Consider the following 57,671-nt stretch of genomic DNA (forward strand, 5'->3'; position numbering starts at 1 on the left):
AATAGACCCTTACACATTTTGGTGTTTGTCTTTGTTCAGTTTTCAATGAGCTTCGCTGTCATAAGTGACAACTTCTATATACTAGCATGGTTTGCTTTTTTTGTCAAACCTTTTTTGAAGTTTTTTTGAATTTTCTTCTAAATATCTGTTTTTTTAGACATTTGCTAGCAGGAACTACATTTTACTACCATACTTCTTATGTGTCAATAGGTTTATAGATTATTTAGGCACTTTTTAATTAATTTTTCTGTATATAGAGATATGATGTTCTCAGGAGGATTTAAATGGTTTATTTCTTTTACTTTTACCTTGGTTCTTGTATGAGTAGTTTTACTCACTGCCTATCATATTCCCTTATTCGAAAGCGATTCGATTATTTGACGCGTTCAAAATGTGAACACTGTAAACAAAATCTCTTTTTTTGGCAATTATTTCCCCTTTTATCTTACTTATTTTTAAAAGGGCGGTGTTACTTTTGTAATATTCCTATTTCATCTGACCATTTTTATATCGAGTTATATGGCGGTTTATGTTCTTTGCTTCTTTTTTCTTACTCATCGCTTTCTTCTTTTTCTCTTGCCATGTATATGATTTTTATGATTATGGTATCGATGGATTTTTTGGGACGATGGGTTCCTGATTTGTTACAAATTGCTTTTTTACTGTTAGGTTTACTTTATAATAGTCAGTTGGAAATTATTTCTTTGCAAACTTTTCTTATTTTTTGTCTGTTTACCTTTTTAGTGCTTCTTACTGAACAAGCTTGGTTGGGGGGAGCCGATTTGAAATTCATTTGTATTTCTTTACTCTATATTCCTTTTTCATTTTTTCCACTTTATTTATTTTTAGCTAGTTTATTTGCACTTTTTTATGCCTTTATTTCAAAGGATAAAATCATTCCCTTTATACCTTATTTAATTTTTAGTTTCATTTTAATATATACTTGTACATAAAAAACCCCCTTCAAAAAACTGAAGGGGTATAATATGTTACTTATTATTTCATTTGTTGCGGTTCTTCGGTCATTTCAGTTGGCATAGGAATCGTATCTTGAGTCGTTTGAATTTCAAGCTCTCTATAACTATTCATACCTGTTCCAGCTGGAATCAACTTACCGATAATTACATTTTCTTTCAGACCTATTAAGTAGTCACGATCGCCTCGAATCGCTGCATCAGTTAAGACGCGAGTTGTTTCTTGGAAAGAAGCTGCTGAGATAAATGATTTAGTCTCTAGGGCAGCTTTTGTGATTCCTAATAAGACTGGTCGTGCGGTAGCGGGTGTCTCTCCACTTGTAATCGTATCTTTATTAGCTTTTGCAAAGTCAGCTATATCCATGAGGGCTCCTGGCAAAATATCGGTTGAAGCTGGGTCCATTACACGTACTTTGCGTAACATTTGACGCGCCATCACTTCAACGTGTTTATCTCCAATTTCTACCCCTTGACCTCGGTATACAGCTTGAACTTCTCGCATGATATATTTTTGAACAGTTAATACATCAGTCACTTTTAATAACTCTTTCGGATCAATAGAACCTTCAGTTAATGCCTGACCACGCTCTACGCGATCACCTTCATTAACTTTCAATCGAGCAGCATGCGCTACTTTATAAGTTCGATTATCTGTAACACCTGTGACCGTAATTTCTTTCAGCCGTTCACTCGTTTTTTCTTCGATAGAAGTCACAACACCTGCCACCTCAGTGATGGTCGCTTGTCCTTTTGGAATACGCGCTTCAAATATTTCTTGGATACGCGGTAAACCTTGAGTGATATCACCACCACCAGCTACTCCTCCCGTATGGAAAGTACGCATTGTTAACTGGGTTCCTGGTTCTCCGATCGATTGAGCCGCGATCGTACCAACTGCTTCTCCAACTTCAACTTCAGAGCCTGTCGCTAAGTTTCGACCATAACAATGCTTACATACACCATGATCGGTATTACAAGTAAAGACGGACCGAATGGTTACAGCTTCAATGCCTGCTTTAATAATTTCAGCAGCCTTTTCATCTGTAATCAATTCTTGCGCTTTAACAATTACTTCACCCGTTTCGGGATGAATCACCGATTTGTGCGCATAACGGCCTTGTAAACGTTCTTCTAAAGATTCAATGACTGAGTTACCATCAGCGATTTCACGAATTTCAACCCCACGATCAGTACCACAATCTTCCTCACGAATAATAACATCTTGAGCCACATCTACTAAGCGTCGGGTTAAATAACCAGAGTCAGCAGTCTTCAAGGCTGTATCCGTCATTCCTTTACGAGCCCCATGAGTTGAGATAAACATCTCCATAACGTTCAATCCTTCTCGGAAGTTAGAGGTGATCGGCAACTCAATGATTTTACCTGAAGGAGCGGCCATGTTTCCACGCATCCCAGCTAATTGGGTGAAGTTCGAAATATTACCACGCGCACCTGAATCGGACATCATAAAAATCGGATTCAAACGAGGTAGGCTCTGTTGTAGATCTTTTTGAATTTGATCTTTAGCTAATTCCCATGTTCGGATAACGCTTTCGTAACGCTCATCTTCAGTTAATAGACCACGGCGTCGCATTCTAGTAATCTCATCAACTTTTGAGTGAGCTTTCTCTAGAATATCTGCTTTGGTATCTAGACTTAATACGTCCGCTACGCCGACTGTAATTCCTGATTGTGTTGAGTACTTATAGCCCAAGTCTTTCATCTTATCAAGCATGATCGAAGTTTGAGTAATATGATAGTGCTTGAAGACTTCCGCAATAATATTACCAAAATCTTTTTTCTTGAATGGTGAGACTGGATCCATTTTTTCTATTGCTTCTTTAACATTTACACCGGGTTCTAAGAAATATATGTCAGGTGTTTTTTGTGTTAAGTTCTCATTTGATGGTTCATTCAAATAAGGAAATTCATCTGGCATAATTTCATTAAAGAAGAGTTTCCCGATCGTAGTGACCATTAAACGTTCTTTTTGCCAATCAGTAAACGTTTTATTGGTAAAAGATTTTGCCGGAATAGCGACTCGCGTATGTAAGTGAACATAACCATTCTGGTAGGCGATTTCTGCTTCTGAGATTGAACTGAGAATCATTCCTTCTCCGACTCGACCTGGTTCTTCTATCGTTAAATAATAGTTACCCAATACCATGTCCTGGGAAGGGGTTGCTACTGGTTTCCCATCCTTCGGACTTAAAATGTTTTGCGCACCTAGCATGAGCAAACGAGCTTCTGCTTGAGCTTCTTCAGATAATGGTACGTGAACTGCCATTTGGTCCCCATCGAAGTCAGCGTTATAAGCGTTACATACTAATGGATGTAACCGGATGGCCTTACCTTCGATTAGAACTGGCTCAAATGCTTGGATTCCTAAACGGTGTAAAGTAGGTGCCCGGTTCAATAGTACGGGATGTTCTTTAATAACATCTTCAATCACTGGCCAAATCGCATCATGCTGAACCTCAATCATACGTTTAGCATTTTTTACGTTCCCAGCAATCTCGCGCTCTACTAATTCTTTCATCACAAAAGGTTTGAATAATTCGATAGCCATCTCTTTTGGAATACCACATTGGTACATCTTTAAGAAAGGTCCTACAACGATAACGGAACGTCCAGAATAATCCACACGTTTCCCTAAAAGGTTTTGACGGAAACGTCCTTGCTTACCTTTCAACATGTGGGAGAGCGACTTCAAAGGACGGTTACCTGGTCCGGTCACTGCCCGACCACGACGACCATTATCGATCAAAGCATCCACCGCTTCTTGTAACATACGCTTTTCATTTTGAACAATAATGTTTGGAGCTCCTAAATCTAATAGACGCTTCAAACGATTGTTACGGTTAATAACACGGCGATATAAATCATTTAAATCAGACGTTGCAAAGCGCCCGCCTTCTAATTGAACCATAGGACGTAAATCAGGTGGAATAACAGGTAAAACATCTAGGACCATCCATTCTGGTTTATTTCCAGATTCTTGAAAAGAATCTAAGATATCCAAACGACGAATGGCTCTGGTTCTTTTTTGTCCTGTTAATGTCTTTAGCTCTTCACGTAATTCACTGACTTCAGCGTCAACATCCACTGCTTGTAAAAGTTCTTTGATAGCTTCTGCCCCCATTTTGGCATAAAAGCGATCACCAAATTCACGTTTTTTCTCGCGGTACTCTGTTTCTGTAAGTAGTGATTTATATTCAAGGCCTGTATCACCTGGATCAATTACGATATAAGAAGCGAAATAAATAACTTCTTCTAATAGTCTTGGACTCATATCGAGGATAAGACCAATTCGACTTGGAATTCCCTTAAAATACCAAACGTGAGTAACTGGAGCAGCTAACTCAATGTGCCCCATTCTTTCACGACGAACTTTGGCACGTGTAACTTCAACACCACAACGATCACACACTCGACCTTTATAGCGCACACGTTTTAATTTCCCACAAGAACATTCCCAATCCTTAGTTGGACCAAAGATCCGCTCACAGAAAAGTCCGTCTTTTTCAGGTTTTAATGTTCGATAGTTGATGGTTTCTGGTTTTTTAACTTCCCCATAAGACCATGAACGGATTTTTTCAGGGGATGCGAGACCGATTTTCATGGAATCAAATTTATTAACATCTATCAAGGGGCCGACCTCCTTCTTGATTTAAGCTGGTGTTTCCACCAATTAATGGAGTGCCTTTTCTCCAATGGCTCCAAGGCATTTAGACACTACTAGTCTTCAATCATTGAATCGATACTAGTAACTGAGGCTGAATTTTCTTCACTTTCACTTGTATGAACTATATGTCTTTCTCCAGCCGCTTTTTGATCTTCTTTATATTTTTCAAGTGCATTAAAGTTGATCACATCATCTTCGTCATCATCATCCAATAGTTCAATTTCTTTATCTTCAGCATCCAAGACTTTCAAGTCTAATCCTAAAGCTTGTAATTCTTTAACTAAGACTCGGAATGATTCAGGAACACCTGGTTTAGGTATCGCTTCACCTTTAACAATTGCTTCATAAGTTTTTACTCGACCTACTACATCATCTGATTTATAGGTCAGTATCTCTTGTAAGGTATAAGCTGCGCCATATGCTTCCAAAGCCCAAACTTCCATCTCACCAAACCGCTGCCCACCAAACTGAGCTTTACCTCCAAGAGGCTGCTGAGTAACAAGTGAGTATGGTCCTGTAGACCGTGCGTGTAATTTGTCGTCTACCATGTGGGCGAGTTTTAACATATACATAACTCCGACTGAAACTTTACGGTCGAATGGTTCCCCTGTACGGCCATCATAGAGTGTAGTTTTAGCATCAGGTTCTAACCCAGCTTCTTTAACAGTTGCCCAGACATCTTCTTCGTTTGCCCCATCAAAGACAGGAGTTGCAAAATTAATACCAAGTTGACGTCCGGCCATTCCTAAGTGTAATTCAAATACTTGTCCGATATTCATACGCGATGGCACCCCAAGTGGATTCAACATGATATCAACGGGTGTTCCGTCCGGCATGAACGGCATATCTTCTTCCGGCATGATTAAAGAGACAACCCCTTTATTCCCATGGCGTCCAGCCATTTTATCGCCGACTTGAATTTTACGTTTTTGAACAATATAAACGCGAACTAGTTTATTCACACCTGGTGAAAGTTCATCTCCATTTTCACGGGTAAAGATTTTGACATCGTGAACAATACCGCCGCCACCGTGTGGTACTCTTAAAGAAGTATCACGCACTTCACGCGCTTTTTCACCAAAAATGGCATGTAAAAGACGTTCTTCAGCTGTCAGTTCTGTGACACCTTTTGGTGTAACCTTCCCAACTAAAATATCACCATCACGCACTTCGGCACCCACCATAATAATACCATCCTTATCGAGGTATTTAAGGGCATCTTCACCCACGTTAGGGATTTCACGGGTAATTTCTTCAGGACCTAACTTGGTGTCACGCGATTCAGACTCATATTCTTCAATGTGGATCGAAGTATAGACATCATCTTTCACTAGACGTTCAGACATAATAATGGCATCTTCATAGTTGTATCCATCCCATGTCATGAAAGCGACAAGAGGGTTTTGACCCAAGGCCATTTCTCCATTTTCCATAGAGGAACCGTCTGCTAAAATTTCATTTTCATCGACTTGATCTCCCACTTCGACAATAGGGCGTTGATTATAACAAGTACCTGCGTTTGACCTTGCAAACTTAGTCAAACGATATTCGTCGATTGACCCGTCCTCTAATTGAACACGGATACGTTCTGCATCGACATATGTCACACGACCCGGTCTGCGGCAGATTAGTGCAGCTCCGGAGTCATGGGCCGCTTTATATTCGATACCTGTCCCGATAATTGGGGCTTTTGGACGAATTAATGGAACAGCTTGGCGCTGCATGTTAGCTCCCATTAAAGCCCGGTTAGAGTCATCATTTTCTAAGAATGGAATAGATGCTGTCGCAACCGCAACAACTTGTTTTGGTGAAACGTCCATAAAATCAACGGTATTAGTCTTTACTTCTAAGTTTTGATCTTTATACCGTGCCATTACGGTGTCGTTCGCAAATGTTCCATCTTCATTTAAGCGCGAGTTCGCTTGAGCAATAATATATAGGTCTTCTTCGTCAGCAGATAAATAAGTAATTTCTTCAGTAACAATCTTATTTGCTTTGTCAACCTTACGATAAGGCGTTTCGATAAAACCATAACGATTAATCTTAGCGTAAGAAGATAAAGAGTTGATCAAACCAATGTTTGGTCCTTCTGGTGTTTCAATTGGACACATACGGCCATAGTGAGAGTAATGTACGTCGCGGACTTCATATCCGGCACGGTCACGGGTTAATCCTCCTGGTCCTAATGCAGAAAGACGACGCTTGTGAGTCAGCTCACCTAACGGGTTCGTTTGGTCCATAAATTGGGATAATTGAGAAGACCCAAAAAACTCCTTAATAGCTGCTACCACTGGACGAATGTTAATCAATTGTTGCGGGGTCATGGTCGATATATCCTGTAAGGACATTCTCTCGCGCACGACTCTTTCCATCCGTGATAATCCGATACGGAATTGATTTTGTAATAATTCACCAACTGAACGGATGCGACGATTACCCAAGTGGTCAATATCATCTGTTGACCCTACTTGTTCATTCAATAGTAGGTAATAGTTCATAGAAGCGATGATATCGGCAGGGGTTAAGTGATGTACCCCTTCAAGATTAGCGTTACCTACAATATTAATCACACGATCCGCATCAATTGGAGAGTAAACTTTAACAATTTGTAAATCAATTGGTTCTCCAATTACACCATCTGGTGAAGGGGTATAGGTATAAACATTTAAACCGTTATCTAAATAAGGGATTAAGCGTTCAATATCGCCAGCACTTAGTTCTGTGCCTTCTGTAAAGAGTACCTCGCCTGTTTCTGGATCCGCTAATGTTTCTGCTAGCGTCATGCCTAAAAGACGGTGTTTAAGATGGAGCTTTTTATTTATTTTATAGCGTCCTACTGGTGCCAAATCATAGCGTCTTGGATCGAAGAAACGAGCAGTTAATAAATTACGTGAAGAATCTGCTGTTTTTGGCTCTCCTGGACGGAGGCGTTCATAAATATCTTTCAAGGCTTCTTCAGCACGCGAATCAGAAATATTCTTATGAACATCTTTTGCTAAGGTGTCATTTAATAAGGTGGTCTCTGATAAAATTTCGATAATTTCATCATCTTCACCGAATCCAAGCGCACGGATTAAAGCTGTAATTGGCAGTTTTCGTGTGCGATCAATTCTAACATAAGCAATACCTTTAGCGTCTGTTTCAAATTCTAACCAAGCACCTCGGTTAGGAATAACAGTTGATGCAAAAGTATGTCTTGATTTTTTATCTACTTTATCATGAAAATAAACACCCGGTGAGCGCACTAACTGAGAAACGATAACACGCTCCGCGCCGTTGATAATGAAAGTTCCCATGTCGGTCATAATCGGGAAATCCCCAAAGAATACTTCTTGCTCTTTCACTTCGCCGGTTTCTTTATTAACTAAACGTAAATTAACATAAATCGGCTTCGAGTAATTGGCATCATGAGCTCGAGCTTCTTCTACTGAATACTTAGCCTCTTGGAATGAGTAATCATGGAAATAAAGTTCTAAATTTTCTGTATGGTCGACGATTGGTGAGATATCTTCGAACATTGTTTTTAATCCTTCATCTAAAAACCACTTATAAGAATCGGTTTGGATTTCAATCAAGTTCGGTAATTCTAATACTTCATCAATTCGTGCATAACTACGACGTTCTGCTTTTTTACCATATTTCACGATATGATGTTGACTCAAACAATTCACCCCTCTAATTTATTACGTAGCGAATGGTGATTCTTCTAGGCTTGCTGTAACTATCGGCTTGCAGGTTACATTTTGTTTACAAACGTTACGTTTTGTTTACAAAATGTGTTTTGCCTGCTTTTAAGGGCAAAAAAAAGACAAAAGAATTGATTTTAATCGCCTAAGCTTCCTCAATCTTTTGTTTACTCTGCCAAAATCGCCGACCGGACAATATTTCGGTGCCATTTTGAATTCAATGTTCACGCTATGCGTTATTCAATAATACATTGTGTTCAATAAAATGTCAAGCCTTTTTTATTGAAATGAGCTTAAAAAATGATTCTGTAAATTAAAGCATCCACCCACTGACTTCAGTAGGTGGATAGGTAGCTATACTTCTTTTTCTAACAGCATTTTTGCTTCATTACTATTGGTCAAACCAACAAAGAGATCACTTTCTTCGATAATAAAGCTAGGATTAACATTAACATCAAAGCCTTCTTCAATACGAGACTTAATTGCGATCAAATTAATGTCATATTGTCCTCTAAAATTAATTTCCTCAATCGTTTTGCCAATCCAACTTTTTCGAGCGGTAAATTCAACAATATGACTTTGAGAATCTAATTGAATTAAATCCAACACTGAATCATTCGTTAATTCATTGCCAATCCTGACCCCCATATCGGTTTCTGGTAGAATGACTCGGTCGACCCCTAATTTTAATAGAACTTCTTTATATTCTTCTTTTCGCGTTTTTGCGATAATAATAGGTATCCTTAACTTTTGTAAGGACAGTAAAGTGGTAATAGTATTATCAAATTTCGATGAAGACGCAATAATCGCCATCTTTGCTTCACCTACACCAGCTTCTTTCAATACCTCATATTTGGTAAAATCGCCTTGAACTGCCACTTCCACTTGGCTAGCAATTGCTTCAACCAGTTCCATATCCCGGTCGATTACGATTACCTGCTTGTGATTGTCCGCTAAAGTTTTTGCGAGTGAAGTACCAAATAAGCCCAGACCCAATACTGCTATTATTTCTTTTTTCATTTTTATCTCCTTATTTAACCAATCATTAAATTGCCCTGTGGATACTTAATTTTAGAAGGTTTACGTCCCATATTAGCAGACCAAAAGACAGTTAATAAGCCAATACGTCCAATTAACATCATAAACATTAAAACTGTTTTACCAATCGGCGTTAAATTAGGGGTCAATCCCATGCTCAAACCAACCGTAGAAAAGCAGGAAACAACCTCTACGACAATATACTCAATCCCAAACCCTGGCGGAATCGTCTCCGTAATTAACAAAATCATCGTTGCAAAAGTAATCAAAACCATACCCGAAATTAAAATGAAAACTGCCTTTAAAATAGCCCCATCAGGAATCGCTCTCTTAAAAATAATTCTACCCTTACGGTGAATAGCTGATGAAGAAAAGATGAGTAAGGTTGCCAAAGTCGTCGTCTTAATTCCTCCCCCCGTAGAACCAGAAGAAGCTCCAATAAACATAAGTACAATTGTAAGAAATATGCCTGCAGGCGATAGCAAGGTATAGTCAATATTGGAATAACCTGCTGTTCGCGGTGTGACTGCCAAAAAGAGGTAGTTAATGCCTTTCATCAATCCTGACTGGTTTTGAAACAAGACAGAATCCTGTTCAGTAATCGCAAATAAAATGGTTCCTCCTATCAGCAAGACAATTGTAATCATTAGTACGATCTTGGTATGCCAAAGTAGTTTTTGATTACGATTAAAAGTTAACAAGTCTCGCCAAACGATAAATCCCAAACCTCCTATAATAATTAGGACAATACAGGTTATAAGGACTAAAGGATTATCTTGGAAACCAACCAATGAGTCTCCTAACAAATCAAATCCTGCATTACAAAAGGCCGAAATACTATGGAAGACTGAATAATAAATTCCTTTTAACCAACCAAAACGTGGAATAAAATCAATTCCTAAGATCACAGCCCCACTTATTTGTACAATTAATGAAAACTGAATGATATACCTTAGCAAATCCCTAACTTCTGAAATATCTGAAATGTTTAAAGACTCTAACAAAACTTTATGGAGTCTTAAATTAATTTGCTTACCCATATAGATAAAGAGAGTAACCCATAATGTCATGAAACCCAAACCGCCTATTTCAATCAAGATCAAGATAATTGTACGACCAATGTAATTCCAATGCTCCGTCGTATTAACTGTCACGTTACCCGTCACACAAACTGCTGAAACAGCCGTAAACCACGCATCAATTAACTTCGTCCACTGACCCGATTGACTCGCTAAAGGTGTAGCTAAGAGCAAGCCCCCAATAAATGATATTAAAACGAACATTAAAACAATGTATATCGGAGCAGAAATCTGGGTGAAAAAATTTTGAACCCTATTGAACAAATAACCTTCTCCCTTCTCGTGATCACACATATTAGAATCGTTTAATGCGCTAAAATTAGCTAGATGCTTTTACAGACTGTAAAATCCAATAGCCTTTAGAACGTTCAACTTCGCAAACATTACCGAATTTTTCTTCCATAAATTTCTTCATACTGGGTGCCCCTTGTTTTTTTTGAATAACTAACCACAATTGACCCTCTTGCAAAAGGGCTTGATGAGCTTGAAGGACAAATTGTTGAATGACAGTCTTTCCTGCTCGAATCGGTGGGTTGGTCAAAACAAAGTTATAGGCCCTATCAAAAGAATGAGATAAGGCATCTCCTTGAATGAAATCACAATTTGTAACTTGATTAAGTCGAAGGTTCTCTTTAGCTAAATTAATGGCACGTTCATTGATTTCAATACCACTCACTTGCAACATGGGAAATTGGTCGGCAACCGAAATCGAAATAGGCCCATAACCAGAGCCTAATTCTAAGACTGTTCCTGCATTTAAAAGTGGACTATTATGGCTTACAAACGTTTCGATAAGCAACCGTGATCCATAATCAACTCTACCTTTTGAAAAGACACCTGCATCGGTATAAAAACGATATGATCGATCTATGAGTTGAGTTTCAATACAATGCTCATCGTGAGCGCTTTGTGGCCGATGACTATAGTAATGATCAGACATTCAATTCACTCCTAACTGAGTTTAATCTTATACATCTTAACATTATTGATAAAAAAGTGATATAATTTATCCATCCTTATCTCATTACCAAATATAATAATCATTTTAATTTTATTTGGCATAGGACTGACTTATTATAATCGGATTCTTAATAAAAATAAAGACTACTAACAAAAATCAGAAAGGGAATTTAAATGAAAAAGTTTAATAAATTAATTCTCCTATTAGCATCAGCAAGTCTATTTGCTAGCGCGTGTCATATGTCTGATGCTAAAAACCAAGCTGAACCCAATAAAACAACTAGTCATGCTGAAAAAACAACTGAAATAAATGAACTTGTTTCTTTTGAAGAAGATACAAAACTTCTTAAAATGGAGCCAAAACTTAAAGAAAAAACATATAAACAGTTAGACCAAATGGAAAGTTATTCGGAAGATCCCATTATTTCTCCGCACTCAATGTCAAATATCCAAACTATTGAGGATCAAAAAGCTTATGAAAATGTAATCAAGGCCTCCTATCACTCTCCCCAACTAATTTATATTGGATTTAACGAGTGCCCCTATTGCCGAAATTTTTTACCTAAGCTCAATCAGCTTGCAAAAGAATTAAGTTTAACTTACTATTATTATAATACTAATGAAAGAGTAAATGACAATAATTTCCGAGACCTCGTGGATAACTACTTTAAAGTTTCAACCGTTCCTCAACTCTTCTTGATAAAAGATGGACAGATAGATAGAAAACTAGAAAATACAAACTCCATGGCTGAATTAGAAGCTTTTCTATTAGCGGCTAAATAATGAAATCAAAACAGCGCCCTCAAATGATAATTTTGAGGGCGCTATTAAACTCGATACTATTAATTATCTACTCATTAGTAGATGATTCTCCAACTTCTTCAAGATCTAAGGTGGGATCTTCAAGCATTTCTTCGTCTTCTTTTGGCAACGGAGTCATCGTTACTTCTCGCTCAGTTTCTGAAATATCTGTTTGGCTAAAAATAAATTCCCCCGGAAACGCTTCTTCAACAGCAACTTGAATTTCATCGATAAATTCACCAGTTAATTCATCTGCCTTGACAGTATATGTATATTCTTTGCGATCTGCTTCATATTGAATTTCTAGTGTTTCTTCATCATAGGTAACAGCTTGCGTTTCACTTCCTGGACGAATGCCAAAAACAAGATCAAACGTTTCACCGACTTTAATCATTTCTCCAGCAACGAATAGGTCCGGATAAATTAAAAGTTGATGGTCTAAATATTCCTCTGCTTCTTCTTCGGTTTCAAATTCACTGGACACATATAACAAAATATAACGTCCATCTTCTTCAACATCTTCAGCATAAGTTACTCGAACTAAGATAAAATCGTCTTCAATCACTTCTTTTTCAACTTCAAACCGGTCTTTGGTCTCTTCGTCTTTTCCAATTAAGTCAATAAATTGATCTGCTTCTTCTTCATTAGTAAATACATTTGCGTTAAATGTAATAAATTCACCTTCAAAAAGATCAATTTCTTCTATTTCCTCATTTTCATCCACCTCTACTTCACTTGTTTCAATCACTTCGATGTCTTGAGGACGATTAGAAGGTTGAGGTCGGATCGGAATATGTGGTTGAGATGGTCTCGGAGTAGGTTGAGATGGAGATACCTCCGTTGTAACCGTTGTTTCAACTAGCTCTATAGTCGTCTCTACAGTTTGTTCAACAGAAGTACTAACAACAGTTGTTGGTGTACCATTTTCTCCATCAGATGGGGTTGTAGTAGTTGGCGTTGGCGGTTCAGATTCTCCTGTTTCAGGGCCAGGATCTACTACCTCCTGAGTGGTCGGTTGAGTCTTGTCAGTATCTGATTCACTTTCATTTTGAGCAAAAACAGGATTAACCAGTCCGACTGTTAAAACTGTTACCGCTAATAAATTAAAAATTCTATTTTTCATCTTTAAACTTCCTTTCTTAATGACGACGAATCCCACGAACTATTAGAATAATACCAATAGCTACTAATACTCCTGCTAAAACAATTGTCATAATAGTAATATTTTGATCGGAGATACCCAAATTTATCAACTTTTCTTTAATTTGAATCTGATCAAAAAAATTATTTACTTTTGATTTTATTTGACTCCATAGACTTCCATCGTTATTAATAGAGCTTATTTCCCTAGTTTGAAATTTTTCACTCTCATTCAAAGGAATTTCAGATAATGTCACTTGGGTTTTACCTGCAACTGTTTTGGATTCAAATTTAAATTGACCAGGAAATCTTTCTTCAATTGCTGATTTATATGGATCTTCTCCCGATTCAATTTCATAAACAAATGGTTCTCTTTGGGCATCATAAACTATTTCTTTCGTATCATAGTTAATATCAAATGCATCTGAATTAGAATGAATATTTAAGCCATACGCAAGGTCATATTTTCCGTTTTGAGGAACCAATTCGCCTTTAACAAGTAAATCTGGATAAAGAAAAAGATTATGTTCTAAAGCTTTTTGTGCTTGGTCTTGTCCTTCGATAGCGGCGCTGACATAAAAAACAATTAATTGTCTTTCTTTTTCAGCAGATTCTTTATAGGTTGCTTCAAGTAAATAACGATTATCTTTTGAAACGTTTTCTAGACTTACTTGATCATTCAATATAGCATCATTCTTAACATATTCACTAAAATCTTCTAAAGATTCTAAGTTATCAAACTCGTTCAAGGAATAAACAACTATATTTGTTTCAAATAACCCTTTTTCTCTATTAGTTTGAGGGGACTGAGTATTTTTACTATTTTTTGCGCCATCATCTCTCTCATTTGCAGATTTCTTTACCTTTTCTAGTTCTGAAGGAAGTGCGGGTTGTGGAACGAAAGTTTCGGATTCTGAATATGCAACAGTCGTCCTCAACATAAATATAACTGAAAGAGTAGCTATAATTAGATAAAATATTATCCTTTCTTTTCTTGTCATAATCGATCTCCTTAAAAGTTAATAACTATATTATAACAGGAATGTGCGGATTTTAATATTGAAAATCAAACAAAACAAAAAAGAGCAAGCTTAGCTTGCCCTTTTAAAATTTTAATTTTATAAATTAAGCTTCTTCACGTTTTTTAGCAACTAAACCTAAACCTGCTAATACTGATAAAGCAGCTGCTCCGTAGATAGCGAATGCTGAAGAATCACCAGTTTGTGGTAATTCATCTTTAGAATCTTTTTTGTCCGCTGGTTTATTTTCTTTTGTTGTTGTTGTTTCTTCTTTTGTTGTTTCTTCTTTTGTTGTTTCTTCTTTTGTTGTTGTTGTTTCTTCTTTTGTTGTTTCTACTGAATCTGTTACCATGAAAGTTTTAGTTTCAGCATCATATGTCCAGTTTAGTTCACCTAAACCATTACGTGCAACATATGCATGGAAATATTCTTCAGCTGCTTCTTTATTTGCAGCGTCATATTCTGAAGTAATGTTAGTGTCTGCTGTTTTTACGACTAATTTGTATGTAAATAGTTCAGCAGGTTCTTCATCAGTAGCCATAAAAGTCATTGTGTCAAAATCATATGACCAATTTAAACCTTTTAATCCTTGACCTTCTACGTAATTGTAGAAATATTGTTCAGCTGCTTGCATACTTTTAGCGTCATATTCTGAAGTGATGTTAGTATCTGCTGTTTTTACGACTAGTTTGTATGTATATAATTTTTCTTCAACAATAGTAGTAGTAGTAGATTCTTCTTCTACAATTGGAGTCGCAACAAATTTCCCTGATTCAGCATTAAAAGCCCAATCAAAATTTCCTAGTTCTTGTTCATTTACAAAGTTTTTAAAGAATCTTTCTGCATTAGAAGCTTCTTCTGCTTCATGGAAAACTGAATGAACAACTTCACCTTTATCGTTTTGGATATCTAAAGAGAATGTCTCTGCAAAAGCGGTTTGTGTCATTGCTGCAGTCATTGATAACGCTGCAACGGAAGCTAATAATAATTTTTTCATTTATTATACCTCTTTCTTTTTTGTTTTTATTTTACTAATGCCGGTTGGAAGGCTACTTGCTTTCCTTATTTAATATATTAACAAATTACTAAAAACATTTCAAGAGAATTCTTAATATTTTTTTAAAATCTTTAGAATTTCTTTAGAAATTTGAAATGAGTTAAATTAAAGTAAGCTTCAATCCTTTATCCGACACCCACTATTATAAACAACCTTTAAATATAAGCAAGCATTTTTAAAGATTTTAAAGATACAGTTTAGTTTCAAATATTACAAGCATTGTAATAATTCATTATTTAATGAGTGTCATCTTTTACTTTTGGGATTTCAACCCGAAAGACAAGGTCTTGATCTTCAACTATTCCATAAGCTACCCCTTGATGGAGGGCAACCATATTCCTTACAATCGCTAAACCTAATCCAGAACCTGGTCTTTGAGAAGTGCGCGAACTATCTGCTCGGTAAGACCTTTCGAAAACGCGTTCCAGATCTTCTTCTTTTAATAACTTTCCATTGTTGCGGAATTCAATTATAACCCAATTATTAGCTTTAATACTTTCAATTCGGTACTGATTGTAGCGAGTATATGCTTGATATTCTTGGCAGGTTAGTTCTTTAATTATTATTTTTTGATAAGTGGCATTTTCACCGTATTTAAAAGTATTAGTAATAAAATTATTGAAGACTCTGACCATTTTTTCTGGATCTATTTCTAACACTAAGTCACTAGGTGATACTTGGCAGATCATTTCAACTCCAGCTTGCTTTGATTGCAAATTAAAGTCAGCAACCACCTGTTCAGTAAAAGGTTGCATAGCTATTGGTTGTTTATTAACTTTTGCAGTTGTTTGTTGGGTAGAGGTATATTCAAAAAGATCATTAATTAATTCCTGCATACTTTTAGCCTTACTATAAACTGTGTTTAAATAGGATTCTAATTCTTCTTGAGTTATATCTGAACTATCTCTAATGAGCCTTAAATAACCAAGTATTGATGTAAGTGGCGTTCTTATATCATGACCAATGTTATTCATCAATTCATCTTTCGTTTTTTCTGTTTCATCTCTTTCTTTAAAGGCTTGATTTATCGAATCCATAAGTGTATTTACATCTTGTGAAAGGGTCGCATAATCGCCGATCCCTTCTGTTGGAATTCTCAAATCATACCTTCCTTTAGCCATGGCAGAAATGTATTTGCGAATATACCGTAAAATAATGCGGTTTCTTTCATGGATATATCTAAATGTTACGATTACAAAAAGTGTAACGAGATAGAGACCAATTAGAATTTGATTACTTTTATTATACAGTGTATAAGCTATTATACTATCTTTAAGATTTGTTTTAATTGTCCATCCTAAATTAAGAGTCAAAAAATTCAAAAGTTGTTGATAACCAAACATTAAAATTAGAAAAACGAAAGATACGGTTCCAGCTGCAATAAAGAGATTAATTGTCAATTCAACACAATCATTTCTATTTAATTTGAAACTACTAAAAGATGGTTTTAAGCCGCTCGTTTTTTTTACATCCTTATTTTTACTCTTCAATTTTGTAGCCTACTCCCCAAACTGTTTGGATCACCTTCTCGCCACCTGTTGCTTCTTCGATTTTATTTCTTAAGTTGCTGACATGAACCATGACTGTTTTAGTTGAAGAAGACTGACTATCTTTCCAAATATTCTCTAAAATATCTTCAGCAGACCAAACTTTTCCTCTCTCTCCAGCTAAAAGTTGTAGGATTTCATATTCCAGACCAGTCACTTTAATTTCTTTACCAGCTGAAGTCATCACTTGATGGGCTTTGAGATCAATCGTAATTGCACCTAAGTTAATAGTATCTTTACTATTTTTTTTGGCTAATGTATGTGCGTTTACCCCTTGCCTTCTTAAGAGACTCTTTACTCGAGCTACAACTTCTAATGGTTCAAAAGGTTTTGTTACATAATCATCCGCACCAGCGAGTAAACCGCTGATCTTATCTGTCTGTGTTTGATTTGCAGAGATAAAGATTACTGGAATATCTACATTTTCGTCTCGCATCCATTCTAATACTTCCATACCTGATTTTTCAGGCATCATAATATCTAATAGGGCAATATCTATTTCTGGATGCAGCTGGATGGTTTCTAAAGCCTCTTGTCCATTATTAGCAAGTAAACAGTCATATCCCTCATTTCGCATATAGATATGTAATAAATCAAGAATCGCTTTATCATCATCTGCGATTAATACTTTAACCATTCTTTCTCCTTCTTTCAAAATAATTTATGTTATCATCAATAATATTTTGTCTTTCTCTTCTATTATAGCTGAATGTTTATGATTTTTCTCTACTTATAGAAAAAAGCCTGACCAGTTTAAACTGGTCAGGCTTTATGTTAGTCAGATTAAGAAATTATTTAACTTCTACAGATCCGCCAACTTCTTCGATTTTAGCTTTTAATTCTTCAGCATCTTCTTTAGAAATGCCTTCTTTGATTGCTTTTGGAGCGTTGTCTACTAATTCTTTAGCTTCTTTCAAGCCTAAGCCAGTAGCTTCACGAACCACTTTGATTACTTTAATTTTAGCGTCACCAGCTGAGTTTAATACTACGTCAAATTCAGTTTGTTCAGCAGCAGTTTCACCAGCAGCAGCAGGACCAGCTGCAACAGCTACAGGAGCAGCAGCAGATACACCAAATTCTTCTTCGATTGCTTTTACTAAGTCGTTTAATTCTACAACAGTTGCTGATTTGATATCTTCAATAATTTGTTCAATATTTAATGCCATTTTGGTTTCCTCCAAATTTTTTAGTTTATGTTTTGTTTATGCGACGAGTGATTCAATTAAGCAGCACCTTTTTGATCGATTACACCATTTAAAGCGTAAACCATTTGTTGTGCTGGGTTTGCTTGAGAAAGAACAGATGCCACATTGCGCATTGGTGCTTGTAACACTGATAGTAACATTGATAGTAATTCTTCGCGACCAGGCATTTTAGCTACTTGTTCGATCATTTCTTTAGAAGCTGCTTGACCTTCCACGATTCCCCCACGAATTTCAAGGGTCTCATTATCTTTCGCAAAGTTTGCTGAGATTTTAGCAGGGTTTACAACATCATCTGAAAAAACAATAGCTGAAGGACCTTTGAATAAATCTTCAGGAACTTCGATACCCGCTTTTTCAGCTGCACGACGAAGCATTGTGTTTTTAACAACCTTCATTTGAACGCCTGCTTCACGTAATTGCTTACGGTAATCCGTTACTTCTTCAACCGTTAAACCAAGATAATCCACAACAACGATTGTTGCAGAGTTTTTCATATCTTCAGCAATCAATTCAATTTCTTGTGCTTTTGCATTTAATACTGCTTCTTTTACCATGTTTCTTATTTCACCTCCATCAGATAGATATAGAGATTTTTTTAATAAAAAATCTCTATGTCACCTAGACATAGAGATAGCTTCCTGTTTAACGGGAACTTCCTCGGTAAGAAATTAAGGCAAAGCCACTTACTGTCTTAGGTCGTTTAAAATACTTATTCATCATAGAGATAAATAATTTATTTGTCAATATGAAATTATAAACTTTCGACGTTGATCTTAATACCAGGTCCGAAAGTAGTTGCTAAAGTTAAACTAGTAATATAGATTCCTTTAGCTGTTGCTGGTTTCACACGCATGATTTGCTCATGAAGTGCCTTGAAGTTTTCAACTAATTTGTTATCATCAAATGATACTTTACCAATTGGAACGTTCACAATACCTGCTTTATCAGCACGATAAGTTACTTGTCCAGCCTTGATGTCGTTAACGGCTTTAGTAACATCCATTGTCACAGTACCTGTTTTAGGGTTAGGCATCAAACCTTTTGGTCCTAAAACACGTCCTAAGCGTCCAACCTGTCCCATCATATCTGGGGTTGCTACCATGACATCAAAGTCTAACCAACCATCGTTGATCTTAGTGATTAGTTCTTCTTCACCAACGAAGTCAGCTCCAGCAGCTTCTGCTTCAGCAGCTTTTTCACCTTTAGCAATCACTACGACTGTTTGCGTTTTACCTGTACCGTGTGGCAATACCATGGCACCACGGATTTGTTGGTCTGCTTTTTTAACGTCGATATTTAAATTGTATGACACTTCAACAGAAGCATCGAATTTAGCGAAGTCAATTTCTTTTGCTAATGCAACTGCTTCTTCAACATCATATTTCTTTGTGCGGTCTACTTTTTCTTTTGCCGCTACATAATTTTTGCTTTTCTTAGCCATATTATTTCCTCCTATATTTGTGGTTATTCGGGGTTTCCCTCCCACACCCGATAGAAAACGGGGCGAGAAGCTACCTTGGCGCTTAGTCTTCGACTGTAATTCCCATGGAACGGGCAGTTCCTTCAACCATACGCATAGCAGCTTCTACATCGGCTGCATTTAAGTCTGCCATTTTGATTTCTGCGATTTCACGGACTTGGTCACGTGTAACCTTTCCGACTTTATTTTTGTTAGGTTCACCTGAAGCTTTTTTCAAGCCAGCAGCTTTCTTTAATAAGATTGGAGCTGGTGGTGTCTTAGTGATAAAAGTAAATGAACGGTCTTCATATACATCAATAACAACTGGAATGATCATTCCTTGTTGGTCTTGTGTACGTGCGTTAAATTCCTTCGTAAAGGACATGATATTAACGCCGGCTTGACCTAACGCTGGACCTACTGGTGGAGCTGGGCTCGCTTGACCTGCAGGGATTTGTAATTTAACTTGAGTGACAACTTTTTTAGCCACGAATATTCCTCCTTATGTCGATTTTCGTGATGTGGTAATTGGAGCTTTTATTCTTTCGAACTTGCTCCTCCCACCCAATGCACGGTTTGAATACATGCACCGCAATATTATAGCGGAAGCATCTTCAGAATGCAAGAACTTTCTTTTAGACTGTTGTTAAATTTTTTGGACGTTTTGAAACTAAGTAGATTGAAGCGATTATTAATATTATCGTAACGACGATCCCTCCTTCAAAACCAAAATCTCCACCATTAATTAGGGTAGCATTTGGTTTCGACTGAGTAATAAATAATGTTCCTGGCAGATTTAAGCCACTGACCTGTACTCCAAATACAACGCCCATGACAAAATTCCAGAAGGAATGCGCCGCTCCAGTTAGCCACATATTATCAGTAATATAGAATAGTAAAGAGAAGAAGATGCCTGCTAGGGCAATGTTAATCAAAGCTAGAATTGTAACTCCAGAATTTCCATAATGCATAGCACTAAAAATAATAGAATTAAGTAGAATTGCAACCGGGACACCCCAGGCAGAGGCGAGTCCATTCATCAAGTAACCTCTTAAAAGAATTTCTTCAGACATGCCTTGAATCATAAAGCCAACTAACAGCAGTATAAAAGCCAACCAACTCGCTTGAGGATTTAACTGGGTCACAATCGAACCCATCATAAGATTGGCTAAATAGATTACAGCCATTAATCCGGTCGCAATTAAAACCCCTAACCCATATTTTTTAAAGACAGCTTCTTTATAAAAACCGAATGAATTTAACTTCCGACTCTGAAACCATTTCGCTAAAAGAATAGTAACGATAATCGTGGAAATTGTTGCATATAAATTTAGATAAGTGACAAATGGTTGATTAAATATTAGCTCAGAAACTTGTTCTGGCGAAAAATTTGATTCATTTAGCTTATTATAAATGTTAGGACCTATTAAAAAGATGGAAAGTAGAATGAATATTAATAGTATTAACTGATTTACAAAAAACATGATTACTGAAAATAAAAGCGTCTTAAAAGGTTTATTACCTGCTTGGTCTTGCGTTTTTTGCATCGATTCATTTAAGGGCCAATTCATAAAAGTCCTCCTTATTATGGTAATTCACTTTTCTTTTGACGCATTTGATAGCGGAAATAGCGGATATAAACTGCTAAACAAAGAATAAAGATCACGGCAATCACTAAGTAAAAAATATCATTTCTTAATGCAAATGAAGAGCAGGGAGCGTGATTATAGAGTAAACCGAGTAGAAAGAGGCAGATCGATAATAAAATTGTTTGATTACCATATCGAGCATAAAGATAAGCTCCACCAGCTGAGATTGCAATTAGAAGTATGCTTACTATAAATAGCATCCAAATATTCTGTCCATTTATTCCCTTATTAACGGTAGCGAAAGCATCTTCAGAATGCAAGAACTTTCTTTTAGACTGTTGTTAAATTTTTTGGACGTTTTGAAACTAAGTAGACTAAGTAGATTGAAGCGATTATTAATATTATTGTAACGACGATCCCTCCTTCAAAACCAAAATCTCCACCATTAATTAGGGTAGCATTTGGTTTAGCTTGGGTAATAAATAAGGTTCCTGGCAGATTTAAACCACTAACTTGAACGCCAAAAACGACCCCCATCATAAAATTCCAGAAGGAGTGAGCTGCCCCTGTCAACCACATGTTATCAGTGATATAAAACAATAAAGAAAAGAAGATACCCGCTAAAGCAATATTAACTAAGGCTAGGTTCGTAATACCTGGGTTACTATAATGCATAAAACTAAAAATAATAGAGTTAAGTAGAATAGCGGCCGGTACGCCCCAGGCAGTGGCTAAACCATTCATCACATAACCTCTTAAAAGAATCTCTTCAGACATGCCTTGAATCATAAAACCAATCAACAAGATTATAAATGCAATCCAACTCGCTTGAGGATTTAATTGGGTAACAATCGAACCCATCATAAGATTGGCCAAATAAATGACGACCATTAATCCAGTCGCAATCAAAATCCCTAAACTATATTTTTTAAAAAGAGCTTCTTTATAAAAACCGAAAGAATTTAACTTGCGACCTTGAAACCACTTTGCTAAAAGAATAGTAACAATAATGGTTAAAATCGTTACATATAGATTTATATAAGACACAAATGGATGATTAATAATCATTTCAGATACTTGTTCCGGTGAATAATTTGATTCACTTACCTTACTATAAATGATAGGACCAAGTAAAAAGATGGCAAAAAGCATACTTATTAAAAGATTGACAATAAACATGACTACTGTAAACAGTAGCGTCTTAAAAGGCTTTTTACCTGCTTGTTCTTGCGTTTTTTGCATCGATTCATTTAAGGGCCAATTCATAAAAGTCCTCCTTGTTATGATAATTTACTTTTCTTTTGTCTCATTTGATAGCGTATATACCGAATATAGACTGCTAAACAAAGAATAAAAATCACGGCAATTACTAAGTAAAATGCGTCATTTCTTAATGCAAATGAAGAGCGGGGAGCGTGATTATAAAGTAATCCTATTAGAAAGATACAGATCGACAACAAAATAGTTTGATTACCATATCGTGCATAGAGATAAGCTCCACCAGCTGAGATTGCAATTAGAAGTATGCTTGCTATAAATAGCATTCCTATATTCTGACTATTTAGCCCCTTGCTAACGATATATGTATAAAAAATATAGACAGACATACTTATTAGCCAACCCGTATGAAGACCGATCGGTAATTTTAAGAGCCATTTCGACTTATTTAATGAAGATTTATAAGAAATGAGCTTCATTAAAGAGATCATCCGCCTTAAATACAGCATCATGATGATAAAAGCGAATAAATATATTTTTTGTGACCAAACTAAAAGATAGATGATATGGAAAAAATTTAATTCAACTATTTTAGGAGCCACTAAAATCTGATAACTGGTTTTAAAAGATGAATCGTCGTGTTTAGATTGTCCTATAATCAACCCGATTGTTTCCCATAAAATAATTAATGGCCAGAGGTAAAAAGTAACTTTGGCGGGAAGTAAAAGATGGGGCTCTTGGATAAAAATCTGAGTTAAACTAAAGGAACTAAAAATACCGCTAATAAAAACGAACTGCAAGCAAACAACTATTAGATACAAGATCATAGCTGCTCGAAGATAGATCGTTTGCTGTTCAGTTTTTTTATTCATTTGATCACCTAATTAATGGTTATCTTTACGCACTTGCATAAAATCTAATTCGGCGACAGTTTCACGGCCAAACATTTCAATCACTACTTTTAATTTTTGGTTTTCTTCACTAATTTCTTCGATTTTACCTGTCATTCCTGAGAAAGCACCATCCGTAATTTCTACTAAATCACCAATTTCAACTTCTAATTTAACTTTCTGAGCTGGTTTATCGCCTAAAATGGCAGCCATTTCTTCAGGTAATAAGGGAGCTGGTTTTGACCCTGCTCCATGAGATCCAACAAATCCAGTTACGCCTGGAGTATTACGCACAATAAACCAGGACTCATCCGACATAATCATTTCCACTAAAACATAGCCTGGAAAGGTTTTTTGCACTTTAGTTTTTTTCTCACCATCTTGCATTTCTGTTACTTCTTCTTCCGGTACAACAACATTAAAAATGAAATCTTCCATATTCATACTTTCTGCCCGCATCATAATATTCTCTTTGACTTTATTTTCATATCCAGAGTAAGTATGTAAAACATACCATTCTTTATTCATTTCCATTTAATAGCCTCCTTTATATATTAACTTGTAAAATAAAAAACCTACACACTTGTAGGTTTTATTTCCATTCTATTATAACATGCCTCAGCAGATAATAAATCTTTTTCTGATTAAGCACCTAGACTAATTAACCAATCGATGAAATTCCCAAATACAAAATCTGTTAAAGCAAAATATAAACCAAAGAAAATAATCATCATTATAACCGTCCAAGTAAATTTATTTACTTGTTTAGCGGTTGGCCATGTCACTTTTTTCATTTCTTGGGCAATCCCTTTAATGTAACTCATTGTTTACCTCTTTCCTATTTGGTTTCTTTATGAATCGTGTGTTTATTACAATTCTTACAGAATTTCTTAATTTCTAATCGAGTGGTTTGGCCTGACTGGGTCGGAATCATTTGATAATTACGATTCCCACATTCACTACAAGCTAATGAAGCTTTCTTTTGAGCCATTTTACCACCTCCAAATATTGTTAGAATCATTAAGAATGATAAATAGAATTCTTTTAAATGTCAAGCCTAGCTTTATAAATCTATCTCTTCCTTCATTTTATCTTGTGTCGTTTCAACAAATTGTTTTCGGCCTGAAGCTTTGTAGAAATTTTGATAATGGGCTGGCTCTTTATGATGAAAATCTTGATGATAATCTTCGGCTGGATAAAAGGGTTGAGCTGGACTAATCGGAACAATAATTGGTTTTTTAAAAATGTTTGAAGCTTCAAGTTCAGCTTTCGATCTTTCAGCTGCTTCTTTTTGAGCGGCTGTTGTATAAAAGATCTCTGGACGATAAGACGATCCACGGTCACCAAATTGTCCATCTTTGTCGGTTGGATCTACTGAAGACCAATAAATCGTTAATAGATCCTGATAATTGATTTTGCTAGGATCATAATCAATTTTAACAGCTTCTGCATGACCTGTTTGACCGGAGCATACTTCTTCATAGGTAGGATTGACGGTATCACCACCGGTATATCCTGAAACGACCTCTAAGACTCCATCTCTTTCATCAAAAGGATGGACCATGCACCAAAAACAACCTCCCGCAAAAATCGCTGTTTCTTTAGTTTCCATAATTTTTTCCTCCTATTAGTTAAATAAATCGGTAAAGAATTTTCGAATTGAATTCCACGTCTGCTCCCAGATTTTTTGGATACTAGACCAGATTTTTTGTAATAGACTGGCTTCTTTAATATCGTTAGCTACCTTCACCTCAACTGCATTACCTTTACCTGATTGCAAAATAGGCAAATGATAATCGGCAACATCTACTTGCATTTGACCTACTACTGTTCCTGCAAGAATTGGAGCTTTGACTTGATTATCTTTAACATGAGAATTGGCAGTAAATTGATAAACTAGACGTGGAGCTGTATCGATAATAGGAACTACTAATTGTAAATCTTCGCCGTATACTAATTGTAACTGATTTTCTCTTCCATTTTCCACTTTAATAGCATTGAGATGGGTGGCTGGAGAGTTAGCTTGAATGACTGTTTCTTTGCGGTATATATTCTGAGCCAATTCAATCAACTCTTGACTAATTTGATAGAGCTTTTCCTCATCCTTAACCCCTAACACAATTACAATCAAACGTAGACCATTTTTCTGGGTTGTAACGACCAAATTGAGACCGTCTTCTTGTGTCTTGCTAGCACTTAACCCATCAACATCTTTCATAGCATAAAGGGAATCTGACTCCTCAATCAGCAAATTAGGATTAGTCATTTCAAAAGCATCACTAGTATCAGCTTGAAAAAGCTTTTGATAAACTTGGCTAGCTTTCAAACATTCTGGATATTCATTAATCAGATGATAAGCAACTGTTGCAACTGTTTTTGCGGTCATTTGATTGGTCTTTCCTTGATTAATAGTCGAAGAATCCCCCGATTGATAATCTTCACTGAGGCCGGTGACATTAATGAGATTAAACTCTTTTTCGCCCCATTCATTCAACTGGTCTTTCATTTGTTGCAAAGCTTTGGATTCTGTGCCTGCTAATTCTTCAGCCAAAGCTAAGGCAGCGCCCCTAGCTGCATTTAAACTGACAGCTTCCATTAATTCACTCAATGAGTAAGGCAAATCTTGTCTTAAAGGAACGTTTGGAATATTGTAATCTTGACTTAACTCATAAACATCATCAGATATCCACACTTCTTGTTGACTATTTAATTGACCTTGATCAATTGCTTGGTAAACCATATATAATAAAAGCAACTGGCTAAAAGATCCCACTTCTACTTGCTGATCTGCTTCTTGACTATAGAGAATTTGACCATTTAATCCATCAACGATATAAGAACCCTTAACCCCTTCAAACACAGGCATCGATTCCATTAATTCTGAGGGCATCTTCGTTTCTTGTGAAGAATTTCTTTCTTCACTAGTCGTTTCTTTTGCTTCACTTGTTTCAAGCGATGTCGCTAATACATCAGCATTGCTCGTAGTAATACTATTGATGATAATTACCAAAACAAATATTTTTTTACATATGTTTATCAACAATGTGATGCTCAACTCCTCACTTCTTAATTATTTTAAAGCCGCTTTTTCTATTATACCTAACCATTTAAAAAAAGGTAGCTTGTCTAACCTTATTAGATCAAGCTTCCATAATTTAGATACAGACTTTTTCAATTGTTATTTTTGAAATTTGTGACTTATCTCTTTTAGCTAAAAAATAGTATTAGTTAACAAAAAAAGAGCCAAAACCTTTTATAATTAGGATTTGGCTCTTAACTGACTTATCTTGAGTAGTTAGGTGCTTCTTTTGTAATATTAATATCATGTGGGTGAGACTCAATTAATCCTGCTCCAGACATTCTGATAAATTGAGCTTCCTCGCGAAGTGCTTGGATATTAGCCGAACCTGTATAACCCATACCTGAGCGTAAACCACCTACCATTTGGAAGATAACATCTTCAACCGTTCCCTTATAAGGAACTCTACCTTCTATTCCTTCTGGGACCATCTTATTTGCTTCTGATTTTGATTGGAAGTAACGATCACTTGAACCTGAACGCATAGCTGCTAATGATCCCATTCCGCGATAGGATTTATACTTACGTCCTTGGTAAATTTCCATTTCTCCTGGTGATTCGTCGGTACCTGCTAACATTGAACCTAGCATAACTGCGTTTCCTCCAGCAGCTATAGCTTTAACAATATCACCAGAATACTTGATTCCGCCATCAGCAATGATCGTTTTACCAAATTCTTTGGCAGCTGATGCGCATTCATAAATAGCTGTTAATTGTGGTACACCCACTCCTGCCACCACTCGCGTTGTACAAATTGAACCGGGTCCGATACCGACTTTAACGATGTCGACACCAATTTCAAATAGAGCACGCGTTGCTTCTGCAGTAGCTACATTCCCTGCAATAATTGTAACGTCAGGGTAAGCCTCTCTGATTTCTTTAACTTTTCGAATAACTCCCTCAGAGTGTCCATGTGCCGTATCGATTACGATAGCATCGACTTGTTCGTGAATTAATGCTTCTGCTCTTTCGAAGGTATCACTGGTAATTCCAATTGCGGCAGCAACTAGTAAGCGACCGTGTTGATCTTTAGCGGCTTGAGGGTATTGGATTACTTTTTCAATATCTTTAATTGTAATTAAACCTGATAAACGTCCTTGCTCATCAACAAGGGGAAGTTTTTCAATACGGTTTTTATAAAGAATTTTTTCAGCTTCTTCTAAAGAGGTACCAATAGGAGCTGTAATGAGGCTCTTATGAGTCATATGTTTGCTAATTTTATCTTGATAATTCTCAATAAAACGCATATCACGATTAGTGATTATTCCAACAAGTGTTAGATCTTCTTGACTTTTTACAATCGGAACACCTGAGATGCGGTAATGGCTCATTAAATCTTCAGCTTCTTGCAATAAATTATCAGGTGTTAAATAGAAAGGATCCAAGATCACTCCATTTTCCGAACGTTTTACTTTACGTACTTCATGAGCTTGGTCTTCGATTGACATGTTTTTATGGACAACACCCAGTCCTCCTTGTCTAGCCATAGCAATTGCCATGTTTCCATCCGTAACGGTATCCATACTAGCTGACAAAATAGGGATATTTAATTTTAAATTAGGGGCTAACTGAACTGATAAGTCAACATCATTTGGCAATACCTCGCTGTGTGCTGGAACTAACAAGACATCATCAAATGTATAACCTTCGCGTGCAAATTTTGTTTCCCAAGATGACATTATTTTCCTCCTATAATTTTTTCGTTTTAATCTAAGCCTTCGACGATAATTGCCAATTAATTTAACATGTTCGCTCGAGTGAAACAAGTTTCTTGAATATGTTAGATTATGAGAAGTGTTTAATGTTCGCCTTTTAATGAGAATAATTTACATTAGAAGAGACCACCAACAATTTTCCACTTATTTTTTAAATAATAGCGTAAAGCTAGAGTGATTACTCCCAAGATAATATACCCTATCGGTGGTAGAATTGGGTTAATTACTGGTGGAATAAAGGCCTGACTCAACATGATTAAACCAATCCATGCCATCATTGCAACGGTTGATACCATAAAATAGCGTCCATAACCTTTCTGACCTTTAGGCGCATCTAGATTCGGTAAGACCTTTGCTGTTTTCATCATCGCATAACCACCAATGGCATAGTTAAGGATAACTGTTATGATTCCCATGTAAAAGTTGTCCTGGACACTTGAACTACCCGTTAAACCAAATATACCTGTTATTAATGTAAAAATTGCCCCTAACATTAAACCACCGTCTACTGCAATTTGCCAATCAGGGGATTTTTCTAAGTTTTCCTCTTCTTTAACAGCTTTATTAATAATAATTTGACTGGTTTCACTTGGTGTGCCATAAATATGTTTTGCAGTATGCCCGTCTTTTTGTCCTTCTAGGAGAGTATCTACCATTTCCAAATATACCGCTTGACAATTTGATTGTGAAACATGACTAGCACGTAGCTGTCGATCAATATCTAACAAAAATTTTAAATTTCGTTTGGTCAGCTGATCGACTTTTTCTTGTGGTACCCCAGTTAATATAGAACTTTCTTCTGATGGAAGAGAATCCTGATGCTCTTCTCTTTCAACTTCTTGCACCTTTGTTAGTATCTTTTCTTCTTGCTTATCTTTCATCCTTTTTCCTCCTATACATTAAAGCGGAAGAGCATAATATCTCCATCTTTAACGATATATTCTTTACCTTCTGAGCGATAGAGACCTTTTTCTTTAACCGCTTGCTCTGAGCCATACTTAACTAAGTCATCATAAGACATGGTCTCTGCTCGAATAAATCCTCGTTCAAAGTCGGAATGAATTACTCCTGCTGCTTGAGGAGCTTTCATACCTACTTTGAAAGTCCATGCTCTCACTTCCTTCTCACCAGCAGTAAAGTATGTGCCTAAGCCGAGTAGTTTATATACGGATTGAATTAAGCGATCTAAACCAGAAACTTTTAAGCCGTAATCATCTAAAAAGCTTAACTTTTCTTCCTCATCTAGTTCTGCAATTTCTTCTTCCAACCTGGCTGAAACAGGTACTACCTCTGCTCCTTGTTGGTCAGCTAAGGCGCGAACTTGCGCCAAGAACGGATTAGCTTCCGGATCACTGACTTCTTCTTCACCAATATTAGCTACATAGAGCATTTTTTTTCGTGTTAATAAGAAGAGATTATTTACATAAGGAAGTTGCTCATCGTAGAATTCAACACTGTTGGCTAGCTGGTTATGTTCCAAAGCGTCCTTTAACTTTAATAGAACCTCATGTTCTGTCACGGCATCCTTATCTTTTGTACGGGCTAGCTTTTCTACTTTGGCGATTCGTTTATCGATCGTTTCTAAGTCCGCAAGAATTAATTCAAGATTAATTGTTTCGATATCTTCAATGGGATCGACTTTACCAGAAACGTGGGTAATATTTGAATCTTCAAAACAACGGACCACGTGACAAATGGCATCGACTTGACGGATGTTGGCTAAAAATTTATTACCTAACCCTTCTCCTTTACTAGCGCCTTTCACAATGCCTGCAATATCCGTGAACTCAATTGTCGTTGGAATTGTCTTTTTAGGTTTGACAAGCCGGGTGATCTCTGTCAAACGCTCATCTGGGACTTCTACCACTCCTACATTGGGATCAATTGTAGCAAAAGGATAGTTTGCAGCTTCAACTCCCGCTTTAGTAATTGCATTAAATAAAGTTGATTTCCCTACGTTAGGTAGTCCTACAATTCCTGCTGTTAATGCCATAATTTCACTCTCTTTCTAAAGGTTTACTTCTTGATGTTTTTCTATAATTTTTTTCATTTTCTTTTCAAAATCACGGCGAGTCATTGTAACAATATGCTGACAATTTTCACAACGAATACGAATATCCATACCCATACGTACAATTTGCCAACGATTGGTTTGACAAGCGTGTGGTTTTTTCATTTCTACTATATCAAATTTATCATAAATTTTTGAATCCATTTTTGCCCTCCTAGTGAGTTAAGATTTAAACATGGATATTCAATAAGTCTAAAATCCTTGTCAAATCCGAATCATTGACAAATTCGATTTCAATTTTTCCTTTATCTCCCTTAGAGACTATTTTAGCTGGGGTGCCAAACTTTTCTTCCATTTGATTTTCAATAGCCAGCCAAAGAGGTGATTTTTGTTCTTTTTTCATTTTCTTAGCTTTGTTAGGCTGTGTTTGATTATATTTTTGAACTAACTCTTCCAACTGACGCACCGTTAATTGTTCTTTAACTACCTTCTTAGCTAATATTTCCATCTGACTTTTATCTTTTAAGCCTAAAATCGTACGCGCTTGCCCCATCGACAACTTTTCTTCATTTACCAGTTGTTTGATCGGATCGGGTAGTTGAAGTAAGCGGATATAGTTGGCAATATACGGACGACTCTTTCCTATACGCTCAGCCACTTCCGCTTGAGTTAATTTTAGACGGTCCATTAACATATCATATGCTTCGGCTTCTTCTAAAGGGCTTAAATCTTCCCTTTGCAAGTTCTCAATAACAGCTATTTCAATCATTGCCTCTTCGTCAAGTTCTCTGACAATTGCTGGGATAGTCGTTTTGCCGGCCAATTTAGAAGCACGAACCCTACGTTCACCCGCAATAATTTCATAGCCTTTTATTGAAGATTTTCTAATAATGATTGGTTGAAAAACACCCGTTTGACGGATGGATTCTGCCAATTCATTTAAAGCGTTAATATCGAAATGTTTTCGAGGTTGGTATGGATTGGGGCGAATATCTTCTAATTTAATCTCAGTGACCATCTCATGATCATTGGGTACTTCTTCATATGCAGAACTGAAGAGCGCTTCCATACCCCGACCTAATCCACCTTTTCTAGGTTTATTGGTCATTATTGATCACTTCCTCTGCCAATTCTTTATACATAATAGCTCCTCTTGATTTAGGATCATAATCAATGACTGATAAGCCATATGATGGAGCCTCAGACAAACGGATATTTCTCGAAATGACGGTGTTATATACTTTTTCTTGGAAATATTTGCGTACTTCATCGACCACTTCATAGCCTAGATTAGTTCGCGCATCGAGCATGGTAATTAAAACTCCTTCAATTCTAAATTGAGGATTTAATGATTTTTGAACCAATCTGATCGTATTTAGCAATTGACTAAGGCCTTCCAGAGCATAATATTCTGCTTGAACTGGAATTAAGATCGTATCTGATGCCGTAAAGGCATTAATAGATAATTGGCCTAAAGAAGGAGGACAATCGACCAAAATATAATCATAATCTTGACTGACAGCCTCTACCGCTTCTTTCAAACGAAATTCTCGGTCTTCAAAGTTTACCAATTCAATTTCAGCAGCTGCCAAAGAAATGGTGGATGGTACAATATCTAAATTCTCTCTCGATGTTGGAATGATACTTTCTTTTATGGGGACTTGATCAACAAGCACCTCATAGAGACTATTGACAACATCTCCTCTTTCAATTCCTAAACCAGAAGTAGCATTTCCTTGAGAATCTGAATCAATCACGAGTACTTTCTTTCCCATAAAGGCTAACGCCGCTCCCAAATTAACAGTTGTGGTCGTTTTCCCGACACCGCCTTTTTGGTTTCCGATGGCAATCATCTTTCCCATATGCTTCCTCCTTTACTTAATTGGCTGTTTACTCGGCTTGCCTGCTTTGCGTGGATATTTGTTTGGTGTATCCAGTGTCTTTTCAATCAACAAAAGGGTTCTTTCTCCCTCATCTTCAGGTAAGTGCGTTTGTTTGACTTGCGCCAGTTTGGCTCCCAAAACTTGAATCGCTTTTGCTGCCTCTTGTAATTCAACTTGTGTCTGACTATGACTACCTTTTAAAACGATAAATTGCCCTCCTTTTTTTAAAAAGGGTAAGCAATACTCAGCCAAGACATTCAAGGGAGCAACTGCTCTGGCCGTAACCAAATCAAATTGCCCTCGATAATGGCTATCTTGACCAAAATCTTCGGCCCTACCATGGAGTAATTTAATTTGATCTAGGCCTAATTCTGCAGTTAGTTCAGTCAAAAATTGGATACGCTTATTCAACGAGTCAATGATCGTTAATTTTATTTCTGGATAGATGATTTTAATGGGTAAACTAGGAAAGCCAGCTCCAGCTCCCACATCACACACTTTTAACGATTTATTAGCTATTGGAAAATGCCATAGAGACAGTAAAGAATCATAAAAATGCTTAAGATAGACTTCTTCCTTATTTGTAATAGCAGTTAAATTAACCCGTTGATTCCATTCAATTAACTTCTGATAATAAGTAGAATATTGATGGTGCTGGGTAAGATTAACCGATATCCCTTGCTCTTGTAAAGCTTTTATAAATTGATCTTCATTCATATAATCCCTCTTATCGCTTGATTGTGAAACATTGTTTCACAGCATCTTAACTTTACTAAAATAATAGACCAATAGCAACCTGTATCAATGAATATTTTCAAGTAGATTTTTGCAAAAATCTAAGAGCCTTATATATGTCCATTCTTTCTTTTAAAAAACCTCCTCTTAATTAGCTAACTAATTAGGAAGAGGTATTATTAGACCTTATTGTTGGATAAATAATATATTTGGAAAAGAACTAATTTGTTTTAATTTTTGCAATTTTACCCTGTTGAATATAAACGGATAGAATTGCAATATCCGCCGGATTAACACCTGATATGCGACTAGCCTGTCCAATATTAGAAGGTCGAATGAGTTTTAAACGTTCCCGAGCTTCAGTAGCTAAGCTGTCTACTGCATCATAATCGATATTTTCGGGGATAAACTTTTCTTCCATTGCTTTTACGCGATCAACCTTGTGATTGGCTTTATTAATATAACCAGCATATTTTATTTGAATTTCAACTTGTTCACCCACTTGACGACTCACATCTTTTTTCAATATAGGTAACGCATTAATGAGATCAAAATACTTAATTTCTGGTCTTTTTAATAGTTCACTTGCTAGAATACCATCTTTAAGTGGGGTTGATCCCACTTTTGTAAAATATTCTGTTAATCCTTGTGTACTTGGTTTAATACGAATTGAAGCTAAACGTTGCAATTCTTCTTCGACTGCAACTTCTTTTTCTTTAAATTGACGATAACGAACATCATCTACCAAGCCAATCTGATGGCCTTTTTCTGTCAAACGGAAATCTGCATTATCATGACGTAGTAAAAGGCGATATTCTGCTCTAGAAGTCAACAGACGGTAGGGTTCGGTAGTTCCTTTTGTCACAAGGTCATCAATCATGACACCGATATATCCTTCTGAACGTGTGATGATAAAAGGCTCTTTATCAAAAGCCTTGTGACATGCATTAATTCCGGCAATAATTCCTTGTCCAGCTGCTTCCTCATAACCACTAGTACCGTTCATTTGACCTGCTGTAAAAAGGCCAGGTAAATTACGAACTTCCAAGGAAAGGGATAATTGGTGGGGAACAACCACATCATATTCAATCGCATAACCTGCCCGCATCAATTTTGCATCTTCCAAACCTTCTACAGAATGTAATACTTCCATTTGAACATCTTCAGGTAAAGAGGTCGATAGTCCTTGAATATACATTTCTTTAGTATTTCTTCCTTCGGGCTCAATAAAGACTTGATGACGTGGTTTGTCACTAAAACGAACAATTTTGTCTTCAATTGATGGACAATACCTAGCACCCACTCCCTCAACTATCCCGGAAAACATAGGAGCCTTATGAAGATTGTTGCGAATTATTTCATGGGTTTGACTATTTGTATGCGTTAACCAACATGAAATTTGTTCTTGTAAATAGTCTTTATCTTCTGTCAAATATGAAAAATGATTAGCTTGAGAGTCGCCAGGCTGTTCTTCAGTTTTATCATAGTTTACGGATGATTCATGAACACGTGGTGGCGTTCCCGTTTTAAAGCGAGTTAATTCGATTCCTAATTCTAATAAATGTTCAGATAACTTGATCGACGGTAAAGTGTTATTGGGACCTGAAGAATAGGCTAAATCACCAATAATAATTTTTCCGCGTGAAGAAGTACCTGCGGTTAAAACAACCGACTTTGCTTTGTAAATCGCACCTGAGTTGGTAATAATACCACGACATTCGTTATCCTCAACTAAAAGTTTTTCAACAAGGCCTTGTTTGAGATCCAGATTTTCCGTTTCTTCGAGTACTTGTTTCATACTATTTGAATAATCATGTTTATCCGCTTGAGCTCGTAAAGCTTGTACAGCTGGTCCTTTACCAGTATTTAAAAGGCGCATTTGAATGTATGTTCGGTCAATATTTCGACCCATCTCGCCACCCAATGCATCAATCTCACGTACTACAACCCCTTTTGCCGGTCCTCCAATGGACGGATTACATGGCATAAAAGCAACCATTTCTAAATTCATCGTCATTAACAGCGTATTCGCACCTAAGCGTGCGGAAGCCAAAGCAGCTTCTGAACCTGCATGACCTGCTCCAACAACAATCACATCATATTGGCCCGCTTCATAAGTTTGCATTATTTTTCACCTCTATTTTCCATAAATTCTACTTTTTGGTCGATCAGTGTCCCTTTTTCATCATAAGAAAAACTTGCCCAGAAAAAAGGACGATCATCTAAAATCCACTGCAAAAAAAGGTAGTCTCCCTCCCAAGTAGGTTTGTCTAGCACTTTGTCATAGTCAACCCATTCTAAGGTCCCTTCATCACAATCCTTTAATACTTCTCCTTCAAAATCAGTTACTCGATAGACAAATGAATACCAGTCTCTTTGATCTTTGGTAAAATCCGGAAAAGTAATAAAACCTAAGGGAATTAATGATTTAGCCTTGAGACCCGTTTCTTCATATATTTCACGGATGGCACATTCTTTTGGACTTTCGCCCGGCTCAAATTTACCCCCTACGCTTACCCATTTACCTTCATGAATATCATCTTTTCGCTTATTGCGATGAAGTAGTAATAATTGTTTACCATTATCGAGATAACAAATTGTGGATAATTGTTGCATAATTGCCTTCCTACTTTCCTAAACAGAATTGACTGAATAACTTATCTAATAATTCATCTTGAACACTATCGCCAGTAATTTCACCTAAGAGATCCCAGGCCCTTGTGAAATCGATTTGAACTAAATCAATGGGTATTTCCGATTGACAGCCGAGTATAACCTCATCAAGTGCTTGAAGGGATTGCTTTAATAAAGTCGTATGACGCGAGTTTAATAAGTAATTAATATCAGTTGACTCTAAATTACCACTATAAAACAGATCTTCAATTCTTTTTTCCAATAAATCTAAACCTTGGTCTTTTATAATCGAAATAGGGATAATTTCAGACGCTTCCATTTCATTTGACACATCAGAAAAGTCAATTTGACTCGGCAAATCAGTTTTGTTCAATAAAATGATTCTTTTCTTATCATTTGTCAAAGATAGAAGTTCCTTGTCAATATCACTTAACTGTTCAGATTGGTTTAAAATTAAAATGACTAAATCAGACTCTTCCATAATTTTACGACTTTTAGCAACACCAATTTGTTCAACTAATTCTTGAGTTTGCCGGATCCCAGCCGTATCAATTAAGTGTAAGGGGACTCCTTTGACATTAATGTATTCTTCGATCGTATCACGAGTGGTCCCTGCAATATCCGTTACAATTGCCTTGTCAGATCCTGTCAAGTAATTCAACAAACTCGACTTACCCACATTCGGCTTACCTATAATCGCTGTTCGAATACCTTCTCGAAAAAGACGTCCATTTTGCGCTTTTTGTAAAATTTCATTTATTTTTTGTTTGACTCGTTGCGAAGTTTCAATTAAAGTTTGATTTGACATTTCTTCAACATCATCATATTCAGGATAGTCAATCGTAACTTCTATTTGAGCTAAACTTTCTAACATTTCGTGGCGTAAACTTCTAATTTGATTTGACAGGGTGCCTTTTAATTGATTCAAAGAAGCATCCATTGCTTTTCCTGTTTTTGCTTGAATCAGATCCATTAAAGCTTCAGCTTGTGACAAATCAATTCGGCCATTTAAAAAAGCGCGCTTAGTAAACTCCCCAGGCTCTGCTATGCGAGCACCCGCTAATAAGCAAGTTTCAAGGATTCTTTGCATAGCAACAATTCCACCATGGCAATTAATTTCGACAATATCTTCACGTGTATAGGTTTTAGGCCCCTTTAAAATAGTCACCATCACTTCGTCCAAAATTTTTTCATCTTGATCAACAATATGACCGTAATGTATCGTATGACTTACTACTTGACTAAGGTCTTTCCCTTTAAAAATTCTTTCTATAATTGACAAAGCATCCGGACCACTCATACGCACAATACCAATGGCTCCCTCACCAATAGCAGTAGAAATCGCCACAATCGTATCCATAATATACATGCCCATGCCCTCCTTTTATTCATTAAAAAAAGTGCTCCACGAAAGATCCCTAAGTATTTAGGTCGTTCGAAAGCACTTTGACTGCCTATCCATTTATCGTTGCTATTGTATCAAATCACCTAACTTCTTGCAAGATTCTACGATTACTGCTTCAAAATTCTATAAAAAATCGCTACAATGAACTTAGGAGTCGTGATAATATGCACAAATTTGAAATGATTTACTTAGATTTAAAAAACAAAATCAAACAAGGAGTCTACCCTATTCAAAGTTTCTTACCTAGTGAAACGGATCTGGCTAAGCACTATAAAGTTTCTAGAGAAACGATTCGTAAAGCTCAAACCAATCTGATAAAAGACGGCTATTTACATAAACAAAAGGGAAAAGGAGCTGTCGTTTTAGATTATGAGCAATTTTCTCTTCCTGTTTCTGGATTGACTTCTTATCAAGAACTAACTAAAAACCAATCGAGTAAACATATCACTCAGGTTATATTGTTTGAAACCATCTCAGTTCCTGATAATCTAATCGGACTTTATGATCTTGCAGAGGACGAAAAGTTTATTCATTTAGTCCGAACCCGATCAGTCAACCAACAAGTTTTAATTGTAGATGAAGATTATATTCGTTGTAAGTACGTTCAATCCATTCCTGTTAAAGAGGCAGAACAATCGCTTTATCGCTATTTTGAACAAGAACTAAAGCTTGATATTGCGTATGCTGTAAAAGAATTTTTTGCTGAAAAAGCCAATTCCTTTTGTCAAGATTATATGGATATTAGTACAAAAGACTATGTCATTACAGTTAAAAGTCATGTTTTTTTAAAAGATACTAACTTTTTTCAAATGACCCTTTCGAGACATTTGATTGATCGCTTTCAATTTAAAGAAATAGCTTATCGCCGACATTCGATTTAATCTATTAAAAGCCTCCACTTAAAAAATAAAGGGAGGCTTTTTGTTGTTTATTCGATGATTAATTTTTCACGATCTGGTATTGGTTTATCGTTAACTGTTGTTACATTATCATTAGAGGTGTCCTGACCTAACCAAGCTGGATCTATTTCATGAACACCATTTGGTGGATAAGGAATCGAATTGAGTAACATCCCATTAGTGAATACTTCTAATCTGACTTGATTGACAGAATAATAATTTGCTAGATTGACCATCATAGCTATGGCAACTGCTTTTTCGCCCGCTGGGTGTTGATTCATTGTAGCCACGACCCCACTTGAGAAGTTAAGATGGGCAATTCCGTTATTTTCATAAATATCAATGACTTGAATTGCTGGACTTATCCATGCATTATCATAAAAAAAACGTTGAAAAGCTGAAACTAACGTATCATTGGTCTGCCAAGCAAAATCAACATTTTCTTTTTGAATAAAGGGCGTCTCAGTTGATGAACGTGGCATATATACCTCTTCTTTAGTCACTAACATTACATTGTCCGTAATTGATTTTGCAAGGGATTGCTCATCAGTCCCTTTTTGCCATTCAGCAATGATACCCTTATCAGCCGCTATTAACTGGTGTTTTTCTCCTTCTTCCATTTGAATGATCACTTCAACGACTTTCTGATAGTCGTGACCTTCTAAACTTAATTCCCGATACAAACCTACAATTTCTGATTGCATACGATTATCTGAAGTCCATTTTGTTCCTTCTTTGATAGGAGATTGCAAAAGTGTGTGACTTTCTTCTAATTGATTAGTTTTTAAGGGTGTTAATAAATAATTAGTATGAGCCTTACCAACTGGAATTTGACCATATTGTTGTATATTTTCCGTATTCCATCGGTAGAGCTCGATAATATCATTTTCATTATTATTGATTTTACGCACTTGCATTTGTTGTGTCGTTTGATCTATATAATCTACATAAGATATTATACCATTTGAGTATGTTTTCACCTGGTTGGCCTTGTATGGCAAAAAGTCTTGCAAATTATAGGTTACATCCTCTGCTTCTTTCACCCACGATTTGGAATCGAATGTTATCTGATCTGCTGATTTAGAATGCTCTTTATTAGTATCCTCGTCAACTTCATCTTGTTCCTCCTGAGCTTGTTTCTTTTCAATTTTGATTTGATTTTCTTTACTCAATTTAATCATTGGTTCTTGTTTACAAGCTGACAAAGTAAAAATGATGATCAAGAGACAGAATATTTTTTTGCTTGAAACACTCAAATCTGACACCTCCTAAAACAAGCTATATTATATCATAATTCTTCCAACCTTCTAATAAATATTTAGTATTCTATTTTAAATTAGTAGACAGTAAAAAAGACTGAAACTAGGTACTTCGTTTCAGTCTAATGAATTTATTCCTTGAATAAATAAGCAACTGTTTCATAAGGTCCAAATTCTAATGAAGTCGTTCCATTATACCTTTTGTGTAAAGGTCCATTGCCCAATAATGATTTTGCTTTTCTATTTTGATAGGCTTTTGGCATTGTAAAAAGGCGCTCTTGTTCACCAAAGTGACAAATGACTAATAATTCTTGATTTGGCTGGTTTTCACTTTCAAGTTTCCTGACATAAACCATAAAATGAGGATCGTCTAAATATAATCCTCGATAACTTCCTTTTTGAATGATTGGATTTTCCTTACGCAAACGAATAAGTTGTTGGTAATAATGGAATATACCTTCTTGATTTAATTCTTTTTTAGCATTGATATTTTGAAAGTTATTAGCAATCGCTAACCAAGGCTCTCCTTTTGTAAAACCAGCTCCTATTTGATCACTCCATTGCATAGGCGTTCGACTATTATCACGGGATTTAGCTTGAATAATAGACATTATTTCTTCTTCACCAAGACCTTTATCTTTCAAAATACGATAATAGTTTTTTGTTTCAACATCTTGATATTGTTCAATATTTGAAAAGTTTGGATTAGTCATTCCAATTTCTTCTCCTTGATAAATATATGGAGTGCCACGAAGAAAATGAATCATCTGAGCCAGCATTGTCGCTGTTTCAAAAGGATAGTTATCAGTATCTCCAAAGCGAGAGTTGGCTCGTGGTTGATCATGATTGTTTAAAAACAGTGCGTTCCATCCATGACCTTGAAACATTCCTACTTGCCAGTCATCAATTATTTTTTTAAATTGAATAAAATCAAAAGCTGAATTCGACCATTTCTCTCCTTTTTCATAATCAACTTTCAAATGATGGAATGAAAAGATCATTGACAATTTATTTTCGGTCGGATTGGTATAAGATATACCCGCATCAATTGTAGTTGAGGACATTTCTCCTACCGTCACAAAAGAAGCATCTTGACCGAAAGTAGTCTGATTTAACTCTTCAATCCATTGACCTACAATTGGAGTATCTGTATAGAGTGCTTTTTCTTGATTGATATCGACCTGTTGACTATCAACCAAGATAGGCGCTTTTCCAATTACATTTAAAACATCAAAGCGAAAGCCTTTAACTCCTTTATTCATCCAAAATTTAACAACCTCTTGTAAAGACTTTCTAACTTTAGGATTGTGCCAATTTAAATCGGCTTGCGTTTTATCATATAGATGGAGATAATATAAATCTGTTTCTCCAAATTTCTCCCAAGCTGGACCCCCAAATTTAGATTGCCAATTAGTCGGCAATGAACCATCTTCCTTCAAAGGTCTTATATAATAAAAGTCTTGATATTCTTTGTCTCCAGCAAGAGCTTTTTGAAACCATTCATGTTCAGTTGAAGTATGATTAAAAACCATATCCAACATGATCTCAATTTCGTGCTTTTTTGCTTGAATGACTAATTCTTCAAAATCTGACATCGTTCCGAATTGTGGATCAATCGCAGTATAATTACTCACATCATAGCCATTATCGTTTTGGGGAGATGGATAAAATGGACTTAACCAAATCATATCAATCCCTAGCTTTTGTAAATAATCTAAGCGTTGGATGATTCCTCTTAAATCACCAATACCGTCCCCGTTCGAGTCTTGAAAAGAGCGTGGGTAAATTTGGTAAATAACTTTTTGGCTTAAATCCATTTTATACCTCCTTATTTATTATTGAAAAAAGGAATATCAAAATCTAAACCAGCATCTGTTAGAAAATTCATTTTTTTAAAGGTCAAAGTTAGAACAAAAGGCACAACGATCGCAACAGCCATGGCGACAAAGAACCATAACATATACGGTTGTTGGATGACTAAGAAACCTGGTAATCCACCCACACCAATGGAGTTAGCAGTTATACTCGTCATAGTAGACAATAGACCTGCTAAACCAGAACCAATCATAGCTGCTACAAAGGGAAAGACATGTTTTAAAGTAACCCCAAACATAGCAGGTTCAGTTACCCCTAAATAAGCCGAAATATAAGATGGAACTGTAATTTGTGATTCTTCTTCATTTTTACGCGTCATCCACCAATAGGCTAAAACAGCTGAACCTTGAGCGATATTTGATAAAGCAATCATCGGCCACAAAACAGTTCCTTCATTCGATGCAATCAGCTGCGCATCAATAGCATTGGTCATATGGTGAAGACCTGTAATAACCAAAGGTGCGTATAAGGCACCAAATAAGAAACCAAAAACAGCTTTAAGAGGACCGGTTAAGCCCCAAGTTACCCCTTCAGCAATTATATTTCCAATCCACCATCCAATTGGTCCTAAAATCGTATGCGCTAAAATAACGGCAGGTAATAAAGCTAAAAAAGGAACCAAAATCATTGATAAATATTCAGGTACTCGCTTACGCCAGAATTTTTCTAACCAAGCCAAAGCTAACCCTGCAAACATAGCTGGTAAAACTTGTGCTTGATAACCAATCATATCTAATTGGAAAAACCCAAAATCCCATTGAGGAATAGCGCCTTCTGCGAAAGCTCCTGGAGCTTGATAAGCATTTAATAACTGAGGAGAAACAAGAGTAATTCCTAAAACAATCCCCAAAATTTGAGTGGTACCCATTTTTCGAGTAACTGACCAGGTAATACCAACTGGTAAGAAGTGAAAAATGGCTTGTGCTGGTAACCACAAGAAATGATTCACACCACTCCAAAAAGGTGAAACATTTACGATAGTATTCCAAACAGGAGATCCATCCGCATTGGTTAACTTAACGCCATCTTCAACGGCTTGACCTAAAGCTTGAAAACCAACACCTTCTAATATATTACGAAAACCTAAAATTAAACCTCCAACAATAATCGCAGGAATAATTGGTGCAAAAACTTCAGCCAAAAATGTCATTACCTTCTGCCACCAAACCTGGTTCGATTCAGCCGCTGCTTTAACATCTTCCTTGCTAGTGGATGAGATATGAGTTAACTTTACGAAATCCTCGTGAAAATCATTGACTTGATTACCTATAATTACTTGAAATTGACCAGCTTGAGTGAAAGTTCCTTTAACTGAAGGAAGTGCTTCAATTTCTTTAATCTTTGCCTTATCCGGATCTTTTAAAGCAAATCGCATCCTGGTTGCACAGTGTGTCATAGCCCCAATATTTTCTTCTCCACCGATTAACTTTAAGAGTTCTTTGGCATCATGCTCAAATTTGGACATTTTGTGACCTCCTATTTATAAATTTAACTTGTCTATACAAGTTAATAAAATTCTATCATGAAAGCGGTTAACATTCAAACATAATTGCAAAAAAAAATCTCCAAACCTTTCGGTTGGAGATAAAATTTATTATTGAACATAATCAACAACTAAGTAGCGATTAGGATCTTTACCTTCAGAATGGGTTGAAATATGGTCATAGCGACCGAGATAGGCATGAATTTGCTTACGCTCATAAGCCGGAAGTGGATCCAAAATAACTGTCTGTTTAGTCCTTAAGACTTGTTCCGCTGTACGTTCAGCAATTTGTTCGAGAACATTTAAACGACGATCACGATAATCCCCCACATTTAATAAGACAGATATTCTTTTACGATCACGTTTATGTAATAAGACTTGAATTAAAGTTTGTAATGAATTAATGATCTTACCGTGTTTGCCAATGACTAAGCCTGACTTATCTGTTTCAATATTAAATACTAATTGATTTCCTTTTAATTCATATTCAATATGTGATTCTGCTCCATATAATCGAATCACTTCTTCTAAATACTGACAAGCAGCTTGATATTCTTCTTCAATAGATATTTGATCTTGTCCATCATTCATCTCAGTTAAATCTGTTTTTTCATGATCTGTTTCAGTTTCTTCTGTATTTTCTTTTACAATAGATACTTCAATACTATTTTCTTTTTCATGATTCTCATCATCAAAATCAGATTTTATTGATGGACTTTCATTTTCATAAATTTCATTATCAGATTCTTTGACTGGCTCACTATGTTTTTGATTGTTTTGACGAATATAATCCTTTGTTTTGCTAGAAGTTTCTTTACGGGTTACTTTAGTTTTACTGTCAATTCCCGCTTCTTTTTCTAATTTATGGGTTAATTCTTTCAAAGAAAGATCCGTTTTTGCTTCAATATGAACGACAGCTTCTTGTTTTCCAAATCCGAAAAAGCCCTTCTTACCTTCACTGATCACCCGAATTTCAGCTTCATCTCGACTAATTTTCAATTGTTTTAAACCTTTTTCAATGGCTGATTCTACATTTTCAGCACGCACAGTAATATTATGATCTAACATATCATCACTCCTTTTATTTTATTTACGACTCTTAGCTTTTTTCAAAGCCTTACGCAGCTGTCTTTCTTTTTCTTTTTCTTGAGCAATCCGCTCTTGACGTTCTTTTATTATCTTATAAGGATTGTTAAAAATTAAAATAATGATTACAGTAATTAAATTGGAAATGAACCAGTAGAGTGAAATCGCACTAGGAAAAGCAAATGAAATGAAAAAGATCATTAGTGGCATAGTAACCATCATTATTTTTACCGATATATTTTGTTGCGGATTTGTTTTACTATTCAAATAAGTAGTTAAGAAAGTAAATAGAGCCGCTAATAGTGGGAATATAAAGTAAGGATCAGGTTGGCCTAAATCAACCCATAAGAAATGTCCTTGACGTAATAACTCTGTTCTTGAAATGACTTGATAAAGAATGATCATAATCGGAAATTGTAGTAAGGTTGGCAAACATCCTGCATATTGATTAACCCCTTTTTTCTCAAACAGGGCTTGTTGTTCTGCTTGAAGCAATTCCATTGAATGACGGTCTTTATTAGGGTATTTTTCTTTAATCGCATCAATTTCTGGTTGCAATTCCATCATTTTAGATTGCGATTTCATTTGCATTAAAGTCAAAGGAATTAAAAGAATCCGTACTAAAAGAGTAAAAATAATGATTCCTAAACCAAAATTATTGCCCATTAAATGACTCAACCAAATAATAAATTGGGACAATGGAAATAGAATAAATTGATCCCAGAAATTAGTTGATTGGCTAGTGATCGGTTCATTAATGTTACCACATGCAGAAAGTAATACGATAAAGCTGACTAAAAGCGAAAGCTTAAAAAATTTATTGAATTGTTTATTGCTCATTACGACCTCCAGATAATTCTTTTATTAGTGATGGATTAATTATATTGGCTTTCTTCATAACATGGATCATTGATTTTTTTATTTGGGCAAGATTCTTGTCACAAATATCTTTACGGGCAATTAAAAGAAAATCGACTTGAGGAAGAATAGCCGGTTCTATCTCATGTAATGCTTGACGTAAATAACGCTTTATTTGATTTCTCACAACGGCATTACCTAATTTTTTGCCTACTGATAAACCTACTCGAAAATGTTTTTGATTAGGTTTTGCATAAGTATAGATCACCAATTGACGATTTGCCGTCGATATTCCCTGATGAAAAACCTTTTGAAAATCCTTATCACTTTTTACTCGAAATTCTTTCTTCACTAAGCCACCACTCCATTGTTTTAGAGTCCTCTTATCATTATATCAAAAATAACAATAATTGGAACGGATCTCTTTATTTTATCCATAAAAAAAAGGCCTCACGCGGAAGCCTAAGAATTATGCTGTTAGCTTTTTGCGTCCTTTTAAGCGGCGCTTGCTTAATACACGACGTCCATTTTTTGTTGCCATGCGTTTACGAAAACCATGTTCTTTACTACGTTGACGTTTTTTAGGTTGGTATGTTCTCTTAGTCATGCAATACACCTCCTTATTCCTAAATATAAACAATACTAGAATAGTTTATAAGAATTACCACTTTAAAGTCAAGTCTTTTTTCTATTAACTACCAGAATTATCGATATTTAAATGGTTAAATAAGAACTTTATCCACAGATTATACACAAAGGCAAATAATATTTTATTTACTCATTTGATTTATAAACAATATTAAAGTTAATTTATCCTCAACTTTCAGGTTTGTTCATAAAATGAAACTTATACACATATGTTGTTCATAAGTTTTCATAATCATTGATATTATCGCTGTCTCTTTATCAACACTTATCCACATTCTTTCCTGAAGTATTAAAAACTAGCACTTTATCCACAAAAACTAATACCATGTGTATAAGTCAAATGTACATATGTGGATTTGTTTTTTTATTAATCCTAGCTTGTGGAAAACTTTCAATATGGTACAATATTCTTGAGCTATATAAACTTATTTGAGGTGAAATTTATGGAGGAAAAAGATCTTTTTTGGCAAGGAGTCTTAGATTATTTAAAAGAAATTCTATCCACTTCTTCCTTTCGATCTTGGGTTGAGCCTTCAATTCCAACTCGAATCGGCAATCAATCAATCACAATTGCTGTTCCTAATCCTATGACAAAAAAATATTGGGAAAATCATTTAGTGAATTATATCTTACAATATAGTCGTGAACGTTATGGAATCGAATATGAACCGCAATTTATAATTTATCAAACCCCACAAGACGAAATTATTCCTTCAAAAACCATATCTAAAGAAGAAAATCTTAATATTCCCTGTTTTTCTGATTCAAAACTAAACCCATCATATACTTTTGAAAATTTTGTAATCGGTGAAGATAATAAAATGGCAGCCGGAGCTGCTTTAGCAGTCAGTGATGGTCCTGGAAAAACCTATAATCCTTTTCTCATATATGGCGGGGTTGGTTTGGGAAAAACACATTTAATGCAAGCAATTGGTAATGATATTTTAATGAAAAATCCTTCAACAAAAATAAAATACGCAACTAGTGAATCCTTTGTTAATGATTTTATCACCAGTATTCAAAACGGCTCACAAAAGAAATTTAGAGAAATGTATCGTGAGATAGATGTACTTTTAATCGATGATATTCAATTTCTTTCCAAAAAGGATGCAACCCAAGAAGAATTCTTTCACACTTTTAATGAACTATACAATAACAACAAACAAATTGTATTAACTTCTGATCGCTTGCCTAATAATATTGATAATCTTGAAGAGAGATTAATTTCTCGCTTTAAATGGGGGTTATCAACCGATATTACGCCTCCTGATTTAGAAACACGAATTGCAATTCTGAGAAAAAAAGCGGCTAATAATCGACTTGATATTGATTCCGAAACACTTACCTATATTGCTAATAACGTAGATACTAATATTCGTGAACTTGAAGGGGCTTTAATGAGAGTTTTTGCTTATGCAGCGATCGAAGGAAAAGAAATAACCAGTAATTTAGCTGCTGAAGCCCTTTCTTCCATCTTTGGTGAACAAAAGGCAAAAGTGATTGACGCTGACTCAATTATTTCAACATGTAGTAACTTTTATAAGATTTCTACCGATCAAATTAAAGGGAAGAAAAGAAATAAAGAAATTGTAACTGCTCGTCAAATTGCAATGTATTTAACACGTGAGTTAACTGAACTTTCTTTTCCAAAAATTGGTGAAGCTTTCGGAAATAAAAATCATACCACCGTCATTCACGCTTATGAAAAAATCTCTGACGATTTAAAATCAAATATGACTCTTCGACACGAAATTGCAACTATTAAACAAATGCTAGAATAAAGCTTGTGGATAAGTTTACTGAATTAATATTCTTTTACACATAGTCATCAACAAGGCTAAATGTTGACACTATCATCATTACTATACTTATAGGCTCTGTCAACAGGACCTACTATTATTACTTATATATTTAATAATTATTTATAAAGGAGAAAATTATGAAATTTACAATTAACCGCTCAGCTTTTACGCAACAAATTAATAATGTTCAAAGAGCTATTCCGTCTAAAACGACAATTAATATTTTATATGGAATTAAATTAGCTTTAGATAATAACGGAATGACTTTAATAGGAAGTGATGCCGATATTTCCATTGAAAGTCACATTTCAGTTAATGATCCTTTAGCTAATCTCCAAATAGAAAGATCCGGCCAAATTGTACTTCCTGCTCGTTTATTAAATGAAATTATAAAAAAATTACCTCAAGATGAAGTTGTTATAAGTGTAGATGATAAATTTAAAGCGACTATTCAATCGGGAAATGCTGAATTTCAAATTGTGGGAATTGACGGTAATGAATATCCTCGTTTACCCATAATTGATTTAGATCATCAAATACAATTACCAACACTTACTTTTAAAAATATGATTAATCAAACAATTTTTGCAGCATCTAATCAAGAATCACGTCCAATTTTAACTGGGTTACATTTGATTTTAGAAAAAGATTTTTTAATTGGTGTGGCTACTGATAGTCATCGCTTAAGCCAAAGAGAAATCCCTTTAAAACTCTCAGAAAGCTCACATAATTTAGATGCAATTACAGTTCCTAAAAAGACGATGAGTGAATTAGCTAGAATTGTTCCAGATAATGCTGATCTAATGATGACTCTATCTAATCAACAAATTATTTTTACTTTTGAAAATATAACAATTTACTCACGTTTACTTGAAGGAAATTATCCAGCCACCGATCGATTAATTCCTAACTCTTGTGAAACAGAAATTGTTCTAAATGCGGCTGATTTTCTACAGGCTATTGAACGTGCTTCACTATTATCACATGAAGGAAAAAATAATATTGTTCAGTTAGATATTCAACCTGATCATATTGAATTATTTGTTAAAGGTAATGAAATTGGAAATGTAGCAGAAGAAATTCAATTTGTCTCTTCAAGTGGTGAGGCTCTTCAAATTTCCTTCAATCCAGATTACATGAAAGAAGCGCTCCGTTCATTTGGTGATATTGAAATCAAGATTCAATTCAATTCACCTGTTCGCCCAATGTTACTAACTCCAAATGAAAACAGTGAATTACCTCACAATGATTTATTGCAATTACTAACACCTGTTCGCACCCATTAATTGAAAAAAGCAGGTCGAAAAATCGGCCTGCTTATTTTTTGCCTTTATTTATCGTCTAAGGCTTTTTTATCTTAAATAAGCTTTTTATACTCCAAAAGCCATTTTATATTTAAAACTGTAAAATTTCGCCAAATATTTGAGTCTTAATCCTTTTAGATGTATAATAAATATTATAAAAGAGTGATGGGGTGGCCAAATGGAACATAAAAAAGTCAAAATAGAAAGTGACCATGTAACGCTCGGCCAATTATTAAAAATGGTAGATTTAATATCTAGTGGTGGAATGGCCAAATGGTATCTGGGAGAATTCACAGTCTACTTAAATGAGGAACCTGAAAATCGACGAGGAAGAAAAATATATCCTGGTGATCGTATTGAATTTGTTCAGGATGCTCTAGTTGTTGATGTGATTGGTCAATAAGATACTATATGAAGATAGAACATTTAAATTTAACAAACTTTCGAAATTATAAAGAACTCTCGATTGATTTTCATGATGGACTGACCATTTTAACTGGTGAAAATGCCCAAGGAAAAACAAACATCCTTGAGGCCATTTTTTTGTTGTCATTGGCTAAAAGTCATCGAACCAATCATGACCAAGAAATGATTACTTGGAATGAAGATTACGCTAAAGTAGTAGGGCAAATTACGACTAAAAATTCACATTTTCCTCTAGAAATTATTTTAAATTCTAAAGGTAAAATTGCTAAGTATAATTACATAGACCAAAAAAGACTTTCGCAATTTATAGGAAAATTAAATGTTATTTTATTTTCGCCTGAAGATATGCAGATAGTTAAAGGCTCACCTAGTTTAAGAAGAAAATTTTTAGATACTGAATTAGGACAAACTCATCCTATTTATTTACAAAATTTATTAGAATATCATCGTATTTTAAAACAAAGAAATTCTTATTTAAAACAAGCTCGTGAAAAAAATTCACACGATCCAGTTTATTTAGAAATATTAACAGATCAATTGGTTGAAGCGGGAAGCCGAGTCATAAATTATCGTATAGAATTTGTTAAAAATCTTGAAAAAATAGCGCAACCACTCCATTACGAACTATCAAATGAGAGGGATCTCCTATCAATGGTCTATAAGTCCTCTACTTCAAAGGTTGATTATGAGAAGAAGGATTTAATTGAAGACCAATTAGAGGAATTGTTTAAAAGCTCTACTCAAAGAGAGATTGACCAAGGTATTACCCTGTATGGTCCCCATCGTGATGATCTTATATTCTATATTAATGATAATTTAGCTCAACAATTTGCTTCCCAAGGTCAACAAAGAACCATCATTTTAAGTTTAAAACTAGCTGAATTAGATTTGGTTTATGCGATCGATCAAGATTATCCTGTTCTTTTATTAGATGATGTGCTTTCTGAATTGGATGATCGTCGCCAGTTTATACTGATGAGTAAAATAGAAGGTAAAGTACAAACCATCTTAACAACTGCTAGTGTTGAAAATATTCATATCCAAGAATTAAAAAATTCTTCGATAATACAGGTAAAAAAAGGAAAAGTTCTATAGGAGGACAGAAATGGTTGAAAATATTGATAAGCAAAAAATAAATCATCCTCAATATGATGCAGATCAGATTCAAGTACTAGAAGGACTTGAAGCTGTTCGTAAACGTCCTGGGATGTATATTGGATCAACTTCGAGTACTGGCTTGCATCATTTAGTCTGGGAAATTGTTGACAACTCTATTGATGAAGCTTTAGCAGGCTATTGTAGTCACATAGAAGTAGTCATTGAAGCGAATGGCTCTATTTCAGTGACTGATGATGGGCGAGGTATTCCAATTGATCTTCAATCAAAAACGGGAAGACCAGCTGTTGAAACAGTTTATACGGTTTTACACGCTGGTGGTAAGTTTGGTGGTGGAGGCTATAAAGTTTCTGGTGGACTACACGGTGTAGGAGCTTCTGTTGTAAATGCCTTGTCCAGTGAATTATCAGTTGAGGTTTCACGTAACGGTAAAATTCATCAAATAAAATTTGAAAGAGGAGCAATTGTTTCTGAATTAAAGGTAGTTGGAGAAGCAAATGAAACTGGTACGAAAGTTAATTTTGTTCCAGATACTTCTATTTTTACAGAAACGGTTGATTTCAAATATGACATTCTGAATGAGCGAATTCACGAATTAGCCTTCTTAAATAAGGGATTGCGCATTTCTTTACAGGATCGTAGACCGGATCGTGAAGCCTATGATTCCTACTTATTTGACGGAGGGATCAAATCTTACGTCTCTTATCTCAATGAAGATAAGGGGTTAATCTTTGATGAACCGATTTATATCGAAGGTGAGCAAGATGGAATCACAGTGGAAATTGCCTTGCAATACACAGATGCTTATCAATTGCATTTATTATCTTTTGCAAATAATATTCATACCTATGAAGGCGGAACGCACGAATCAGGTTTTAAAACCGCTTTAACACGAGTTATAAATGATTATGGTCGGAAAAATAATTTGCTTAAAGATGGTGATGATAATTTAACTGGTGAAGATACCCGTGAAGGATTGACGGCTGTAATATCTGTTAAACATCCAGATCCACAATTCGAAGGTCAGACTAAAACAAAATTAGGTAATTCTGAAGTTCGTACCGTAACAGATCGTCTTTTCTCTCAGCATTTCGAAACATTTTTGTTAGAAAATCCGAAAGTTGCCCGTTTGATTTTAGACAAAGGAATTTTAGCTTCAAAAGCTAGAATGGCTGCAAAAAGAGCAAGAGAAATGACTCGTCGTAAATCAGGGTTGGAGATTGCTAACCTTCCTGGAAAACTAGCTGACTGTTCATCAAAAGAAGCAGAAAAATGTGAATTATTTATTGTCGAGGGAGATTCAGCAGGTGGTTCAGCTAAGCAAGGACGTTCACGAATGTACCAAGCGATTTTACCAATTAGAGGTAAAATTTTGAATGTTGAGAAAGCCTCTATGGAACGTATTTTAGGTAATATAGAGATTCGATCTTTATTTACTGCTATGGGAACAGGTTTTGGGGCTGAATTTGATGTTAGCAAAGCAAGGTATCATAAATTAATAATTATGACCGATGCGGATGTTGACGGTGCTCATATTCGTACCCTTTTATTAACGCTTATTTTTCGCTACATGCGTCCTTTAATCGATGCTGGATATGTTTATATCGCCCTACCGCCATTATATAAGGTAAAAGTTGGAAAAAAAGAATTCTATTTGGATACTCATGAGCAACTCCTACAATGGGAAAAAGAAAATCCAGATACTAAATATTCTCTCCAAAGATATAAAGGTCTGGGAGAAATGAATGAAGATCAACTTTGGGAAACCACTATGAATCCTGAACATCGTCGTATGCAAAGAGTAACGGTTGATGATGCAGTAGAAGCAGATGCAGTTATGTCTATGCTGATGGGCGAAGAGGTTGAACCTCGCAGAGTTTTCATTGAAACAAATGCCGTTTATGTTCGTAATCTTGATGTGTAGCATTATCGATGAAAGGAGTTCGTTATGACTGAAGAGAATTTTGATATAAGTAAACAATCTTTTGAAGAAATTAACCTACCTGATGAGATGCGCAATTCATTTCTAGATTATGCCATGTCTGTCATTGTAGCTAGAGCTCTACCAGATGTACGTGATGGTTTAAAACCAGTGCATCGAAGAATTTTATATGGAATGAATGAATTGGGTGTAACCCCTGACAAACCACATAAAAAGTCAGCCCGAATCGTTGGTGATGTAATGGGTAAATATCATCCACATGGTGATTCGGCAATCTATGAGGCTATGGTTAGAATGGCCCAGCCATTTTCTTATCGTCAAATGTTAGTGGATGGTCATGGTAACTTTGGTTCAGTTGATGGTGATGGAGCAGCGGCAATGCGGTATACGGAAGCCAGAATGGCAAAAATAACCTTGGAAATGCTAAGGGACATTAATAAAGATACTATTGATTTTCAAGATAATTACTCTCAAGAAGAAAAAGAACCTGTTGTATTACCTAGTCGTTTCCCTAATTTATTAGTAAATGGTGTATCAGGTATTGCAGTTGGGATGACCACTAATATCCCACCACACAATCTAGAAGAAGTTATCGACGCTTTGCAAATACTCATGCGTAACCCTGACGCGACTGTTGATGAATTAATGGAAGTTTTACCGGGACCTGATTTTCCAACTGGTGGAATTATTGTTGGTAAATCAGGCATTAGACAAGCTTATCGAACTGGAAAAGGAAAAATTACGGTCCGTGGTAAAGTAGAAATTGAATATTTTGGTAACAATATGGATCGTGAACGTATTATTATTCAAGAATTACCATATGGAGTCAATAAAGCGAAATTAGTTGAAAGAATCGCGGAATTAGGGCGAGATAAGCGAATAGATGGTATTTCTTATATCGCAGATGAATCGGGTAGAGAAGGAATGCGTATTGTCGTGGAAGCTCGTAGAGATGCATCTGCTCACGTTATTTTAAATAATTTATATAAACAGACACCTTTGCAGACTAATTTTGGTATCAATATGTTAGCAATTGACTTTGGTGTTCCCAAAGTTTTGAATTTGAAAGAAATTTTACAAAAATATTTAGCTCATCAAGTTGAAGTAATCACCAGACGTACGAAATTTGAAAAGCGTAAGGCAGAAGATCGTGCACATATTTTACAAGGGCTACAAAAGGCTTTAGATTTCATTGACGAGATTATCACTATCATCCGTTCTTCACACGATTCAGAAACAGCTAAGCAAGAGTTGATTAACCGTTTTGAATTTTCACAAATACAAGCGCAATCCATTTTAGATATGCGGCTCGTTCGTTTAACAGGATTAGAACGAGAAAAAATTGATGCAGAATATAAAGATTTACAAGAATTAATTATTCGGTTAACTGAGATTCTTTCTTCGCAAGATAGGATTTATGAAATTATTCATGATGAATTAAGAGACATTCTTAAGAAATACAACGATCCGAGAAGAACTGAGATAAAAATGGGCGAAATTCAATCTCTAGAGGATGAGGATTTAATTGACGAAGAGGATATACTTATAGCTTTAACGACTTCTGGTTATATTAAACGTATGACAGAGGATGAATTTCGCGTTCAGAATCGCGGAGGAAGAGGTGTTAAAGGAATGGGAGTCAGTGAAGAAGATTCCATTCAAAGTTTAGTTTCAGCTTCTACCCATGATACTCTACTCTTTTTCACTAACTTTGGTAAAGTATACCGAGCGAAAGGTTATGATATGCCACAATATGGTAGGACTTCAAAAGGTTTGCCAATTATTAATCTTTTAAATTTGGATAAAGAAGAATATGTGCGCGATATTGTAAATATCCGAAAAGAAGCAGATGATCAAGATACTCACCTCTTATTTGTAACTAAAAAAGGTATGGTTAAACGAACCTTAGTTAGTGAATATTATAACATTCGTACTAATGGCCTTATTGCAATTAAACTCAGAGAAAATGATGAATTAGTAAATGTTTTAATTACTGATGGTCAAAAGAATATTATCATAGGTTCCAATAACGGTTATGCGGTAAGTTTTGATGAAAATAATGTACGCGATATGGGTCGAAGTGCTTCGGGTGTGAGAGGAATGAAATTGCGCGCTGGAGATCATGTTATCGGCGCTGCTATTTTAGAAGATGATAAACAAGTCCTCGTAGTTACTGAAAATGGATATAGTAAACGTACAGAAGCTAATCAGTATGCTATTAAAAATCGTGGAGGGAAAGGGGTTAAAACTTCTAATATTTCTCAAAAGAGTGGTAAATTAGCTGGTCTGGTTACTGTACAAGGCGATGAAGACTTACTAATTATGACGAATGAAGGAGTTGTTATTCGAGTTCACATTGATTCGATTTCTACAGCTTCAAGAGATACTTTAGGAGTCAAAGTCATTCGATTAGATGATGATTCAGTAGTGGATAAAATTGTTGTTATTGAAAAGAATGAAGATGAAGAAGAACAGCATTTGGAATTAGAGAATTCTGATTTAGAAAAAGCCGAGGAAGAAACTTTAGAAGAATAACAAGTTATCATTGATTTCTTTAAAATAGAATGATAAAATTATTAAATGTGAGTTAATCGCTTAATCGCTTAACTCCTTGCTCTATGGAGCCATTTGACCAAAAGGAGGTGCAGTCATGAGTCAACCAACTAAATATGAAATCCTTTATATTATTCGTCCAGATATGACCGATGAAGCAAAAAAAGAATTAATTGCTCGTTTTGATCAAATCTTAGTCGATCAGGGATCAGAAGTTGTAGAATCAAAAGACTGGGCTAAGAAACGTTTAGCATACGAAATTAACGATTATCGTGAAGGTATTTACCATTTAATCACTTTAACCGCTGATGATGCTAAAGGGATCAACGAGTTCGATCGTCTTGCGCGAATCAACCGTGATATCTTACGCCATATGATTACAAAAGTAGAAGAATAATCAATATGTTTCACGTGAAACACTTGTAGGAGGAATAAAATGAATACCGTACAATTAGTTGGGCGTTTAACCAAGGAAATTGATTTACGTTATACTTCTTCAGGAACTCCAGTTGGAAGTTTTACACTGGCTGTAAATCGCAGTTTTACCAATCAACAAGGTGAGCGTGAAGCAGATTTCATTAATTGTGTGATTTGGCGTAAAGCTGCTGAAAATTTAGCCAACTTTACCCGAAAAGGTTCTCAAATCGGAGTTGAAGGTCGCATTCAAACAAGAAGTTATGACAATCAACAAGGACAAAAAGTTTATGTTACAGAAGTTGTAGTTAGTAACTTCCATTTACTTGAACCACGCTCAGTTACTGAACAACGCCCTGTTTCTGATGGAAATCAATCATACAAGCAGAACAATCCGAATACTAATCAATACCAAGGCCAGCCAAATCAATCGACTAATAATGACTTTGGTTTCAACCAAAACTTTAGTCAAAATAATAGTAATCCATTTGGCGACAGTCAGAAGGTAGATATTTCAGAAGATGATCTACCGTTTTAGAATAATGCAGAGGAGGAAAATAAATGGCACAACGTCGCGGAGGAAGACGTAGAAAAAAAGTGTGTTATTTCTGTGCTAATCATATTGATTACATTGATTATAAAGACACAGATCTTTTAAAAAGATTTATTTCTGAAAAAGGAAAAATATTACCACGTCGTGTAACTGGTACTTGCGCTAAACACCAACGTACATTAACTAATGCAATTAAACGTGCACGGATCATGGCTCTATTACCATTTACCGTTCAAGAATAATAATTAGCCACCCAGTGGGTGGTTTTTTTGTTTCACGTGAAACATCTTACGTGGAGACCATCATAGAATAATTGAATTAAGTGTGATAAAATAAGTGATATTATTACTAAGAGGTGTGCTGTGCTTAAAAAAAATAAAATAGAAGAATTTTTTAAATATTTTCATTCATTAGAAATTTCTTGGCAAATCTATTCCATCTTATTGATCTATCTAATACTGATAGTAGTAGCTTTTAAATGGGAATGGCGTTTAGGTGTATTCCTGGTCGCTTTTCTATTAATTATTGTGTTTTTCTTTACTTTCAATATCAAAGGGTTTATAAAAGATCTTGCTAAAATAGCTAGTCATATGTCGGAAAATGCATTTTTAGCACAAGAATATGCTCTTTATAACGCTCCAATAGGTGTAATACTATATGATCAAGAAGAAAGAGTAACCTGGGTTAATCCGGTGATTAAAAAGATTTTTAATAAAGATATAATCGGTGAAAAAATTGAAAAAGTCGATAGTAAATTAACTCAAATTCTTGGTCAAAGCAACATGAGCCAATGGCAGGAAGTTTCTTTAAATACAGGATATTTCCGAGCGCTTCATCATCATGAATATAAGGCACTTTATCTGTACGATATTACTCAAGATATTGAAATCCAAAAAGCTATTGGGGAATCTATTCTAGTGATGGGGTCACTCCTATTAGATGATTATGACGATTTAATTTATGCCATGGATGACGAAGCAAGTGCAAAATTTGAATCTGATTTAATTACACGATTGAATCGCTGGGCTGATCAATATCAAATATACTTAAAACAAACAGATGAAGATCAATTTTTATTGCTTTTAAATGAAAATTCTTTGAAGAGTTTGGAAAAAGAAAAATTTCAATCGATTGAAGCTATAAAAGAATACTATTCGAGTCAGAAGATTCCTATCTCACTTTCTTTAGCTTTTTCATATAGCAAAACCTCTCAACAAAATATGATACTGGTGGCTAAACAGGTAAAATCAAATTTAGATTTAGCTTTAGGACGAGGTGGAGATCAAGTAGTTATTCGAGAAATAGAAGGAAAAGCAAGATTTTTTGGTGCAAAGACAAGTTATACTGAAAATCGCTCGGATATCCGCAGTAAAATGTTCTTTCAAGCTCTTAAAAGTACCGTTTTAACTTACGATCGCGTATTAGTCAGTGGCCATCAATCGCCGGATATGGATTCATTAGGTTCTGCTCTTGCAGTTCAACAAATTGTAAGTTCTTTTGGTAGAGAAGCGAAGATTCTTATTGACCGTGATGGAATGACAGAAGATATTCGAGAGATAATTAACAATGATTATTTTGAGAAAAGAGATGACCAAATTTTTATCGAAGATAAGGAATTAGATAGTTTTTTAGATGAAAAAACACTTCTGATTCTTGTGGATCATCATCGATCAATGATTTCACAGGCTGAAAAAATCTTTTTTGATTATGATATTGTGATTATCGACCACCATCGACAAGCTGAAGAATTTCCGAGTAATTGTGTTTTAAGTTATCTTGAGCCGTCTGCCTCTTCAGCAGTTGAATTACTGACAGAATATTTCAGTGTAATTGATGAAAAAGATAATGCTATTGATGAACTAATAGCAACTGTAATGTTAGCAGGTATCATTATTGATACTAATCAATTTTCTTTAAGAACTGGTTCACGAACCTTTGAAGCAGCAGCTTACTTAAAATCAATGGGTGCTGATAATATAAAAATTAAGCATTTATTAAAAGAAAGTTTAGAGACTATCAAAATTAAAAATCATTTAATTGAGGATACTAAAATTATTGATTCAATTTATGCTGTAACTATTGCGAATGAAGGAATAATAGTTGATAATGTTCTTGCTTCTCAGACAGCTGATGATTTATTGGGAATTGATCAGATTGAAGCATCTTTTGTGATTTACCAACGCAATGAAAATGAAGTTGGAATATCTGCTAGAAGTTTAGGGAAAATTAATGTTCAAGTGATTATGGAGAAACTTGGAGGAGGCGGTCATTTATCAAATGCAGCAACGCAGATAGAGGATCGATCGATTCATGAAGTAGAAAAAGAATTAATTGATGTCATTAAATTTAAGGAGGAATAATTATGAAAGTTATTTTATTAGAAGATGTACGTAAGCAAGGTAAAAAAGGCCAAATCATTAATGTATCAGATGGTTATGCAAACAATTATTTAATTAAAAATGGTTTAGCAAAAGTTGCTGATTCAAAGGCGATGAGTGAGTTCAAGGCTCAAAAGAAGGCTCAGGAGAAATTGGCTGCTGAAGAGTTAGAAGAAGCGAAAAATTTAAAAGTAGAAATAGAAAAAGAAGAGACAGTTGTGGTTATTTCAGCTAAATCTGGTGAAGATGGCCGTCTTTTTGGAACT

At 35.5% G+C, this 57,671-nt stretch carries 54 protein-coding genes and 1 other annotated feature (1 of these 55 running past the window's edge); of the genes, 14 read left to right on the forward strand and 40 right to left on the reverse strand.

Annotated elements, in window-relative coordinates; genetic code table 11:
* Nucleotides 1-320 precede the first annotated feature (320 nt).
* A complete protein-coding gene (locus HF969_RS10185; protein ID WP_425591397.1) occupies nt 321-953 on the forward strand; it encodes a prepilin peptidase in 633 nt (210 codons plus the stop codon).
* 43 nt (nt 954-996) lie between these two features.
* Here the strand turns inward: HF969_RS10185 and rpoC are convergent, their stop codons facing one another.
* The 5 genes from rpoC to HF969_RS05065 form a co-directional block, all read right to left on the reverse strand.
* Nucleotides 997-4,623 carry a DNA-directed RNA polymerase subunit beta' gene (gene rpoC / locus HF969_RS05045; protein WP_090289908.1) on the reverse strand — a complete coding sequence of 1,209 codons (3,627 nt, stop codon included), beginning with the start codon at nt 4,621-4,623 and terminating at the stop codon, nt 997-999.
* Nucleotides 4,624-4,712: 89 nt separating this feature from the next.
* A complete protein-coding gene (gene rpoB, locus HF969_RS05050; RefSeq protein ID WP_245694837.1) occupies nt 4,713-8,321 on the reverse strand; it encodes a DNA-directed RNA polymerase subunit beta in 3,609 nt (1,202 codons plus the stop codon).
* 378 nt (nt 8,322-8,699) lie between these two features.
* A complete protein-coding gene (locus tag HF969_RS05055; protein WP_090289907.1) occupies nt 8,700-9,365 on the reverse strand; it encodes a potassium channel family protein in 666 nt (221 codons plus the stop codon).
* A gap of 14 nt (nt 9,366-9,379) precedes the next feature.
* Nucleotides 9,380-10,726 (reverse strand): TrkH family potassium uptake protein, encoded by a 1,347-nt coding sequence (locus HF969_RS05060; protein ID WP_245694836.1) that lies wholly within the window; start codon nt 10,724-10,726, stop codon nt 9,380-9,382.
* Nucleotides 10,727-10,781: 55 nt separating this feature from the next.
* Complete coding sequence (locus tag HF969_RS05065; protein ID WP_090289905.1) at nt 10,782-11,402, reverse strand: class I SAM-dependent methyltransferase; 621 nt, start codon at nt 11,400-11,402, stop codon at nt 10,782-10,784.
* Nucleotides 11,403-11,596: 194 nt separating this feature from the next.
* Between HF969_RS05065 and HF969_RS05070 the strand changes: the two genes are divergently transcribed.
* The gene (locus tag HF969_RS05070) at nt 11,597-12,205 is read left to right on the forward strand and encodes a thioredoxin family protein (RefSeq protein WP_090289904.1); all 609 of its coding nucleotides are present in this window, start codon (nt 11,597-11,599) and stop codon (nt 12,203-12,205) included.
* 67 nt (nt 12,206-12,272) lie between these two features.
* Here the strand turns inward: HF969_RS05070 and HF969_RS05075 are convergent, their stop codons facing one another.
* From HF969_RS05075 to mnmE, 28 genes are all read right to left on the reverse strand, one after another.
* The gene (locus HF969_RS05075) at nt 12,273-13,346 is read right to left on the reverse strand and encodes a hypothetical protein (protein WP_090289903.1); all 1,074 of its coding nucleotides are present in this window, start codon (nt 13,344-13,346) and stop codon (nt 12,273-12,275) included.
* Nucleotides 13,347-13,362: 16 nt separating this feature from the next.
* Nucleotides 13,363-14,364 carry a hypothetical protein gene (locus HF969_RS05080; protein WP_090289902.1) on the reverse strand — a complete coding sequence of 334 codons (1,002 nt, stop codon included), beginning with the start codon at nt 14,362-14,364 and terminating at the stop codon, nt 13,363-13,365.
* A 124-nt stretch (nt 14,365-14,488) separates the two neighbouring features.
* Nucleotides 14,489-15,340, reverse strand: coding sequence for an LPXTG cell wall anchor domain-containing protein (locus HF969_RS05085; RefSeq protein WP_180363666.1), 852 nt, complete (start codon nt 15,338-15,340; stop codon nt 14,489-14,491).
* Nucleotides 15,341-15,675: 335 nt separating this feature from the next.
* Entirely contained in the window at nt 15,676-16,929 is a 1,254-nt protein-coding gene (locus HF969_RS05090) for a sensor histidine kinase (protein ID WP_245694835.1), read from the reverse strand.
* Entirely contained in the window at nt 16,919-17,623 is a 705-nt protein-coding gene (locus HF969_RS05095) for a response regulator transcription factor (protein WP_090289900.1), read from the reverse strand. The genes HF969_RS05090 and HF969_RS05095 overlap by 11 nt, the downstream gene beginning before the upstream one ends.
* Nucleotides 17,624-17,777: 154 nt before the next feature.
* Nucleotides 17,778-18,152, reverse strand: coding sequence for a 50S ribosomal protein L7/L12 (gene rplL, locus HF969_RS05100; RefSeq protein ID WP_090289899.1), 375 nt, complete (start codon nt 18,150-18,152; stop codon nt 17,778-17,780).
* Nucleotides 18,153-18,208: 56 nt separating this feature from the next.
* Entirely contained in the window at nt 18,209-18,745 is a 537-nt protein-coding gene (rplJ, locus tag HF969_RS05105; protein ID WP_090289898.1) for a 50S ribosomal protein L10, read from the reverse strand.
* 37 nt (nt 18,746-18,782) lie between these two features.
* Nucleotides 18,783-18,905, reverse strand: a sequence feature (ribosomal protein L10 leader region).
* Nucleotides 18,906-18,942: 37 nt separating this feature from the next.
* Entirely contained in the window at nt 18,943-19,632 is a 690-nt protein-coding gene (gene rplA / locus HF969_RS05110; protein WP_090289897.1) for a 50S ribosomal protein L1, read from the reverse strand.
* An 82-nt stretch (nt 19,633-19,714) separates the two neighbouring features.
* The gene (rplK, locus tag HF969_RS05115) at nt 19,715-20,140 is read right to left on the reverse strand and encodes a 50S ribosomal protein L11 (RefSeq protein ID WP_090289896.1); all 426 of its coding nucleotides are present in this window, start codon (nt 20,138-20,140) and stop codon (nt 19,715-19,717) included.
* Nucleotides 20,141-20,285: 145 nt separating this feature from the next.
* Nucleotides 20,286-21,221 (reverse strand): CPBP family intramembrane glutamic endopeptidase, encoded by a 936-nt coding sequence (locus HF969_RS05120; RefSeq protein WP_090289895.1) that lies wholly within the window; start codon nt 21,219-21,221, stop codon nt 20,286-20,288.
* A 14-nt stretch (nt 21,222-21,235) separates the two neighbouring features.
* The gene (locus HF969_RS05125; protein WP_090289894.1) at nt 21,236-21,559 is read right to left on the reverse strand and encodes a hypothetical protein; all 324 of its coding nucleotides are present in this window, start codon (nt 21,557-21,559) and stop codon (nt 21,236-21,238) included.
* Between the two features lie 10 nt (nt 21,560-21,569).
* Complete coding sequence (locus HF969_RS05130) at nt 21,570-22,505, reverse strand: CPBP family intramembrane glutamic endopeptidase (protein ID WP_090289893.1); 936 nt, start codon at nt 22,503-22,505, stop codon at nt 21,570-21,572.
* 14 nt (nt 22,506-22,519) lie between these two features.
* Complete coding sequence (locus tag HF969_RS05135; protein ID WP_090289892.1) at nt 22,520-23,329, reverse strand: hypothetical protein; 810 nt, start codon at nt 23,327-23,329, stop codon at nt 22,520-22,522.
* 12 nt (nt 23,330-23,341) lie between these two features.
* Nucleotides 23,342-23,881 carry a transcription termination/antitermination protein NusG gene (gene nusG, locus HF969_RS05140; protein WP_090289891.1) on the reverse strand — a complete coding sequence of 180 codons (540 nt, stop codon included), beginning with the start codon at nt 23,879-23,881 and terminating at the stop codon, nt 23,342-23,344.
* A 110-nt stretch (nt 23,882-23,991) separates the two neighbouring features.
* A complete protein-coding gene (gene secE, locus HF969_RS05145) occupies nt 23,992-24,171 on the reverse strand; it encodes a preprotein translocase subunit SecE (RefSeq protein ID WP_090289890.1) in 180 nt (59 codons plus the stop codon).
* Between the two features lie 14 nt (nt 24,172-24,185).
* Nucleotides 24,186-24,338: a 50S ribosomal protein L33 gene (rpmG, locus tag HF969_RS05150; protein WP_090289889.1), complete on the reverse strand. Its 153-nt coding sequence runs from the start codon at nt 24,336-24,338 to the stop codon at nt 24,186-24,188.
* Nucleotides 24,339-24,410: 72 nt separating this feature from the next.
* Complete coding sequence (gene msrA / locus HF969_RS05155; protein ID WP_090289888.1) at nt 24,411-24,959, reverse strand: peptide-methionine (S)-S-oxide reductase MsrA; 549 nt, start codon at nt 24,957-24,959, stop codon at nt 24,411-24,413.
* 15 nt (nt 24,960-24,974) lie between these two features.
* The gene (locus HF969_RS05160; RefSeq protein ID WP_090289887.1) at nt 24,975-26,390 is read right to left on the reverse strand and encodes a serine hydrolase; all 1,416 of its coding nucleotides are present in this window, start codon (nt 26,388-26,390) and stop codon (nt 24,975-24,977) included.
* 239 nt (nt 26,391-26,629) lie between these two features.
* Nucleotides 26,630-28,105, reverse strand: coding sequence for an IMP dehydrogenase (gene guaB, locus HF969_RS05165; protein ID WP_090289886.1), 1,476 nt, complete (start codon nt 28,103-28,105; stop codon nt 26,630-26,632).
* A 152-nt stretch (nt 28,106-28,257) separates the two neighbouring features.
* The gene (locus HF969_RS05170; protein ID WP_090289885.1) at nt 28,258-29,022 is read right to left on the reverse strand and encodes a DUF1129 domain-containing protein; all 765 of its coding nucleotides are present in this window, start codon (nt 29,020-29,022) and stop codon (nt 28,258-28,260) included.
* 11 nt (nt 29,023-29,033) lie between these two features.
* Nucleotides 29,034-30,134, reverse strand: a complete 1,101-nt coding sequence (gene ychF, locus HF969_RS05175) for a redox-regulated ATPase YchF (protein ID WP_090289884.1) — start codon at nt 30,132-30,134, stop codon at nt 29,034-29,036.
* 15 nt (nt 30,135-30,149) lie between these two features.
* On the reverse strand, nt 30,150-30,344 hold the full coding sequence (locus tag HF969_RS05180; RefSeq protein ID WP_090289920.1) for a DUF951 domain-containing protein: 195 nt from the start codon (nt 30,342-30,344) through the stop codon (nt 30,150-30,152).
* Between the two features lie 37 nt (nt 30,345-30,381).
* A complete protein-coding gene (locus HF969_RS05185) occupies nt 30,382-31,260 on the reverse strand; it encodes a ParB/RepB/Spo0J family partition protein (RefSeq protein WP_090289883.1) in 879 nt (292 codons plus the stop codon).
* The gene (locus HF969_RS05190) at nt 31,250-32,014 is read right to left on the reverse strand and encodes a ParA family protein (protein ID WP_090289882.1); all 765 of its coding nucleotides are present in this window, start codon (nt 32,012-32,014) and stop codon (nt 31,250-31,252) included. The genes HF969_RS05185 and HF969_RS05190 overlap by 11 nt, the downstream gene beginning before the upstream one ends.
* Nucleotides 32,015-32,026: 12 nt before the next feature.
* Nucleotides 32,027-32,752: a 16S rRNA (guanine(527)-N(7))-methyltransferase RsmG gene (gene rsmG / locus HF969_RS05195; RefSeq protein ID WP_090289881.1), complete on the reverse strand. Its 726-nt coding sequence runs from the start codon at nt 32,750-32,752 to the stop codon at nt 32,027-32,029.
* Nucleotides 32,753-32,990: 238 nt separating this feature from the next.
* A complete protein-coding gene (gene mnmG / locus HF969_RS05200) occupies nt 32,991-34,895 on the reverse strand; it encodes a tRNA uridine-5-carboxymethylaminomethyl(34) synthesis enzyme MnmG (protein ID WP_090289880.1) in 1,905 nt (634 codons plus the stop codon).
* Nucleotides 34,895-35,386 (reverse strand): NUDIX hydrolase, encoded by a 492-nt coding sequence (locus tag HF969_RS05205; protein ID WP_090289879.1) that lies wholly within the window; start codon nt 35,384-35,386, stop codon nt 34,895-34,897. The genes mnmG and HF969_RS05205 overlap by 1 nt, the downstream gene beginning before the upstream one ends.
* Nucleotides 35,387-35,396: 10 nt before the next feature.
* Entirely contained in the window at nt 35,397-36,773 is a 1,377-nt protein-coding gene (gene mnmE / locus HF969_RS05210; RefSeq protein WP_090289878.1) for a tRNA uridine-5-carboxymethylaminomethyl(34) synthesis GTPase MnmE, read from the reverse strand.
* A gap of 200 nt (nt 36,774-36,973) precedes the next feature.
* Between mnmE and treR the strand changes: the two genes are divergently transcribed.
* Nucleotides 36,974-37,690 carry a trehalose operon repressor gene (gene treR / locus HF969_RS05215; RefSeq protein WP_090289877.1) on the forward strand — a complete coding sequence of 239 codons (717 nt, stop codon included), beginning with the start codon at nt 36,974-36,976 and terminating at the stop codon, nt 37,688-37,690.
* Nucleotides 37,691-37,737: 47 nt separating this feature from the next.
* Here the strand turns inward: treR and HF969_RS05220 are convergent, their stop codons facing one another.
* The 7 genes from HF969_RS05220 to rpmH all read right to left on the reverse strand — a co-directional run bounded on the left by HF969_RS05220 (nt 37,738) and on the right by rpmH (nt 44,876).
* Complete coding sequence (locus tag HF969_RS05220) at nt 37,738-38,964, reverse strand: hypothetical protein (protein WP_090289876.1); 1,227 nt, start codon at nt 38,962-38,964, stop codon at nt 37,738-37,740.
* A gap of 134 nt (nt 38,965-39,098) precedes the next feature.
* Nucleotides 39,099-40,784: an alpha,alpha-phosphotrehalase gene (treC, locus tag HF969_RS05225; RefSeq protein WP_090289875.1), complete on the reverse strand. Its 1,686-nt coding sequence runs from the start codon at nt 40,782-40,784 to the stop codon at nt 39,099-39,101.
* An 11-nt stretch (nt 40,785-40,795) separates the two neighbouring features.
* Nucleotides 40,796-42,307 carry a PTS system trehalose-specific EIIBC component gene (treP, locus tag HF969_RS05230; RefSeq protein ID WP_090289874.1) on the reverse strand — a complete coding sequence of 504 codons (1,512 nt, stop codon included), beginning with the start codon at nt 42,305-42,307 and terminating at the stop codon, nt 40,796-40,798.
* A 129-nt stretch (nt 42,308-42,436) separates the two neighbouring features.
* Complete coding sequence (jag, locus tag HF969_RS05235) at nt 42,437-43,393, reverse strand: RNA-binding cell elongation regulator Jag/EloR (RefSeq protein ID WP_090289873.1); 957 nt, start codon at nt 43,391-43,393, stop codon at nt 42,437-42,439.
* 18 nt (nt 43,394-43,411) lie between these two features.
* Nucleotides 43,412-44,251 (reverse strand): membrane protein insertase YidC, encoded by an 840-nt coding sequence (yidC, locus tag HF969_RS05240; RefSeq protein WP_090289872.1) that lies wholly within the window; start codon nt 44,249-44,251, stop codon nt 43,412-43,414.
* A complete protein-coding gene (gene rnpA, locus HF969_RS05245) occupies nt 44,241-44,621 on the reverse strand; it encodes a ribonuclease P protein component (RefSeq protein ID WP_090289871.1) in 381 nt (126 codons plus the stop codon). Before rnpA ends, yidC begins: the two co-directional genes overlap by 11 nt.
* Before the next feature lie 117 nt (nt 44,622-44,738).
* Nucleotides 44,739-44,876 carry a 50S ribosomal protein L34 gene (rpmH, locus tag HF969_RS05250; RefSeq protein WP_090289870.1) on the reverse strand — a complete coding sequence of 46 codons (138 nt, stop codon included), beginning with the start codon at nt 44,874-44,876 and terminating at the stop codon, nt 44,739-44,741.
* Between the two features lie 484 nt (nt 44,877-45,360).
* Here rpmH and dnaA point away from each other — a divergent pair, with 484 nt between their 5' ends.
* The 11 genes from dnaA to rplI form a co-directional block, all read left to right on the forward strand.
* Nucleotides 45,361-46,698 carry a chromosomal replication initiator protein DnaA gene (dnaA, locus tag HF969_RS05255; RefSeq protein WP_090289869.1) on the forward strand — a complete coding sequence of 446 codons (1,338 nt, stop codon included), beginning with the start codon at nt 45,361-45,363 and terminating at the stop codon, nt 46,696-46,698.
* A gap of 158 nt (nt 46,699-46,856) precedes the next feature.
* A complete protein-coding gene (gene dnaN, locus HF969_RS05260; RefSeq protein WP_090289868.1) occupies nt 46,857-48,005 on the forward strand; it encodes a DNA polymerase III subunit beta in 1,149 nt (382 codons plus the stop codon).
* 196 nt (nt 48,006-48,201) lie between these two features.
* Nucleotides 48,202-48,426 (forward strand): S4 domain-containing protein YaaA, encoded by a 225-nt coding sequence (yaaA, locus tag HF969_RS05265; RefSeq protein ID WP_090289867.1) that lies wholly within the window; start codon nt 48,202-48,204, stop codon nt 48,424-48,426.
* Between the two features lie 8 nt (nt 48,427-48,434).
* Nucleotides 48,435-49,544 carry a DNA replication/repair protein RecF gene (gene recF, locus HF969_RS05270; RefSeq protein ID WP_090289866.1) on the forward strand — a complete coding sequence of 370 codons (1,110 nt, stop codon included), beginning with the start codon at nt 48,435-48,437 and terminating at the stop codon, nt 49,542-49,544.
* A gap of 10 nt (nt 49,545-49,554) precedes the next feature.
* On the forward strand, nt 49,555-51,489 hold the full coding sequence (gyrB, locus tag HF969_RS05275) for a DNA topoisomerase (ATP-hydrolyzing) subunit B (RefSeq protein WP_090289865.1): 1,935 nt from the start codon (nt 49,555-49,557) through the stop codon (nt 51,487-51,489).
* 24 nt (nt 51,490-51,513) lie between these two features.
* Nucleotides 51,514-54,042 (forward strand): DNA gyrase subunit A, encoded by a 2,529-nt coding sequence (gene gyrA, locus HF969_RS05280; protein WP_090289864.1) that lies wholly within the window; start codon nt 51,514-51,516, stop codon nt 54,040-54,042.
* Nucleotides 54,043-54,157: 115 nt separating this feature from the next.
* Nucleotides 54,158-54,457: a 30S ribosomal protein S6 gene (rpsF, locus tag HF969_RS05285; protein ID WP_090289863.1), complete on the forward strand. Its 300-nt coding sequence runs from the start codon at nt 54,158-54,160 to the stop codon at nt 54,455-54,457.
* A gap of 39 nt (nt 54,458-54,496) precedes the next feature.
* Nucleotides 54,497-55,012 (forward strand): single-stranded DNA-binding protein, encoded by a 516-nt coding sequence (ssb, locus tag HF969_RS05290; protein ID WP_090289862.1) that lies wholly within the window; start codon nt 54,497-54,499, stop codon nt 55,010-55,012.
* A 23-nt stretch (nt 55,013-55,035) separates the two neighbouring features.
* Nucleotides 55,036-55,269: a 30S ribosomal protein S18 gene (gene rpsR, locus HF969_RS05295; RefSeq protein ID WP_090289861.1), complete on the forward strand. Its 234-nt coding sequence runs from the start codon at nt 55,036-55,038 to the stop codon at nt 55,267-55,269.
* 120 nt (nt 55,270-55,389) lie between these two features.
* The gene (locus tag HF969_RS10115; RefSeq protein WP_090289860.1) at nt 55,390-57,387 is read left to right on the forward strand and encodes a GGDEF domain-containing protein; all 1,998 of its coding nucleotides are present in this window, start codon (nt 55,390-55,392) and stop codon (nt 57,385-57,387) included.
* A gap of 2 nt (nt 57,388-57,389) precedes the next feature.
* Nucleotides 57,390-57,671, forward strand: partial view of a 50S ribosomal protein L9 gene (gene rplI / locus HF969_RS05305; protein ID WP_090289859.1) — the 5' portion only. The gene runs 171 nt beyond the window's last position; only the first 282 of its 453 coding nucleotides appear in the window; it begins with the start codon at nt 57,390-57,392; its stop codon lies beyond the right edge, outside the window.

The organism is Facklamia miroungae, from assembly GCF_012396555.1.
Taxonomy (GTDB): Bacteria; Bacillota; Bacilli; order Lactobacillales; family Aerococcaceae; genus Facklamia; species Facklamia miroungae.

What these genes read in the sequence shown, in the direction of transcription:
- HF969_RS10185 (WP_425591397.1), top strand. Translation starts at nt 321, where the DNA reads ATGAGTAGTTTTACTCACTGCCTATCATATTCCCTTATTCGAAAGCGA.
- HF969_RS05055 (WP_090289907.1), bottom strand. Translation starts at nt 9,365, where the DNA reads ATGAAAAAAGAAATAATAGCAGTATTGGGTCTGGGCTTATTTGGTACT.
- HF969_RS05065 (WP_090289905.1), bottom strand. Translation starts at nt 11,402, where the DNA reads ATGTCTGATCATTACTATAGTCATCGGCCACAAAGCGCTCACGATGAG.
- HF969_RS05070 (WP_090289904.1), top strand. Translation starts at nt 11,597, where the DNA reads ATGAAAAAGTTTAATAAATTAATTCTCCTATTAGCATCAGCAAGTCTA.
- HF969_RS05075 (WP_090289903.1), bottom strand. Translation starts at nt 13,346, where the DNA reads ATGAAAAATAGAATTTTTAATTTATTAGCGGTAACAGTTTTAACAGTC.
- HF969_RS05080 (WP_090289902.1), bottom strand. Translation starts at nt 14,364, where the DNA reads ATGACAAGAAAAGAAAGGATAATATTTTATCTAATTATAGCTACTCTT.
- HF969_RS05085 (WP_180363666.1), bottom strand. Translation starts at nt 15,340, where the DNA reads ATGACTGCAGCAATGACACAAACCGCTTTTGCAGAGACATTCTCTTTA.
- HF969_RS05095 (WP_090289900.1), bottom strand. Translation starts at nt 17,623, where the DNA reads ATGGTTAAAGTATTAATCGCAGATGATGATAAAGCGATTCTTGATTTA.
- rplL (WP_090289899.1), bottom strand. Translation starts at nt 18,152, where the DNA reads ATGGCATTAAATATTGAACAAATTATTGAAGATATCAAATCAGCAACT.
- rplJ (WP_090289898.1), bottom strand. Translation starts at nt 18,745, where the DNA reads ATGGTAAAAGAAGCAGTATTAAATGCAAAAGCACAAGAAATTGAATTG.
- rplA (WP_090289897.1), bottom strand. Translation starts at nt 19,632, where the DNA reads ATGGCTAAGAAAAGCAAAAATTATGTAGCGGCAAAAGAAAAAGTAGAC.
- HF969_RS05120 (WP_090289895.1), bottom strand. Translation starts at nt 21,221, where the DNA reads ATGAATTGGCCCTTAAATGAATCGATGCAAAAAACGCAAGACCAAGCA.
- HF969_RS05130 (WP_090289893.1), bottom strand. Translation starts at nt 22,505, where the DNA reads ATGAATTGGCCCTTAAATGAATCGATGCAAAAAACGCAAGAACAAGCA.
- HF969_RS05135 (WP_090289892.1), bottom strand. Translation starts at nt 23,329, where the DNA reads ATGAATAAAAAAACTGAACAGCAAACGATCTATCTTCGAGCAGCTATG.
- nusG (WP_090289891.1), bottom strand. Translation starts at nt 23,881, where the DNA reads ATGGAAATGAATAAAGAATGGTATGTTTTACATACTTACTCTGGATAT.
- secE (WP_090289890.1), bottom strand. Translation starts at nt 24,171, where the DNA reads ATGAGTTACATTAAAGGGATTGCCCAAGAAATGAAAAAAGTGACATGG.
- rpmG (WP_090289889.1), bottom strand. Translation starts at nt 24,338, where the DNA reads ATGGCTCAAAAGAAAGCTTCATTAGCTTGTAGTGAATGTGGGAATCGT.
- msrA (WP_090289888.1), bottom strand. Translation starts at nt 24,959, where the DNA reads ATGGAAACTAAAGAAACAGCGATTTTTGCGGGAGGTTGTTTTTGGTGC.
- guaB (WP_090289886.1), bottom strand. Translation starts at nt 28,105, where the DNA reads ATGTCATCTTGGGAAACAAAATTTGCACGCGAAGGTTATACATTTGAT.
- HF969_RS05170 (WP_090289885.1), bottom strand. Translation starts at nt 29,022, where the DNA reads ATGAAAGATAAGCAAGAAGAAAAGATACTAACAAAGGTGCAAGAAGTT.
- ychF (WP_090289884.1), bottom strand. Translation starts at nt 30,134, where the DNA reads ATGGCATTAACAGCAGGAATTGTAGGACTACCTAACGTAGGGAAATCA.
- HF969_RS05185 (WP_090289883.1), bottom strand. Translation starts at nt 31,260, where the DNA reads ATGACCAATAAACCTAGAAAAGGTGGATTAGGTCGGGGTATGGAAGCG.
- HF969_RS05190 (WP_090289882.1), bottom strand. Translation starts at nt 32,014, where the DNA reads ATGGGAAAGATGATTGCCATCGGAAACCAAAAAGGCGGTGTCGGGAAA.
- rsmG (WP_090289881.1), bottom strand. Translation starts at nt 32,752, where the DNA reads ATGAATGAAGATCAATTTATAAAAGCTTTACAAGAGCAAGGGATATCG.
- mnmG (WP_090289880.1), bottom strand. Translation starts at nt 34,895, where the DNA reads ATGCAAACTTATGAAGCGGGCCAATATGATGTGATTGTTGTTGGAGCA.
- HF969_RS05205 (WP_090289879.1), bottom strand. Translation starts at nt 35,386, where the DNA reads ATGCAACAATTATCCACAATTTGTTATCTCGATAATGGTAAACAATTA.
- mnmE (WP_090289878.1), bottom strand. Translation starts at nt 36,773, where the DNA reads ATGTATATTATGGATACGATTGTGGCGATTTCTACTGCTATTGGTGAG.
- treR (WP_090289877.1), top strand. Translation starts at nt 36,974, where the DNA reads ATGCACAAATTTGAAATGATTTACTTAGATTTAAAAAACAAAATCAAA.
- treC (WP_090289875.1), bottom strand. Translation starts at nt 40,784, where the DNA reads ATGGATTTAAGCCAAAAAGTTATTTACCAAATTTACCCACGCTCTTTT.
- treP (WP_090289874.1), bottom strand. Translation starts at nt 42,307, where the DNA reads ATGTCCAAATTTGAGCATGATGCCAAAGAACTCTTAAAGTTAATCGGT.
- jag (WP_090289873.1), bottom strand. Translation starts at nt 43,393, where the DNA reads ATGTTAGATCATAATATTACTGTGCGTGCTGAAAATGTAGAATCAGCC.
- yidC (WP_090289872.1), bottom strand. Translation starts at nt 44,251, where the DNA reads ATGAGCAATAAACAATTCAATAAATTTTTTAAGCTTTCGCTTTTAGTC.
- rpmH (WP_090289870.1), bottom strand. Translation starts at nt 44,876, where the DNA reads ATGACTAAGAGAACATACCAACCTAAAAAACGTCAACGTAGTAAAGAA.
- dnaA (WP_090289869.1), top strand. Translation starts at nt 45,361, where the DNA reads ATGGAGGAAAAAGATCTTTTTTGGCAAGGAGTCTTAGATTATTTAAAA.
- dnaN (WP_090289868.1), top strand. Translation starts at nt 46,857, where the DNA reads ATGAAATTTACAATTAACCGCTCAGCTTTTACGCAACAAATTAATAAT.
- yaaA (WP_090289867.1), top strand. Translation starts at nt 48,202, where the DNA reads ATGGAACATAAAAAAGTCAAAATAGAAAGTGACCATGTAACGCTCGGC.
- recF (WP_090289866.1), top strand. Translation starts at nt 48,435, where the DNA reads ATGAAGATAGAACATTTAAATTTAACAAACTTTCGAAATTATAAAGAA.
- gyrB (WP_090289865.1), top strand. Translation starts at nt 49,555, where the DNA reads ATGGTTGAAAATATTGATAAGCAAAAAATAAATCATCCTCAATATGAT.
- gyrA (WP_090289864.1), top strand. Translation starts at nt 51,514, where the DNA reads ATGACTGAAGAGAATTTTGATATAAGTAAACAATCTTTTGAAGAAATT.
- rpsF (WP_090289863.1), top strand. Translation starts at nt 54,158, where the DNA reads ATGAGTCAACCAACTAAATATGAAATCCTTTATATTATTCGTCCAGAT.
- ssb (WP_090289862.1), top strand. Translation starts at nt 54,497, where the DNA reads ATGAATACCGTACAATTAGTTGGGCGTTTAACCAAGGAAATTGATTTA.
- rpsR (WP_090289861.1), top strand. Translation starts at nt 55,036, where the DNA reads ATGGCACAACGTCGCGGAGGAAGACGTAGAAAAAAAGTGTGTTATTTC.